This is a genomic window from Nocardia inohanensis NBRC 100128 (assembly GCF_001612945.1).
GTDB lineage: Bacteria > Actinomycetota > Actinomycetes > Mycobacteriales > Mycobacteriaceae > Nocardia > Nocardia inohanensis.
In genome coordinates this window covers 1-56,646 of sequence record NZ_BDBK01000003.1, presented here as the reverse complement: position 1 = coordinate 56,646, position 56,646 = coordinate 1, and the positions used below count along the sequence as shown (strand labels likewise).

Annotated in this window: 54 protein-coding genes and 2 tRNA genes (1 of these 56 only partly in view); 43 read left to right on the top strand and 13 right to left on the bottom strand. The window is 67.5% G+C overall.

The genetic code is table 11. The annotated features are described in order from the left end of the window. On the bottom strand, positions 1–826 hold the 5' portion of the coding sequence (locus tag NI1_RS11605) for an SDR family NAD(P)-dependent oxidoreductase (protein WP_067818392.1). It extends 11 nt beyond the left edge of the window; 826 of the gene's 837 nt are visible here — the first part of the coding sequence; the start codon lies at positions 824–826; its stop codon lies off the left edge, out of view. Between the two features lie 104 nt (positions 827–930). Here NI1_RS11605 and NI1_RS11600 point away from each other — a divergent pair, with 104 nt between their 5' ends. Both NI1_RS11600 and NI1_RS11595 read left to right on the top strand, forming a co-directional pair. Then, on the top strand, positions 931–1,566 hold the full coding sequence (locus NI1_RS11600) for a TetR/AcrR family transcriptional regulator (protein WP_067818390.1): 636 nt from the start codon (positions 931–933) through the stop codon (positions 1,564–1,566). A gap of 52 nt (positions 1,567–1,618) precedes the next feature. Next, positions 1,619–2,569 (top strand): DUF2157 domain-containing protein, encoded by a 951-nt coding sequence (locus NI1_RS11595; protein WP_084523026.1) that lies wholly within the window; start codon positions 1,619–1,621, stop codon positions 2,567–2,569. A 45-nt stretch (positions 2,570–2,614) separates the two neighbouring features. Here the strand turns inward: NI1_RS11595 and NI1_RS11590 are convergent, their stop codons facing one another. Then, positions 2,615–3,676 (bottom strand): amidohydrolase family protein, encoded by a 1,062-nt coding sequence (locus tag NI1_RS11590; RefSeq protein WP_245663178.1) that lies wholly within the window; start codon positions 3,674–3,676, stop codon positions 2,615–2,617. A 51-nt stretch (positions 3,677–3,727) separates the two neighbouring features. Beyond that, entirely contained in the window at positions 3,728–6,937 is a 3,210-nt protein-coding gene (gene icmF / locus NI1_RS11585) for a fused isobutyryl-CoA mutase/GTPase IcmF (RefSeq protein WP_067818381.1), read from the bottom strand. A gap of 134 nt (positions 6,938–7,071) precedes the next feature. Between icmF and NI1_RS11580 the strand changes: the two genes are divergently transcribed. The 5 genes from NI1_RS11580 (at position 7,072) to NI1_RS11560 (ending at position 12,549) form a co-directional block, all read left to right on the top strand. Continuing rightward, positions 7,072–8,571, top strand: a complete 1,500-nt coding sequence (locus NI1_RS11580; RefSeq protein ID WP_067818379.1) for a CoA-acylating methylmalonate-semialdehyde dehydrogenase — start codon at positions 7,072–7,074, stop codon at positions 8,569–8,571. A 3-nt stretch (positions 8,572–8,574) separates the two neighbouring features. Beyond that, on the top strand, positions 8,575–9,714 hold the full coding sequence (locus NI1_RS11575; protein WP_067818377.1) for an acyl-CoA dehydrogenase family protein: 1,140 nt from the start codon (positions 8,575–8,577) through the stop codon (positions 9,712–9,714). Between the two features lie 71 nt (positions 9,715–9,785). Beyond that, complete coding sequence (locus NI1_RS11570) at positions 9,786–10,871, top strand: enoyl-CoA hydratase/isomerase family protein (protein WP_067818375.1); 1,086 nt, start codon at positions 9,786–9,788, stop codon at positions 10,869–10,871. 8 nt (positions 10,872–10,879) lie between these two features. Then, complete coding sequence (gene mmsB / locus NI1_RS11565; protein WP_439957250.1) at positions 10,880–11,776, top strand: 3-hydroxyisobutyrate dehydrogenase; 897 nt, start codon at positions 10,880–10,882, stop codon at positions 11,774–11,776. Continuing rightward, positions 11,773–12,549: an enoyl-CoA hydratase gene (locus tag NI1_RS11560; RefSeq protein ID WP_067818373.1), complete on the top strand. Its 777-nt coding sequence runs from the start codon at positions 11,773–11,775 to the stop codon at positions 12,547–12,549. Before mmsB ends, NI1_RS11560 begins: the two co-directional genes overlap by 4 nt. Before the next feature lie 75 nt (positions 12,550–12,624). Here the strand turns inward: NI1_RS11560 and NI1_RS11555 are convergent, their stop codons facing one another. Beyond that, the gene (locus NI1_RS11555) at positions 12,625–13,683 is read right to left on the bottom strand and encodes an acetate and sugar kinases/Hsc70/actin family protein (RefSeq protein ID WP_245663177.1); all 1,059 of its coding nucleotides are present in this window, start codon (positions 13,681–13,683) and stop codon (positions 12,625–12,627) included. A gap of 67 nt (positions 13,684–13,750) precedes the next feature. Continuing rightward, on the bottom strand, positions 13,751–14,293 hold the full coding sequence (locus NI1_RS11550) for a MarR family winged helix-turn-helix transcriptional regulator (protein ID WP_067818618.1): 543 nt from the start codon (positions 14,291–14,293) through the stop codon (positions 13,751–13,753). Between the two features lie 107 nt (positions 14,294–14,400). Here NI1_RS11550 and NI1_RS11545 point away from each other — a divergent pair. Beyond that, positions 14,401–14,472, top strand: a tRNA-Cys gene (locus NI1_RS11545). Positions 14,473–14,535: 63 nt separating this feature from the next. On the opposite strand, the gene NI1_RS11540 is transcribed toward NI1_RS11545, so the two are convergent. Then, positions 14,536–15,018 (bottom strand): Rv0361 family membrane protein, encoded by a 483-nt coding sequence (locus NI1_RS11540; RefSeq protein ID WP_067818372.1) that lies wholly within the window; start codon positions 15,016–15,018, stop codon positions 14,536–14,538. Between the two features lie 152 nt (positions 15,019–15,170). On the opposite strand from NI1_RS11540, the gene NI1_RS11535 reads away from it, so the two are divergent. The 3 genes from NI1_RS11535 to NI1_RS11525 are packed head-to-tail and all read left to right on the top strand — an operon-like array spanning position 15,171 to position 18,840. Then, positions 15,171–16,190, top strand: coding sequence for an iron ABC transporter substrate-binding protein (locus NI1_RS11535; protein WP_067818369.1), 1,020 nt, complete (start codon positions 15,171–15,173; stop codon positions 16,188–16,190). A gap of 2 nt (positions 16,191–16,192) precedes the next feature. Continuing rightward, positions 16,193–17,743 carry an ABC transporter permease gene (locus NI1_RS11530; RefSeq protein WP_067818366.1) on the top strand — a complete coding sequence of 517 codons (1,551 nt, stop codon included), beginning with the start codon at positions 16,193–16,195 and terminating at the stop codon, positions 17,741–17,743. Beyond that, a complete protein-coding gene (locus NI1_RS11525; protein ID WP_067818364.1) occupies positions 17,740–18,840 on the top strand; it encodes an ABC transporter ATP-binding protein in 1,101 nt (366 codons plus the stop codon). Before NI1_RS11530 ends, NI1_RS11525 begins: the two co-directional genes overlap by 4 nt. Here the strand turns inward: NI1_RS11525 and NI1_RS39210 are convergent. Then, on the bottom strand, positions 18,776–19,621 hold the full coding sequence (locus NI1_RS39210; protein ID WP_067818361.1) for a DoxX family protein: 846 nt from the start codon (positions 19,619–19,621) through the stop codon (positions 18,776–18,778). The two genes, NI1_RS11525 and NI1_RS39210, sit on opposite strands and share 65 nt — an antisense overlap. Positions 19,622–19,722: 101 nt before the next feature. On the opposite strand from NI1_RS39210, the gene NI1_RS11515 reads away from it, so the two are divergent. The 3 genes from NI1_RS11515 to NI1_RS11505 all read left to right on the top strand — a co-directional run bounded on the left by NI1_RS11515 (position 19,723) and on the right by NI1_RS11505 (position 22,258). Beyond that, positions 19,723–20,070, top strand: coding sequence for a hypothetical protein (locus NI1_RS11515; RefSeq protein WP_067818358.1), 348 nt, complete (start codon positions 19,723–19,725; stop codon positions 20,068–20,070). A gap of 39 nt (positions 20,071–20,109) precedes the next feature. After that, positions 20,110–20,718, top strand: coding sequence for a TIGR03086 family metal-binding protein (locus NI1_RS11510; protein WP_067818354.1), 609 nt, complete (start codon positions 20,110–20,112; stop codon positions 20,716–20,718). Between the two features lie 151 nt (positions 20,719–20,869). Further along, positions 20,870–22,258 carry a hypothetical protein gene (locus NI1_RS11505; protein WP_067818351.1) on the top strand — a complete coding sequence of 463 codons (1,389 nt, stop codon included), beginning with the start codon at positions 20,870–20,872 and terminating at the stop codon, positions 22,256–22,258. Here NI1_RS11505 and NI1_RS11500 read toward each other — a convergent pair. Continuing rightward, positions 22,213–23,484, bottom strand: a complete 1,272-nt coding sequence (locus NI1_RS11500) for an alpha/beta hydrolase family protein (protein WP_084523022.1) — start codon at positions 23,482–23,484, stop codon at positions 22,213–22,215. The genes NI1_RS11505 and NI1_RS11500 overlap by 46 nt on opposite strands. 122 nt (positions 23,485–23,606) lie before the next feature. Between NI1_RS11500 and NI1_RS11495 the strand changes: the two genes are divergently transcribed. Next, positions 23,607–24,410 (top strand): SDR family oxidoreductase, encoded by an 804-nt coding sequence (locus NI1_RS11495; RefSeq protein ID WP_067818348.1) that lies wholly within the window; start codon positions 23,607–23,609, stop codon positions 24,408–24,410. Positions 24,411–24,485: 75 nt separating this feature from the next. Here the strand turns inward: NI1_RS11495 and NI1_RS11490 are convergent. The 3 genes from NI1_RS11490 to NI1_RS11480 form a co-directional block, all read right to left on the bottom strand. Then, positions 24,486–24,558: transfer RNA gene (locus NI1_RS11490), tRNA-Arg, on the bottom strand. Between the two features lie 113 nt (positions 24,559–24,671). Further along, the gene (locus NI1_RS11485) at positions 24,672–25,406 is read right to left on the bottom strand and encodes a DUF305 domain-containing protein (protein WP_067818345.1); all 735 of its coding nucleotides are present in this window, start codon (positions 25,404–25,406) and stop codon (positions 24,672–24,674) included. Further along, complete coding sequence (locus tag NI1_RS11480) at positions 25,406–26,356, bottom strand: thioredoxin-like domain-containing protein (protein ID WP_067818612.1); 951 nt, start codon at positions 26,354–26,356, stop codon at positions 25,406–25,408. The genes NI1_RS11485 and NI1_RS11480 overlap by 1 nt, the downstream gene beginning before the upstream one ends. A 123-nt stretch (positions 26,357–26,479) precedes the next feature. Here NI1_RS11480 and argS point away from each other — a divergent pair, with 123 nt between their 5' ends. The 6 genes from argS to rho all read left to right on the top strand — a co-directional run bounded on the left by argS (position 26,480) and on the right by rho (position 35,393). Next, positions 26,480–28,138: an arginine--tRNA ligase gene (gene argS / locus NI1_RS11475; protein ID WP_067818343.1), complete on the top strand. Its 1,659-nt coding sequence runs from the start codon at positions 26,480–26,482 to the stop codon at positions 28,136–28,138. Then, complete coding sequence (gene lysA, locus NI1_RS11470; protein WP_067818340.1) at positions 28,139–29,560, top strand: diaminopimelate decarboxylase; 1,422 nt, start codon at positions 28,139–28,141, stop codon at positions 29,558–29,560. Then, the gene (locus tag NI1_RS11465; RefSeq protein WP_067818338.1) at positions 29,557–30,888 is read left to right on the top strand and encodes a homoserine dehydrogenase; all 1,332 of its coding nucleotides are present in this window, start codon (positions 29,557–29,559) and stop codon (positions 30,886–30,888) included. Before lysA ends, NI1_RS11465 begins: the two co-directional genes overlap by 4 nt. Continuing rightward, entirely contained in the window at positions 30,885–31,973 is a 1,089-nt protein-coding gene (thrC, locus tag NI1_RS11460) for a threonine synthase (protein ID WP_067818335.1), read from the top strand. Before NI1_RS11465 ends, thrC begins: the two co-directional genes overlap by 4 nt. Before the next feature lie 26 nt (positions 31,974–31,999). Then, positions 32,000–32,953: a homoserine kinase gene (gene thrB, locus NI1_RS11455; RefSeq protein ID WP_067818609.1), complete on the top strand. Its 954-nt coding sequence runs from the start codon at positions 32,000–32,002 to the stop codon at positions 32,951–32,953. Positions 32,954–33,323: 370 nt separating this feature from the next. Further along, the gene (gene rho / locus NI1_RS11450; RefSeq protein WP_084523020.1) at positions 33,324–35,393 is read left to right on the top strand and encodes a transcription termination factor Rho; all 2,070 of its coding nucleotides are present in this window, start codon (positions 33,324–33,326) and stop codon (positions 35,391–35,393) included. Here the strand turns inward: rho and NI1_RS11445 are convergent. Then, positions 35,291–35,854, bottom strand: a complete 564-nt coding sequence (locus NI1_RS11445; protein ID WP_067818330.1) for a hypothetical protein — start codon at positions 35,852–35,854, stop codon at positions 35,291–35,293. The two genes, rho and NI1_RS11445, sit on opposite strands and share 103 nt — an antisense overlap. A gap of 223 nt (positions 35,855–36,077) precedes the next feature. Here NI1_RS11445 and NI1_RS11440 point away from each other — a divergent pair, with 223 nt between their 5' ends. From NI1_RS11440 to NI1_RS11360, 17 genes are all read left to right on the top strand, one after another. Beyond that, positions 36,078–36,377: a hypothetical protein gene (locus NI1_RS11440; RefSeq protein ID WP_067818328.1), complete on the top strand. Its 300-nt coding sequence runs from the start codon at positions 36,078–36,080 to the stop codon at positions 36,375–36,377. A 142-nt stretch (positions 36,378–36,519) separates the two neighbouring features. Next, positions 36,520–36,741 carry a 50S ribosomal protein L31 gene (gene rpmE, locus NI1_RS11435; protein WP_067722113.1) on the top strand — a complete coding sequence of 74 codons (222 nt, stop codon included), beginning with the start codon at positions 36,520–36,522 and terminating at the stop codon, positions 36,739–36,741. Positions 36,742–36,969: 228 nt separating this feature from the next. Continuing rightward, positions 36,970–38,052 (top strand): peptide chain release factor 1, encoded by a 1,083-nt coding sequence (gene prfA, locus NI1_RS11430; protein WP_067818326.1) that lies wholly within the window; start codon positions 36,970–36,972, stop codon positions 38,050–38,052. Between the two features lie 105 nt (positions 38,053–38,157). Then, on the top strand, positions 38,158–39,036 hold the full coding sequence (gene prmC, locus NI1_RS11425) for a peptide chain release factor N(5)-glutamine methyltransferase (RefSeq protein WP_067818323.1): 879 nt from the start codon (positions 38,158–38,160) through the stop codon (positions 39,034–39,036). A 103-nt stretch (positions 39,037–39,139) separates the two neighbouring features. Further along, the gene (locus tag NI1_RS11420) at positions 39,140–39,898 is read left to right on the top strand and encodes an SDR family oxidoreductase (RefSeq protein ID WP_067818320.1); all 759 of its coding nucleotides are present in this window, start codon (positions 39,140–39,142) and stop codon (positions 39,896–39,898) included. An 81-nt stretch (positions 39,899–39,979) separates the two neighbouring features. Next, positions 39,980–40,957: an RNA polymerase subunit sigma-70 gene (locus tag NI1_RS11415; RefSeq protein ID WP_067818317.1), complete on the top strand. Its 978-nt coding sequence runs from the start codon at positions 39,980–39,982 to the stop codon at positions 40,955–40,957. 302 nt (positions 40,958–41,259) lie between these two features. After that, complete coding sequence (locus NI1_RS11410) at positions 41,260–41,925, top strand: L-threonylcarbamoyladenylate synthase (protein ID WP_067818314.1); 666 nt, start codon at positions 41,260–41,262, stop codon at positions 41,923–41,925. 11 nt (positions 41,926–41,936) lie between these two features. Continuing rightward, positions 41,937–43,130 carry an MraY family glycosyltransferase gene (locus NI1_RS11405; protein WP_067818310.1) on the top strand — a complete coding sequence of 398 codons (1,194 nt, stop codon included), beginning with the start codon at positions 41,937–41,939 and terminating at the stop codon, positions 43,128–43,130. 11 nt (positions 43,131–43,141) lie between these two features. Next, positions 43,142–43,570, top strand: coding sequence for a Cg1360 family ATP-synthase-associated protein (locus NI1_RS11400; protein ID WP_067818306.1), 429 nt, complete (start codon positions 43,142–43,144; stop codon positions 43,568–43,570). Between the two features lie 367 nt (positions 43,571–43,937). Continuing rightward, the gene (gene atpB / locus NI1_RS11395; RefSeq protein WP_501193568.1) at positions 43,938–44,717 is read left to right on the top strand and encodes a F0F1 ATP synthase subunit A; all 780 of its coding nucleotides are present in this window, start codon (positions 43,938–43,940) and stop codon (positions 44,715–44,717) included. Positions 44,718–44,789: 72 nt separating this feature from the next. Further along, positions 44,790–45,032, top strand: a complete 243-nt coding sequence (locus tag NI1_RS11390; RefSeq protein WP_067818300.1) for an ATP synthase F0 subunit C — start codon at positions 44,790–44,792, stop codon at positions 45,030–45,032. A gap of 28 nt (positions 45,033–45,060) precedes the next feature. Beyond that, positions 45,061–45,618, top strand: coding sequence for a F0F1 ATP synthase subunit B (locus tag NI1_RS11385; protein WP_067818297.1), 558 nt, complete (start codon positions 45,061–45,063; stop codon positions 45,616–45,618). A 19-nt stretch (positions 45,619–45,637) separates the two neighbouring features. Continuing rightward, positions 45,638–46,450: a F0F1 ATP synthase subunit delta gene (locus tag NI1_RS11380; RefSeq protein WP_067818295.1), complete on the top strand. Its 813-nt coding sequence runs from the start codon at positions 45,638–45,640 to the stop codon at positions 46,448–46,450. 85 nt (positions 46,451–46,535) lie between these two features. After that, positions 46,536–48,176, top strand: a complete 1,641-nt coding sequence (atpA, locus tag NI1_RS11375) for a F0F1 ATP synthase subunit alpha (RefSeq protein ID WP_067818292.1) — start codon at positions 46,536–46,538, stop codon at positions 48,174–48,176. Between the two features lie 55 nt (positions 48,177–48,231). Next, positions 48,232–49,203 (top strand): F0F1 ATP synthase subunit gamma, encoded by a 972-nt coding sequence (locus NI1_RS11370; RefSeq protein ID WP_067818291.1) that lies wholly within the window; start codon positions 48,232–48,234, stop codon positions 49,201–49,203. A 17-nt stretch (positions 49,204–49,220) separates the two neighbouring features. Continuing rightward, on the top strand, positions 49,221–50,663 hold the full coding sequence (atpD, locus tag NI1_RS11365) for a F0F1 ATP synthase subunit beta (RefSeq protein ID WP_067818288.1): 1,443 nt from the start codon (positions 49,221–49,223) through the stop codon (positions 50,661–50,663). 6 nt (positions 50,664–50,669) lie between these two features. After that, positions 50,670–51,047 (top strand): F0F1 ATP synthase subunit epsilon, encoded by a 378-nt coding sequence (locus tag NI1_RS11360; RefSeq protein WP_067818285.1) that lies wholly within the window; start codon positions 50,670–50,672, stop codon positions 51,045–51,047. A gap of 112 nt (positions 51,048–51,159) precedes the next feature. Here the strand turns inward: NI1_RS11360 and NI1_RS11355 are convergent, their stop codons facing one another. Beyond that, a complete protein-coding gene (locus tag NI1_RS11355; protein WP_067818282.1) occupies positions 51,160–52,251 on the bottom strand; it encodes an NAD(P)-dependent alcohol dehydrogenase in 1,092 nt (363 codons plus the stop codon). 220 nt (positions 52,252–52,471) lie between these two features. Between NI1_RS11355 and NI1_RS11350 the strand changes: the two genes are divergently transcribed. From NI1_RS11350 to murA, 5 genes are all read left to right on the top strand, one after another. After that, positions 52,472–53,113, top strand: a complete 642-nt coding sequence (locus NI1_RS11350; RefSeq protein ID WP_067818278.1) for an MspA family porin — start codon at positions 52,472–52,474, stop codon at positions 53,111–53,113. A gap of 27 nt (positions 53,114–53,140) precedes the next feature. Continuing rightward, positions 53,141–53,833 (top strand): MspA family porin, encoded by a 693-nt coding sequence (locus NI1_RS11345; RefSeq protein ID WP_067818275.1) that lies wholly within the window; start codon positions 53,141–53,143, stop codon positions 53,831–53,833. Positions 53,834–53,978: 145 nt separating this feature from the next. Continuing rightward, the gene (locus NI1_RS11340) at positions 53,979–54,401 is read left to right on the top strand and encodes a DUF2550 domain-containing protein (RefSeq protein ID WP_067818274.1); all 423 of its coding nucleotides are present in this window, start codon (positions 53,979–53,981) and stop codon (positions 54,399–54,401) included. 157 nt (positions 54,402–54,558) lie between these two features. Then, on the top strand, positions 54,559–55,152 hold the full coding sequence (locus NI1_RS11335; RefSeq protein WP_067818271.1) for a cob(I)yrinic acid a,c-diamide adenosyltransferase: 594 nt from the start codon (positions 54,559–54,561) through the stop codon (positions 55,150–55,152). Between the two features lie 10 nt (positions 55,153–55,162). Then, positions 55,163–56,425 carry a UDP-N-acetylglucosamine 1-carboxyvinyltransferase gene (gene murA, locus NI1_RS11330; RefSeq protein WP_067818269.1) on the top strand — a complete coding sequence of 421 codons (1,263 nt, stop codon included), beginning with the start codon at positions 55,163–55,165 and terminating at the stop codon, positions 56,423–56,425. Positions 56,426–56,646 lie beyond the last annotated feature (221 nt).

Here is a 56,646-nt window from a genome sequence, read left to right as displayed (position 1 = left end):
GCCGCTCCAGCAGTCCGGCGGCGCGGGTGTACTGGTCGGGCAGCAGTCGCTTGGACTGCCAGATCAACTTGGCCTCCACCTGGGGGACCACGTAGAACTGGCCGCGGTCCACGGCGTCGAGGGTGGTGCGGGCGATGGCGGCGGGCGGTCGGCCGGTCCAGCGCAGCAGCCGGTCGCCCCAGCGTTCGACGGCTTCGTCGCCGATCGAAACGCCCTCCAGGATGTTGGTTTTCACGGCGGTGGGGCAGAGCACGGTGACCCGCACGCCGGAGCCGGACAACTCGGCCGCGAGGGTTTCCGAGAGCGCCAGCACGCCCGCCTTGCTCACGTTGTACGCCCCCATGCGCGGTGCGGAGCCGAAGGCGGCCGCGGAGGCCACGTTCACGATGGCCCCGTGCCCGGCGGCGCGCAGTCGCGGCGCGAAGACGTGGCAGCCGTGGATGACTCCCCACAGGTTGATGTCGAGCACCTGATGCCATTCGCTCAGCGGCGCATCGCCGATCACGGCTCCGCCGCGCCCGATCCCGGCATTGTTCACCACCACGTCGGCGGGCTTGCCGAACCATTCCTCGGCCGTATCCGCGAGCGCTCCAACCTGATTCAGGCTGCTGACATCGCACACGACTTCGAAGCCCTTACCGCCCGCGTCGGTGACCAGGTCCACGGTCGCCCGCGCCCGCGCCGGATCGATATCGGAGCAGACCACCCGCCCGCCGCGGCTGCCGAGCTCGACCGCGAAGGCCCGCCCGATCCCGCTGCCGGCGCCGGTGACCACCGCGTCCGCTTGCCGGGTGCGGCGAGCGCCGCCGAATGGATTGAGCCGCATGGGAACTCCCGGAGAATCAGCATCCGGGCGGTCAACTGGTGGCATCTGCCATCATTGGCCGCACCTGCCACCAATTAGGCGCGCGGTGCGCTACTTTGTCAAGCATGGACGTCCGCGCACCCGCCCGAACCTGGGGCGGCCGCACCCCCGAGGAACGCCGTGCCGAACGCCGCCGCCGGATACTCGACGCGGCCCTGCACATCTGGCTCGAGCACGGCTGGGCCGCGGTCACCATGCGCGGCGTCTGCACCCGCGCCACCCTCAACGACCGCTACTTCTACGAGCACTTCGCCGACCGCGACGAACTGCTCGGCGCGGTCTGGGACGAGGTCTGCTTCGAAGTCTTCGGTGAACTCTCCGGGGTTGTCGCCGAACACCTTTCGGAGCCGCCCCTGGAGATCCTGCACCGGGCCGTGGCCCGCGCCATCGACCTGCAAGCCAACGGCCACGCCCGCATCCTGTTCGACAATCACGCCGGCAGCCGCGTGCTCGAGGAGCGCCGCAAAGCCACCCTCACCGAGGCCACCGACCTGCTGATCGCCACCGGCCGCCCCTACCTGCGCCCCGGCATCGACGAATCCGCCTTCCGCATGAGCACTCTCATGGGCATCGGCGGCTTCACCGAACTGCTCACCGCCTGGCGCACCGGAACCATCGACGCCGACACCGCCGCCATCGTCGACCATGTCTGCCACACCGCCGACCTGCTCGGCACCCAATACCTGGCGCTGCCGGACTGATCCGGCCGGGCCGGCTCCGCGGCGAAACCCGTGGCCGGACCGATAATGAGGCATGACAGTTGATCGTGAGGTGGGGACCGCACTGGCGCGGTTGGTCGAGGAAGGGGTGCTCACCGGGGACCAGCGCGATGCCGTGGTGGCGGCGGTCGTCCGGGAGCGGGCGGCCCGGCACCCGCCGGCGCGGCTGATCGCGGAGATCGCGGCCTATGCGGGAACCGGGTTGGTGCTCGCCGGGCTGATCGTGCTGGTCGACTCGTCCTGGGACGACCTGGGCCGGGCCGGCAAACTGCTGACGGTGGCCCTGATTTCGATCGGGCTGATCGCCGGCGGCGCCGCGCTGGCGGGTGGGCGGCGCGGGCTCTTCCAGGCCGACGGCGGCGCGCGCACCGGCCCCACCCGGCTGGCGGCCACCTTGTTCGCGCTGGCTTCGATATCGGTCGCGCTGCTGGTGGGGCTGGCCATCGATGACCAGGGTGGGGACACCGCATGGGTGTGGGGCGCGGTGGTGGGCGCGGCGATCGCGATGCTCGGCTACGCGGCGCTGCCCTCGCTGCTGGGCCTGCTGGCCTGCGCCTGGTTCTCGGCCCCGGCGGTGGCGGGCGTGATCGGGGTGTGGGCCGATCTCGACGACTTCCGGGTCGGGCTGGCGCTGGCCGGGCTGGCCGGAATCTGGCTGGCGGCAAGCCGGCTCGGGCGCGCGGTCCCGGTCTGGGCCGGGTACCTCATCGCGCTCGTGATCGCCGCGGTGGGCGCGGAGTTCGCCGGTGACCACGCGCCGGGCTGGACCACGGCGATACTGCTGCTGACCGCGGCGGCCTGCTTCACGCTCTACTTCACCGACCGCAACGCCGTGCTGGTGCTCGGCGGCGGAGCGTTCGTGACCTTCGCGGTGGTGCAGGCGGTATGGGAGTGGACCGATCACTCGGTAGGCGCGGCCGTGATCATCCTGGTCGCCGGTGCGGTCGTGCTCGGTATCGGCGGGCTCCGGCTCGGTCGTGGCTGAGGCCGGGGCCGAGCCGGCGGCGATTCGCCAGTCGTGGACCGCTTTTCAGAAGTTGTCGACGCCGTACACGCGTTGCGCGGTGGTGCGGAAGACCTGTTCGAGGGCGGCGGCGTCCGCGCCGTGATCGGTGAGCGCCGTCGCCACCGCCTCGGCGGCATCGGGGATGCTGGTAATCGGTTTGTCCACCGGGAAATTCGATCCCCACAGCAGCCGGTCCGCCCCGAACACGTCCAGGGCGTGATGCAGCATCGGCGAAATCCGTTCCAGCAGTACGGGAACGGGCGTCGTCTCACCGCGCGGCGGGACGGGGTGCCCGAGGATCGGCATCATCAGGCCGCTGACCTTGGCCACCACATTCGGATGCGCGGCCAGCGCGGCGATATCGTCGCGCCAGCGCACGAACAGCTCACGCCGTTCGCCCGGATTGCGCCCGGTGTGCTTGCCCACCGGGCCGAAAACGCCTGCGGGCGTGCCGAGATGGTTGAGCACGATGGTGGCGTCCGGATAGCTCGCGGCCAGCGCCGTCACCTCCGGCAGCTGCTGCGAGAACACCCACGCTTCGAAGGAGAGCTTGCGTTCGGCGAGCGCGGCGAAGCCATCCAGGAAACGGGAATCGGTCAGTGCCCCGGGCCGTTCGGCGTGCGAACGGATGGCGGCATCGGAATGGTGTTCGACGCGGGTGCGAATGCCCCGGAACAGGGGTGAGGCGGCGCGGTGCGCGTCGAGCAGTTCGGCGAAGCCGGGTTGCGCGGGGTCGGCCGCGCCGACGATGGCGCCCAAGGCCGGGGTGTCCACCCCGAACGGCAGGCTTGCCACCCAGCGGGTTTCGTCCGCCGGACCGAGCCGGCCCTTACCGGACCACTCCACCTCGATATGCACAATGGCCTCGACGGGCACCTCACCCGCGTCGGTGCGATAGTCCGCGGGCAGATAAGGACCCGCGTAAGCCGTTGGGTCACCGACGAATTCACGATCCCGGCGCGGCGCGAGCCGCTTGGCCAGCTCCATCGGAACGGGCAGGTAGTGGAGCAACTTGGCTACGCCACTGAACTCGCGGGGCGTGGTGAACGGATCCCACTGGTGGATGTGCGCATCGACGACTGTCATTCCCGCAAGGTCCATGACGTCCCTTCCGTCCGAATCGGCCGATTCGGATTGTCACACATTCCGACGGTACTGACCTCCAACAGTGAAGAACGTATCGGTGATCTGCTGCAAGGTACAGACCCGCGCGGCATCCATCAGCACCTCGAAGACATTGGCATCCCCGGCCGCCGCCGTGGCCAGCGCCGCGAGCGCCGCGGGCGACTCGCCGCGATGGCGCTCGGTGAACTCGCGCACCCGTTCCAGCTGCGACTGCTTCTCGCTCTCGGTGCCGCGCGCCAGCTCCAGCACCCGCTGCTCCTCGCCGTGCGGATTGCGAAAAGTGTTGACGCCGATGATCGGCAGGCTGCCCTCGTGCTTGCGCCGCTCGTAGAGCATGGATTCGTCCTGGATGCGCCCGCGCTGGTATCCGGTCTCCATCGCCCCGAGTACCCCGCCGCGTTCACTGATCCGCTCGAATTCGGTCAGCACCGCCTCTTCCACCAGATCGGTCAGCTCGTCGATGACGAAACTGCCCTGGAGCGGGTTCTCGTTCATGGCGAGCCCCCATTCCCGGTTGATGATGAGCTGAATGGCCAGCGCCCGGCGCACCGATTCCTCGGTGGGCGTGGTGACCGCCTCGTCATAGGCGTTGGTGTGCAGGCTGTTGCAATTGTCGTAGACCGCGATGAGCGCCTGGAGCGTGGTGCGAATGTCGTTGAAGCTCATCTCCTGTGCGTGCAGCGACCGGCCCGAGGTCTGAATGTGGTACTTGAGTTTCCGGGAGCGGTCGTTGGCCCCGTACTTGTCGCGCATGGCGATCGCCCAGATGCGCCGCGCCACCCGGCCGATCACCGAGTATTCGGCGTCCATGCCATTGGAGAAGAAGAAGGAAAGGTTCGGCGCGAAGTCGTCGATGTGCATGCCGCGCGCGAGATACGCCTCGACGTAGGTGAATCCGTTCGCCAGCGTGAAGGCCAGCTGGCTGATGGGGTTCGCGCCCGCTTCGGCGATGTGATATCCGGAGATCGACACCGAGTAGAAATTGCGAATGCTGTTGCGGACGAACCATTCCTGAATATCGGCCATCATGCGCAGGCTGAATTCAGTGGAGAAGATACAGGTGTTCTGGCCCTGATCCTCCTTCAGGATATCGGCCTGCACGGTGCCGCGAACGGTGGCGAGGGTGCGGGCGCGCAAATCGGCGGCTTCCGCCGCGGTGGGCGCGCGGCCTTCGGTGGCCGAGAACTGTTCCAGCGCTTGATCCATGGCGGCATTGAGATAGAACGCCAGGATGGTCGGCGCGGGGCCGTTGATGGTCATGGAGACCGAGGTGCCGGGCGCGTCCAGGTCGAAGCCGTCGTAGAGCGCCTTCATATCGTCGAGGGTGGCGATGGAGACCCCGGAGGTGCCGACCTTGCCGTAGATGTCCGGGCGTTCGGCCGGATCGTGGCCGTAGAGGGTGACCGAGTCGAACGCGGTCGAAAGCCGTTTGGCATCAGCGTGTTCCGAGAGCACCTTGAATCGGCGATTGGTGCGGAAGGCATCGCCCTCGCCCGCGAACATGCGCGCCGGATCCTCGTTGTCGCGCTTGAACGGGAAGACGCCCGCGGTGTACGGGAAGTATCCGGGCAGATGCTCGGCGCGCAGGAAACGCAGCAGCTCACCGTGATCGGTGTAGCGGGGGAGCGCCACCCGGGGAATCGAGCTGCCGGACAGCGTTTCCCGGCGCAGGGCGGTGCGCAGCTCCCGATCCCGCACCCGCACCACCTGCTCGTCGCCCGCGTACGACTCGGCCAGCGCCGGCCACCCGGCCAGCAGGGCGGCATTCTCCGGGGACAGTTCGCGGCGGGCGCGATCCAGTAGTTCCGCGACCGGAGTCTCCTCGGGCAGCTCGGCCAGCACCTGCTCGAACCGCTGCACCCGTTGCGCGGCCGGGACCTGCCGGGCCGTCTCCGCGTGATATCCGCGCACCGTCTCGGCTATCTCGGCCAGATACCGCACCCGCGCGGGCGGAATGATCTGCGCGAAGCGGGTCGAGGCCCGGGTGTTCACGCGCGGCAGTACGCCCGGTTCCAGCGGCAGCCCGTGCTCGGCGAGGCGCGCGCTCAAATCCTGATACAGCGCCGTCACCCCGTCATCGTTGAAAGTCGCCGCGCTGGTGCCGAATACCGGCATCTCCTCGGGCGACGCGTGGAAGTCCTCGCGGTTGCGGACCAGCTGCCGCGACACGTCCCGCAGCGCGTCCTCGGCCCCGCGCCGCTCGAACTTGTTGATGGCCACCACATCCGCGTAATCCAGCATGTCGATCTTCTCCAGCTGGGAGGCCGCGCCGAACTCCGGTGTCATCACATACAGCGAGACGTCCACGTGCCCGGTGATCTCGGCGTCGCCCTGGCCGATGCCGGGGGTCTCGAGGATGATCAGGTCGTAACCCGCTGCCTTGCAGGCGATCACCATATCGTCGATATTGCGCGGCACCTCCCGCTCGCCCCGGGTGGCGAGGGAGCGGAAGAAGACGCGATCGCCGTCCAGGGCGTTCATCCGGATGCGGTCGCCGAGCAGCGCGCCGCCGCCGCGCCGCCGCGTCGGGTCCACCGCGAGCACCGCGACCTTCAGCTTGTCCTGCTGATCGGTGCGCAGGCGGCGCACGAGTTCGTCTGTGAGGGAAGACTTTCCGGAGCCACCGGTGCCGGTGATGCCGAGCACGGGCACTCGTCGCGCGGCCGCCGCGGCGGTCAGGGTGGCGAGAGCCGCGGCGGGCAGGTTGTCCTGTTGCAGACAGGTCAGCGTGCGCGCCAGCGCCGCGCGGTCGCCGGTCAGCACCGCATCGACGGCGGCCGGTGAAATCGAAAGATCCACATCGCATTCCGCGATCAGCCGGTTGATCATGCCCGGCAGCCCGAGCCGCTGCCCGTCCTCCGGTGAGAAGATGGTGACCCCCGATGCGGCCAGCCGCGCGATCTCCTCGGGAATGATCACTCCGCCGCCCCCGCCGAAGATCTTCACGTGCCCGGCCCCGGCCGCTTTCAACGCCTCGGCCAGGTACTCGAAGTACTCGATGTGCCCGCCCTGATACGAGCTGACCGCCACGCCCTGCACATCCTCGGTGACGGCGGCATCCACCACCTCGCTGACGGCCCGGTTGTGGCCCAGGTGAATCACCTCGGCCCCCTGTGATTGCAGGATTCTCCGCATGATGTTGATGGCCGCGTCATGGCCGTCGAACAGCGCGGCGGCGGTCACGAACCGCACGGGATGGGCCGGGACATGCAGGTCGGCCATGAGGTCTCCAATTTCGGGAGTTATTGCGCACCGGTAGCTGATGTGAATTATCCCACAGGCAATACTTGGATGTCCAACTATAGGATCGCCACATACCGCGCAATCTCCGCGCAACGTTTCGAGACAGGACTGGCATGGTTCGCGAACTCACCCACTTCATCGGCGGGCAGCACGTCGCCGGCACCTCCGGCAAATTCGGGGACGTCTACAACCCGAGCACCGGCCAGGTCCAGGCCCGGGTGCCCCTGGCGACGAAGTCCGAGGTCGAGGCCGTCATCGCCAATGCCGCCGAGGCGCAGCAGGTGTGGGCCGCCTACAACCCGCAGAAGCGCGCCCGCGTGCTCATGAAGTTCCTGACCCTGGTCCAGGACGAGATGGATTCCCTGGCCGCCCTGCTCTCCGCCGAGCACGGCAAGACCATCCCCGACGCCAAGGGCGATATCCAGCGCGGCCTCGAGGTCATCGAATTCGCCTGCGGCATCCCGCATCTGCTCAAGGGTGAGTACACCGAGAGCGCCGGCACCGGCATCGACGTGTACTCCATGCGCCAGCCGCTCGGCGTGGTCGCGGGCATCACCCCGTTCAACTTCCCGGCCATGATCCCGCTGTGGAAGGCCGGACCGGCGCTGGCTTGCGGAAACGCCTTCGTGCTCAAGCCTTCCGAGCGTGACCCCTCGGTGCCGCTGCGCCTGGCCGAGCTGTTCCTCGAGGCCGGACTGCCCGCGGGCGTGTTCAACGTGGTCAACGGTGACAAGGAAGCCGTCGACACGCTGCTGGGCGACGACCGCATCAAGGCCGTCGGCTTCGTGGGTTCGACCCCGATCGCGCAGTACATCTACGAGACCGCCACCGCCAACGGCAAGCGCGCGCAGTGCTTCGGCGGGGCCAAGAACCACGCCATCGTCATGCCCGACGCCGACCTCGACGATGTGGCCGACCAGCTGATCGGCGCGGGCTACGGCTCGGCCGGCGAACGCTGCATGGCCATCTCGGTGGCGGTTCCGGTCGGCGAGGAGACCGCGGATCGCCTGCGCGACAAGCTGATCGAGCGCGTCGGCAAGCTCAACGTCGGGCTCTCCGACGACCCGGGCGCGGACTTCGGACCGTTGGTCGGTCGTGACGGCGTGGACCGCGTGAACAACTACGTGCAGATCGGCGTGGACGAGGGCGCGGAGCTGGTCATCGACGGGCGCGGCCTGGTGGTCGAGGGCGGCGAAGAGGGCTTCTTCTCCGGCGCGACGCTTTTCGACCGCGTCACCCCCGAAATGCGCATCTACAAGGAAGAGATCTTCGGACCGGTGCTGGCGCTGGTGCGCGCCAAGGACTACGAAGAGGCCCTCGCCCTGCCGAACGAGCACGAATACGGCAACGGCGTCGCCATCTTCACCCGCGACGGCGACACCGCTCGCGACTTCGCGGCCCGCGTGCAGGTCGGCATGGTCGGCATCAATGTGCCGATCCCGGTGCCGATCGCCTACCACACCTTCGGCGGCTGGAAGCGCTCCGGCTTCGGCGATCTCAACCAGCACGGCCCCGACTCCATCCGCTTCTACACCAAGACCAAGACGGTGACCCAGCGCTGGCCCTCCGGTCTCAAGGAGTCCAACGCCTTCGTCATCCCCACGATGGACTGATCGATGTTCGTACTGGACGAGGAAGAGCAGGCGATCGTCGAGACCGCCCGCTCCTTCGCGGACGAGCTGCTCGCGCCGAACGCGCTGGAATGGGATGAGCGCAAGCACTTCCCGGTCGATGTACTGCGCAAAGCCGGGTCGCTCGGGCTGGGCGGCATCTACGTGCAGGAGGATGTGGGCGGATCGGAGCTGCGGCGGCTGGATGCCGTGCGCATCTTCGAACAGCTCGCCACCGGCTGCCCGGCCATCGCCGCCTATATCTCCATCCACAATATGGCGACGTGGATGATCGACACGTACGGCGATGCGGCGCAACGCAATCGGTGGCTGCCGGGGCTGACCTCGATGGATCTGCTGGCCAGCTACGCGCTCACCGAACCGTCCGTCGGCTCCGATGCGGCGGCCTTGAGCACCAAGGCCGTTCGCGACGGCGACGATTACCTGCTCACCGGCGTCAAACAATTCATCTCCGGCGCGGGCAGCACCGACGTGTACGTGATCATGGCGCGCACGGGAACCGAAGGGGCGCGCGGGATTTCCGCCTTCATCGTCCCGGCCGATACGCCGGGGCTGTCCTTCGGCGCCAACGAGAAGAAGATGGGCTGGAACGCGCAGCCCACCCGCCAGGTCATTCTCGACAATGCCCGGGTGCCCGCCGCCAACCTGCTCGGCGCGGAAGGCAACGGTTTCCGCATCGCCATGAACGGGCTCAACGGCGGCCGGCTGAATATCGCCGCCTGCTCCATGGGCGGCGCGCAGGCCGCGCTCGACAAGACGGTGGCGTATCTGGCCGAGCGCAAAGCCTTCGGGTCGCGTCTGCTGGACAACACCGCCTTGCAGTTCGAGTTGGCCGATATGCGCACCTCTTTGGAGGCCGCGCGCACCCTGCTGTGGCGGGCCGCCGCCGCCCTGGACGCCGACGCACCCGACAAGGTGGAGCTGTGCGCCATGGCCAAACGGTTCGCCACCGACGCCGGGTTCGAGGTGGCCAACAAGGCCCTGCAATTGCACGGTGGCTACGGTTACCTGGCCGAATACGGCATCGAGAAGATCGTTCGCGACCTGCGGGTGCATCAGATTCTCGAGGGGACCAACGAGATCATGCGGGTGGTTGTCGCCCGCTCGGTAGTAGGAGCGGCGTGAACGGTCAGGGCCCGGAGGCGGCAGCCTGCGTAACCACGGAGGGTCCCCGGGCACGCCTGAAAGGAAACAGCATGAGCGAGCCCGAGGTTTTGATCGAGAAGCGCGACGGACTCGGGCTGATCACGCTGAACCGGCCCAAGGCGATCAATGCGCTGACCCATTCGATGGCGCTGGTCATCCTGGACGCGCTGCGCGCCTGGGCCGAGGACGACGAGGTGCGCACCGTGGTGCTCACCGGTGCGGGCGAGCGCGGGCTGTGCGCGGGCGGCGATATCGTGGCCATCCACCACGATGCCGCGGCGACCGTGGCGGCGGGCGGCGACGCACCCGCGGCGGAGTCGGCGACCGGCAAGTTCTGGCGCGACGAGTACATCCTGAACGCCTACATCAGCCGGTACCCGAAACCGTATGTGGCGGTGATGGACGGCATCGTGATGGGCGGCGGGGTCGGGCTCTCCGGGCACGCCTCGCATCGCGTGGTGACCGAACGGTCCATGGTCGGCATGCCCGAGGTCGGCATCGGCTTCATCCCGGATGTGGGCGGCACCTACCTGCTGTCGCATGCGACCGGCGAGCTCGGCACCCATATCGGGCTCACCACCGCACGCATGAACGCGGGCGATGCCATCGCGGCCGGATTCGCCGACTATTTCGTTCCGTCCGAACAGCTTTCGGCGCTGCTGGACGCGCTGCGGGAGAACCCCGCCGACGTGGCCATCGCGAAATTCGCGCAGCCCGCACCGGTTTCGGAGTTCGTCGCCCAGCGCGACTGGATCGACACCTGTTACAGCGCGGGCACCGTCGAGGAGATCGTGGACCGGCTGCGCAACGACGGCCGCGCCGAAGCCGCCAAGGCCGCCACTGATCTGCTGGCGAAATCGCCTGTGGCGGTGAAGGTCACGCTGCGTTCGCTGCGGGCCGCGCGCACCGCCGCGAACCTGGAGGAGGCGCTGAACTCCGAATACCGGGTGTCGATCGCCTCCCTCAACACCCACGACCTGGTGGAGGGCATTCGCGCCCAGGTCATCGACAAGGACCGCAATCCGCAATGGTCGCCCGCGACCCTGGCGGACGTCACCGACGCCGACGTGGACGCCTACTTCGCGCCGCTCGGCGCACACGAATTGGGTTTGGCCGCACCGAAGGACGAGCAGTGAGCACTTCCGTGAACAAGAAGGTCGGATTCCTCGGCCTCGGGCACATGGGCGGCCCGATGGCCGCCAACCTGGTCAAGGCCGGATACGAAGTCCTGGCCTTCGACCCCGTCCCCGCCGCGCAGGAACAGGCGAAAGCCGACGGCGCGACCGTGGTCGCGACCGCCGCCGAGGCCACCGCCGCCGCGGACATCGTCATCACCATGCTGCCCAACGGCCGCATCGTGCTCGACCTCTACGGCGAGATCCTCGCGGCCGCCAAACCCGGCACGCTCTTCGTCGACTGCTCCACCATCGACGTGGCCGATGCCAAGCAGGCCGCCGAAATGGCCGCGGCAGCCGGACATCGGGCCGTGGACGCTCCGGTCTCCGGTGGCGTCGCGGGCGCGGCGGCGGGCACCCTCACCTTCATGGTGGGCGGGGCGGACGCCGACTTCGCCGATGCCCTGCCGCTGCTGGAGGTCATGGGCGGCAAGGTCGTGCACTGCGGCGGCGCGGGCGTCGGCCAGGCCGCCAAGATCTGCAACAACATGCTGCTGGGCATTTCCATGATCGGGTTGTCCGAGGCCATCGTGCTGGGCGAGAAGCTGGGCCTGACGCACGACAAGTTCTTCGATGTGGTCTCCACCGCGTCGGGCCAGTCGTGGGCGCTGACCTCGTACTGTCCCGTGCCCGGTCCGGTCCCGACCAGTCCGGCCAACAACGACTACCAGCCCGGTTTCGCGACCGCGCTCATGAACAAGGACCTCGGCCTGGCCGCGAGCGCATTGCAGGCCAACGGGGTCGACGGACAGATCGGTTTGCTGGCGGCAGAGATCTACAACCGCTTCAACCAGGACGAAAGCGGCAAGGACTTCTCCGCTATCGTCACCGACATCCGTAAGCGATCTGGAGAGGAACCGGCGTGACCGACTTCGAGACCATTCTGCTGGAGCGTAAGGGGCGCGTAGCCCTCATCACGCTGAACCGGCCGAAGGCCCTCAACGCGCTCAATTCTCAAGTCCTCGAAGACATCTCGGCCGCTCTCGACGAACTCGAGAACGACAACGAGATCGGCGCGGTCGTCCTCACCGGCTCCGAGCGGGCCTTCGCCGCCGGCGCGGACATCAAGGAAATGCAGAGCAAGTCCTACATGGACATGTTCCTCACCGACCACTTCGCCGGCTGGGATCGCCTCGTCGCCTTCCGCAAGCCCATCATCGCCGCCGTCGCCGGCTACGCCCTGGGCGGCGGTTGCGAACTCGCCATGATGTGCGACCTGCTCATCGCCGCCGACACCGCCAAGTTCGGCCAGCCCGAAATCAAGCTCGGCGTCATCCCCGGCATGGGCGGCTCCCAGCGCCTCACCCGCGCCGTCGGCAAGGCCAAGGCCATGGACCTCATCCTCACCGGCCGCAATATGGACGCCGAAGAGGCCGAGCGCGCCGGCCTGGTCTCCCGCATCGTCCCCGCCGCCGACCTGGTCTCCACCGCCCTGGAAGTGGCAACGACCATCGCCTCCATGTCGCTCCCGTCGGTCATGATCGCCAAGGAAGCCGTCGACCGCTCCTTCGAAACCACCCTCACCGAGGGCCTGCGCTTCGAACGCCGCGTCTTCCACTCCCTCTTCGCCACCGAAGACCAGAAGGAAGGCATGACCGCCTTCGTCGAGAAGCGCCCCGCCGACTTCACCAACAAGTAGGCGAAAAGCTTTCCGCGGCTTCGCGGTCGGGGTGTGTGGGCTCGGAGCCCGCACACCCCGTTCTTCGTCTGCGGATCAGCCGTGTTTGGGCGGGCCGACCACTTCGACGGTGGGGGGCTTGCCGTCGGTGTGGTCGCCGGTCTGGCGGTCCAGGGCGAGGGCGCCGACGATGGTGCCGCTGAGGGTGGCGGTGACGGCGACGGCGGCGACCAGTTTCTTGCGGGAGACCGGGAGGTCCGGGTTGGTGTGGGGGTGGGTCACGGGGGAGGAGCGGACGCTGCGGACGCGGCGGGCGGAGGGGCGTTCGGCGGCCAGCAGGACCGCGCCGCGGGTGGAGACGAACTCGGGTTCCGGGTCGTAAATCAGCGGCATGCCGAGTTGGTGTTTGAGTTCGTCGCGGATGCTCTTGTTGCGGGAGCAGCCGCCGAGCAGGGCCACGGCCGAGGGGTGGACGCCGGTTTCCTCGACCATGTGGCGGATGAACGAGGCCGAATGGTGAATGCCGGCTTCGACCAGTTCGGCGAAATCGCTGCGGGTGATCACGGTGCGGTGGCCGGAGATGGGATCGCAGACCGTGAGCACGCGGTCGGAGGCCAGGGCCTCCTTGTGCCGGCGGGTGACGCCCATGTCGACGGTGACGCCGCCGCGCACCAGCAGCCAGCGTAGGAGGGCGTCGTGGCCGTCACCGCTGAGCACCGTGCTGCGCTTCATGGCGATGATGGCGTCGGTCCGGCAATCGATCTGGGTCAGGGTGAGGCCGGACGCGCCCAGGTCGTAGAGGACGATCGAGCCTTCGGTGGGTAGGCGGCCGGTGAAGCGCAGGTAGCGGAGCTGGGCCACGGGCTCGTCGATGACGGTGAGGCGATTGCGCCCGGCGGTGGTGCGCAGCGCGTCGGCGTGCGAGGTGCAGCGGCAGGTGGCGGCGATACCGGTGATGAATTCGTCCCGCTTGGCGGCGGATTTGCGCATCAGGCGGATGGCCTCGAAAACGCCCTCCTCGATGCTGCCACCGGTACGCCTGGGCACCAGGCAGCGGTCGATGGGCGGCAGATGCGGCTGGTCGGAATGGGTGAGCATGGCGCGTGCGCCAGCAGCGCCCGCCGACACCCCGAGGACCAGCACCATGGCCTCCATGGTGAACCTATTCCGGTCCGAATCCAAGACTATGACGCAGGAAATTGGCTACTCGGATGCTGGACGGTTACTGTCCGGCCCATCTGCTGGGTTCGCTACCGGTGTCGAAGTCGCCGGCGGCTTGCCGGAATTCCGCCAGCAATTCCAGCAACAGCTGCAAACGCTCCGGCGGCAGACCCGCTTCGGCGAAGACCTGCCGATTCAATTGAATGGTGGCCTTGCCCACCAATTCCCGCCCCGCATCGGTGATTTCGATCAAGGTGGCCCGGCGATCACTCGGATGCGGCACCCGCTTCACAAGCTTCGCAGCCTCGAGCCGGTCGACGGTGTTGGTGACGCTGGTCGGATGCACTTGCAGCCGCGCGCTGGCCACCGCCATCGGCAACGCGCCCGTTTTGCTGAAGTTCAGCAGCATCAGTAGCTCGTATCGGGAAAACGTCAGCCCGGAGGGCTTCAACGCCACATCCACCCGGGCCATCACGATCTGCTGCGCCCGCACCAGCGAGGTGACCGCCGCCATTCCGTCGGCGACATCCCCCCAGCCGTGTTCGGCCCACTGGCGATGCGCCTCCTCGATCGGGTCGAGCGGCAGGGGACGTGGCCGAGACATGCCCCCGATCATCGCATGTCGGGCATCCCACGGTGGACAGCGATGAAATCAGGGTGATTCCAACCCTTATCGATCCGGGCGATCCCGGACAATATGGGTGTCATCAAGCGGGTGTGTCCGAGTGGTTTAGGAGAGGGTCTGCAAAGCCCTTCACGCGGGTTCAATTCCCGCCGCTCGCTCTGTCGGATCGGCCCCGGTGAGATGTGCTCACCGGGGCCGTTTTTGCATCGAGACCGGTCGGATTACTTCCCGTCCGAGGAGCAGACCTTCCAGCCGCCGTCTTCCTTGCGCAGATGTTCGGTGCCGGTGGTCTGCTTGCCGTCCGCGCCCGGGAGCGCCACCGTGCCTTTCATTTCCGCCGTGCCGCGATCGCCGGTGACCGCGATCTTGCTCACCGCATCGATGTGGATCTCGAACCGGCCCTGTTCGGCGGCCTTCTGCTGCGCCGCCGAAAGTGCTTGGTACTCGGTGCGATCCGGCGCGCACGCCTTGGCCGCGGCCGCGGCCGGCCCCTCTTTGCTCAATGTCTGGTAGAAGTCCCGGACCGCCGATTCGATCCGCTGTTCATCGGTCTTCCCGGTGCCGGTCGAACCGGAGGCCGAGCTGCAACCGGCGACGAGTCCCGCGCCCAGCACGATCGCGCCGATCAGCAGGAGAGGTTTGCTTGAGGATTGCTGAACGTTCCGAACTGCGCTGTACCGTTGTCCGCCGGGCGGGAAGGTCATTCGGTTCCTTGTGCTCGCGCCACCACTGAATGTCCGCAGACTACGGCAAAACCGTTGCGATTCGGTGGGGTGCCGCCTCCGTCCGGTTTCATTGGTTGTAGGTTGGTTAGCCAAACCTCAGCGATGAGGATTGGCGTGTCGAAAGGACGGTCATGACGGCGGCTCGATGGAAGCTCGTCTCCGGAGCGATCGCGGCGATCACGCTGCTCGGAGTCACGGCCTGCTCCAATTCATCCGGCGACGACAACGAGATCCTCGTCTACAACGCCCAGCACGAATCGCTGACCAAGGAATGGGCCGCCGCCTTCACCAAGGAAACCGGCATCAAGGTCACCCTGCGCCAGGGCGGCGACACCGATCTGGGTAACCAGCTCGTGGCCGAGGGCAAGAACTCGCCCGCCGACGTCTTCCTCACCGAGAACTCGCCCGCCATGGCGCTGGTCGAGAACGCCGGCCTCTTCGCCGACCTGGATCAGGGCACCGTCGCCAACGTGCCCGCCGAGTACCGCCCGTCCACCGGCAAGTGGACCGGAATCGCCGCGCGCTCCACGGTTTTCGTCTACAACACCGGCAAGCTGAACGCCGACCAGCTGCCCAAGTCGCTGCTGGATCTGCAACAGCCGCAGTGGAAGGGCAAGTGGAGCGCGGGCGCGTCCGGCGCCGACTTCCAGGCCATCGTGGCCGCCCTGCTGGAGCTGAAGGGCGAGGACGCGACCAAGGCGTGGCTGAGGGGCATGAAGGACAACGCCATCGTCTCGCAGAACAATGTGACGACCATGAAGGGCGTCAATGCCGGACAGTTCGACGGCGGCGTGATCTACCACTACTACTGGTACCGCGATCAGGCCAAGACCAAGGAGAACAGCGGCAATACCGCGCTGTACTACTTCAAGCACCAGGATCCGGGCGCCTTCGTCTCGATCTCCGGTGGCGGCGTGCTGAAGTCGAGCAAGAAGCAGGCGAACGCGCAGAAGTTCATCAGCTTCATCACCTCGCAAAAGGGGCAAGAGGTGCTGCGCGACGGTGATTCGATGGAGTACCCGGTCGCGAGCAATGTGGCCGCCAATCCCGCACTGCCGCCGCTGAACACCCTCGACGCCCCCAAGATCGACCCCTCCAAGCTGGACGCCAAGAAGGTCACCCAGCTGATGACCGAGGCGGGTCTGCTCTAACCGTGGCAGTCCGGACCGCTGTAGCCACCCGGGCCACCAGGCCCGGGCTTCTCGTCACGATCGCCGCATTGCTGTTGGTGGCGGCGACTTTCGTGCCGTTGGGCTACATCGTGTCCACCCTGATCGCCAATGGCGTGAGCGAGACCGCGCACCTGGTCTTCCGCGCCCGGGTCGGCGAATTGCTGAAGAACACCGCGAGCCTGGTGGTTCTCACGGTGCCGATCTGCGTGGTGGTGGGCGTCGGCCTGGCCTGGATCGTGGAGCGCACCGATGTGCCCGGCACCGCCCTGTGGGGCCCGATCTTCGCCGCTCCCTTGGCTGTTCCCGCCTTCGTCAACTCCTACGGCTGGGTGAGCGCGTTCCCGTCGCTGCACGGGCTGTGGGCGGGCGTGCTCATCGCCACCATGTCGTACTTCCCGCTGGTCTATCTGCCCGCGGCGGCCACCCTGCGGCGTTTGGATCCGGCGGTCGAGGAGTCGGCGCGGGCGCTCGGATCCGGGCCGCTGGAGGTCTTCCTGCGGGTCGTACTCCCGCAACTGCGATTGGCGATTCTCGGTGGCGGACTGCTGATCTCGCTGCACCTGCTCGCCGAGTACGGCGCCTTCGTCATGGTGCGGTTCTCCACCTTCACCACCGCCATCTTCGAGCAGTACCAGTCGAGCTTCGCCGGATCGGCGGGCAGCACCCTGGCCGGGGTCCTGGTGGTGTGCTGCCTGGTGCTGCTGGCGGGTGAGTCGGCCGCGCGCGGGCAGGCGCGATACGCCCGGATCGGCAGCGGCGTCCCCAGGGCGGCGGTGCGGGTGCGGCTCGGCCTCGGCAAGGCCCCGATGTTCCTGCTGCTGGCCGCCGCGCTGATCGCCGCCCTGGGCGTGCCGCTCTGGACCATCCTGCGCTGGCTGCGCCTCGGCGGTGCGGCCGTCTGGGATTGGGCCGATATCGGCGAAGCGCTCGGGCAGACCGTCGGATTGGCCGCGATGGCCGCGCTGATCACCACGCTCTGCGCCTTCCCGGTGGCCTGGATCGCGGTGCGCTCCACCTCGCGGTTCGCCCGGATCATCGAGGGCTGCAACTACATCACCAGCTCGCTGCCGGGCATCGTGATCGCGCTGGCGATGGTGACGGTGACGCTGAAATGGTTCCCGGCCGTCTACCAGACCGCCGGCATGGTGCTGGCCGCCTACACGCTCATGTTCCTGCCGCGCGCCCTGGTGAGCGTGCGCGCGGGCCTGGCCCAGGTGCCCGTCGGCCTGGAGGAGGTGTCGCAGGCGCTCGGTAAATCCGGGCCCGCCACCTTCTTCCGTGTCACCCTGCGCCTCACCGCACCCGCCGCCGCCGCGGCCGCCGCCATGGTTTTCGTGGCGGTGGCCACCGAGCTCACCGCTACCCTGCTGCTGGCTCCCAATGGAACTCGCACGCTGGCCATGCGCTTCTGGTCGCTCTCGGGCGAACTGGACTATGCGGCGGCCGCACCCTATGCGCTGATCATGATCATCGCGGCCGTCCCGGTCACGTATCTGCTGTTCACTCAATCCAGAAAGGCGGCGGGGGTATGAGTCGTCTTGTCGTCGAGAACGTTTCTAAGCACTTCGGGGGCAACCTGGTGCTCGACGGGATCTGCCTCGATGTGCCCGATGGGAGTGCCACCGCGGTGGTCGGCTCCTCCGGCTGCGGGAAGACCACGCTGCTGCGGGTGATCGCCGGGTTCGAGCACCCGGACTCCGGATCGGTTGCCGTGGGCTCGGAAACCGTTACCCGCCAAGGGTTCACGCTGCCCGCGCATCGGCGCAATATCGGGTATGTGGCCCAGGACGGAGCCCTGTTCCCGCATCTGACGGTCGGCCAGAACATCGCCTACGGCTTGAACGGCGGCCTGGCCGGACGGCGAAAGCACAAGCAGCGCATCGCCGAACTACTCGAAATGGTCTCCCTCGACGCCTCTTACGCCGACCGCCGGCCGCATCAGCTCTCCGGCGGTCAGCAGCAGCGCGTCGCTCTGGCCCGCGCCATGGCTCGCAAACCGGAGGTCATGCTGCTGGACGAACCCTTCAGCGCCCTCGATACCGGCCTGCGCGCCGCCACCCGCCAGGCCGTCGCCGAAACCCTGCGCGCGGCGGGCATGACCAGCATCCTGGTCACTCACGACCAGGAAGAGGCCCTCTCCTTCGCCGATCAGGTCGCGGTCATGTGCACCGGCCGCTTCACCCAGGTGGGCGCGCCCGCCCAGGTCTACGCCGCCCCCGCCGACCTGTTCACCGCCGGATTCCTCGGCGACACCGTGCTGCTCGACGCCACCGTCGGCGCGGGCATGGCCGAGACCGCACTGGGCCGCATTCCGGTGCAGGCCGATGCCCCGAGTTCGGCCGCCACCGTCATGATGCGACCGGAACAGCTTGTCGCCCACGTGGTTTCGAACGGCAGCCCCGGCGCCGCTACGGTCCGCGCCGTCGAATTCCGGGGCGCGGACGTCATGCTGAGCCTGGACCTGGACGGCCGGGCCGAACCCATCCAGGTGCGCCGGGTCAGCGTCGGCGCACCCACCGTCGGTGATCGAGTGGATCTCGAAGTCCTCGGCGCGGCAGTCGCTTTCACCTCCGAGCAGTGTGCGGCAGCGGCGAGCCGGAACGGTGCGCTGATCGCGCCAGCGGCGTAACCGGCGGGGTGAGGGTGCGGCCGGAGGCGCGCAGCCCCCATGAGATCAGCACGCACACCGCGAAGGACGCCGTCCACAGCTTGTGATTCACGGCCGAGCCGAAGGCGAGGTGCGAGGCGAACGCGCCGCCGAAATCATAGAAGGCGCCGGCGTACGCCCATTCCTTCAGGCGCGGGTAGCCGGGCACCGCGATCGTCAACGCGCCCAGGATCTTCCAGCCGCCGAGCAGGTACATGAAATAGGTGGGGTAACCGAGTTCCACCATGCCCCCGGCGGTCTCGCCACGCTGGATGACATCGGCGACGCCGCCGGTCAGCAGTACGAAGACCACGATCGAGGTGGCGGTCCAGAAACCGTAGGCGGCCGGGCGATTACCGTCCAGGCGCGGGGCGAAGGTCACCCTGCGCCGCGATTCCGGCCGCGACGCCCACGAGACGCCGGTGATCGCCGCGAAGCCCAGCGGCCCGATCGCGGCGGCATAATCACCTTGCGCCGCAAGCGAAATCGATGCGCCAGTGTAAATGAAGAACACGCCCGCGTACACCCACTCCTTGAGCCGCGGGAACTTGGGAACCAGCAGCACGGCGGCCCCCGGCAGTTTGGCGATGCCCAGGATCACCGCCACGTAGGTGGGGTATTCGAGCTGATCCACGATCACGTCGCGGACGTAATCGATGCGGAGGATGTCCCAGACCCCGCCCACCGCCGATTCGGTGGCGATGATGACGGTGGTCAGCCAATAGACGATGGTGCGGGTCTCGGCCCGGAGTTCGGTGGTCACACTCGCATGACCGCCCGCACCGGCCGAATGTGACCGGCCGCACCCGCGACCCCCTATATTGACCGGAGGACCAACCGTCCGGCTTCATCCAAGGAGATCCGTTGCGCCGCTCGCTCTTCGCCCTGTCAGTCCTCGCCGCCGCCTGCGCCGCGACCCCGCTCGCCGCCGCCGAGCCGGCCGACGCCGCGGTCCAGGTGCGGGCCGTGTGGGGCCCCGAGCAGTTCCCGATCGCCGAGGTGAACGCCGAACTCGCGCCCTGCACCGGCGGCGTCCCCGCCACCGTGACGACCGCCGCCGACGGCACCGCGACCTTCCGCGGCGGTGCGGGCTGCTATCAGGTCAAGGTCTCCACCCCGTCCGGCTGCTCGCTCGACGGCGACGCCACCCAGCAGGTCACCGCGGTGCCGGGCCTCACCCCGACCGCCACCTTCCGCTTCCGCTGCGCGTAACTTCCGCGAACACCCTTGCGCCGGGGCTACTCTGGCGATATGGGCGACACACCGCATCCGGACCCGACCGTCGATCTGGTGGAGCGGGCGGTCGCCCAGATCGGCGCGGTGATCGCCGCCGTCCACCCCGACCAGGCCAAACTGGCCACCCCGTGTGAAAACTGGCCTGTTGGCCGGCTGCTGGACCACATCGTCGGGCAGATCCTGCCCGCCTTCACCACCGCCGCGCGCGGCGAGGACGTGGATTGGGCCGCGGTGCCGCACGAGGAGATCGACGCGGATTGGGCCGCGGAATTCCAGGTGCGCTCGGCTCCGCTGCTGGAGGCGTGGCGCTCGGGAGACCTGGACCGCCCGGTCAAGACCATGGGCGGGGAAGCGCCCCTGCGCGGGCGCGCCGATCAGCAGATCGCCGAATTCGCGATGCACTCCTGGGATCTCGCCCGCGCCACCGGACAGCACCGGGAGCTGGATCCGGAGCTGGCCGAGCACGCGCTGGCCTGGTCCAAGAAACTGCTGAAGCCCGAGTACCGCGGTCCCGGCAAAGCCTTCGAACTCGAAGTGCCGATCGCCGCGGACGCGCCCGTCTACGAGCGGCTGGCGGCCTGGTTCGGCCGCGACCCGCAGTGGCGTGCGGAGGGCTCCGCCTGATCTCGCACGGCGTCGAACGCCGCACCTCGCGCAGGTGAGGAAGGTCACCGTGTCGGCCCTTGCGGCCACTCGTTGTTAGCCTGGGAAACAGATAGCTGATTCTTTTGCTTGCAGCGCGATAGGCGTCGCATCACCGATGGGTAGGTGAGAGATGGGCGCGAAATTCGCGACAGCCCAGCCGGGCGGCGAGCTCGCCATGCCTGATTTGCGCAGGTACGCGGGGAAACTCGAGGGTGTCGCCGCCTTCCTCGGGGCCGTGGTCGCCGGATTGTTGCTGATGGCTCCGCTGGATCTGGCGTGGACCGCCAGGGGCCCGATCCTGCAACTCGACATGCTGGTGCTGAACATGCCGCGCGCCGCGGCCGCGGGTGCGGTCTTCGCCGCCGTCGCCGCCGGGCTCGCCGTCGCGCTGGGCCGCCGCAGCGCCTGGGTCGCCGCCTTCGGCAGCATGCTGGTGCTGCTGGCCGGGCATCTGACCGATCGGGACGCGGCCACCACCGGCACCCTCACCACCGTCAACTACATCGACTCCATCTTCGGCGGCATTCTGCTGGGCACCCTCGCCGTGGCCGCCTTCGGTAAACCGCTCGCCCGCACCGCCTTTCTGATCGGCGCCCTCTCGGCCATCCTGATCGGCGATCTCACCGCCCTGCCCGCCGGGCACGTCTCCGACCGCTCGCTCATCGAATGGGCGTCCAGCGGTACGCCGCCGCTGTGGCTGATCGTGCTCACCGTCCCGGCGCTGGCCGTCGCCCTGCTGACGCAATGGCAGGCGCCCGCCGCCGAGGAGGAGACCGCGGATCTGCCGATCGGCCCGATCCTGGCCGCGCTGCTGCTGACCGTCACCGTCGCCTCCGCCACCGAGTGGTTCGTCCGGCACGCCGACAACCTGCCGAATATCTCGGTGGTGACCGCCGCCACCGTGCTGGCGGGCCTGCTGGCCGCGCTGCTGCTGCCGGGCCGGGACGGGGCCTTGATCCTGCTCATGCTCGGGGCGTCGAACGCGGCCAGCGCGATAGTGGCGGTGCCGCGCCCGGATTGGAGCGCGCCGATTCCGGTGGTGGCCGTCGCGGTGGGTTACTTCGCCGGCCGGCGGCTGCCCAATCCGTGGATCGGCGTGGCCGCGACCGCGGCGCTGTCCATCTTTGCGGCCCTCACCGCCGGTCAGGCGCACACCGACGCGCTGGTCCCGGTCATCGGCATCACCGCGGTCGGGCTGGTGCTGGGCTACTGCTTCGCCGCCGCGCTGCCGGGCAATGCGCCCAGCGTGGCCGTCGGCCTCGCGGTGCTGCTGGTGCCCTGCCTGGTGATCGCCGTGCGCGGCAACGATTTCGGGCGGGTGGCGTATTCACCGCGCTGGTATCGCGACCCGCAGGGGCTGACCTCCGCGGCGCCCGGCTGGGTGGCATTGGGCCTCACCGTCGGGTGCGCGCTGGCCTTGGCGCTGCTGTACCGCATCCGGCGGCCCGCCGGCGCCCCGGCGCTATCGCCGGATCAACGGCCGAATCGGGTGTTCACCCAGGCGAACGCGTCCGGGTAGGAGGCTTCCAGCACGCCGCGATGGTCGACGCCCGGGTAGCCGCGATACTCCACCGGACGGCCCGAGACGCGCTGCTGGAGCACCATGGCATCGGTGGCCACCGCCGGCACCGTGGTGTCGGCGCGGCCCTGGAGCACCAGCAGCGGCTGGGTGAAAGGCAGTGCGCTGGGGTCGTTTTCGTCGAGTACCCCGATCAGCGCCGCCATATCGCCGTTCGGCGTGAACACCTCGCCCGCGTTCAGCCCGCCCCACTCGTCGGCCTGCCGCAGCTGGCCGATGCACCCGCTGTCGGCCAGCGCCAGCATGGTCTCGGTGCGCGGGGTGAGGAACCGGGCCGGATCGACCGGCCGGACCGTCTGCGCGCCCCGGATCACCAGGGGCAGAAAGGAAGTCGCGCCGCCGGTGAGCGGGCTCAGGGCCGAGGCCACGCCCGCGGTGGTGGCGAGCTGCGATGCCTGTAGCCCCAGTCCTTGATGCGAGGCCGGGGCCAGCGCGACCGAACCCAGCAATTGCAGCTCCGGAGCCCATTGCTGCGCTTGCGAATTGGTGAAGATGGCGGCCTGGCCGCCCTGTGAATGCCCCATCGCCACCCAGCGGGTGCCGATCTCGGCATCGATTTCCCTTGCGGCCCTGGCCATATCGGTGACCGCGCGCTGTTCGGTCGTCCCGATCAGATAGCCGTGCGGTCCGGGCGTGCCCAGCCCCTGGTAATCGGTCTGCGCCACCGCGTAACCGGCGGCCAGCCACCGCTCCTGCACCCGGCGGACCAGCGCGGTGTAGTCGTGCGCCGGATACTCCGAGGAGGTGTCCAGCGACGGCGCGCACATATCCGCCACCCCGGTGGTGCCGTGCGCCCACGAGATGAGCGGCCAGCCGCCCGGCGGGGGAGTGCCTTCGGGCACCGCGACGGTGCCCGAGACCGCGACGGTGCGCCCCTGCATATCCACCGACCGGTACAGCAGCAGGTAGTTGCGGGCGCCGGCCAAGCCGGGATCGCCGGTGATAGATCGCAATTGGATGACCGAACCGTGCGGTCCGGCCACCTGTTCGGCAGCGGGAGTGTAGAAGGCGAGGGCATCGGCTTCGCCGGCGGCGCCGGCGGTGCCCGCTCCGGCCACCAGGCCGACGCTGGTCAGTGTCGCCACCATCGAGGTCGCGAGCCGTCCGGAACGCCGGGCGCGCCGAGGTGTCGGTAGGGCCGCGGAGGCGTTTCCGATGTCCGACATGTCCAAAACATACCGGTCATTTGATCTCCCGGGTGGCAATGAACCCGCCCGTGTCACACCCCGGCGGGCTGTCCCGTCATCTTTTCGAACCCGGAAGCAGAGTGCAGAGAAAAGAGCGGACGATGACCGGCGAGACCCAGAACATCAAGGCGCACAACCGGATTGCCGTCGCGGGCGCCACCGGACGGCTCGGCCGCCACGTGGTCGACGTGCTACGCGAACAGGGTCACGAGGTGGTGGAGATGTCCCGCGCCCAGGGCGTCGACGTGGTCACCGGCGCGGGCTTGGCGCAGGCGCTGACCGGAGTCGACATCATCATCGACGCCTCCAGCACACCCTCCCCGGACCTGGCGGTCGCCACCGAATTCTTCACCGCCGCCGCCCGCAACCTGCACGCCGCCGGTCAGGCCGCCGGGGTGCGCCGCCTAGTGGTGGTCTCCATCATCGGAATCAATGCCGCCGCAGCCGGATACAACCTGGCCAAGCAGATCCACGAGCGGGAGGTGCTCGCGGGGCCGGTGCCCACGGTGATCCTGCGCGCCGCCCAATTCCACGAATTCGTCGAACTGCTGCTGCGCTGGGGCACCCGGGGCGAGACCGCGAGCCTGCCGAGGATGCGGACCCAGCTGGTGGCCGCCCGCACCGTCGCCGAGGAGCTGGTCCGGCTGGCCTTCGATCCGGAAGCCACTGCCGCCGTGCCCTTCCCGGAGATCGCGGGCCCGCGCGAGGAGCGCCTGGCCGAGGCCGCCGCCCAGCTCGCCGAGCGGCTCGCGTTGCACGTCACCGTCGACGAGGTCAGCGATCCGGCCAACCCCGACACCCCGCTGAACGAGAACGGCGGCCTGCTGCCCAGCGCACACGCCCGCCTGGCCGGTCCGACCTTCGCCGAATGGCTGGCCGCACAGCGCGAATCCGTCGACGCCTGAAAGAACCGGGCCCCTAACGAGTCGGCCCGCGAACGACGAAGGCCCCGACCGTAATTCACGGTCGGGGCCTTGCGGTGCCCTCGGCAGGAATCGAACCTGCGGCCTTCTGCTCCGGAGGCAGACGCTCTATCCCCTGAGCTACGAGGGCGGGGATGGTCCCTCTCAGGTCTCCCTGAGCGGGCTGGCAAAGCCTATCGCATTGGGTGCGCTGCGCCAAAAAGCCGGGAGGACCGGGCGTTTTGCGGCCCGGTCCGACCGGCTTCAGTTCATCGGCAGGGGTGCGGAACCACGCGCGGCGAGCATCTGGGTCATCAGCTCGGCCTCGCTGGTCTGCGTTTTCGCCATGCTCGCGGCCAGCGCGCGCACCACATCGGTGTCGGCGCGCTGCTCGGCGTACTGGATCATGCCCATGCCGCCCTGGTGATGGCGCAGCATGAGTTGCAGGAACTGCACGTCCAGCGCGGTGCCGGTGGCCTTCTTGAGCGCCGCCAGTTCGTCCTGGGAGGCCATGCCGGGCATGGTGTTCATCGCACCGGTGTGGGCGGCGGCGGTGGCCCCGCCGTGGTGCGAAGCGCCGGAAGTGCCTGTCATCCAGGACATATAGCCGTCGGCGGCGATGAACGGTTCGTTCCAGCCCTGCAACCACGCCTGCATGCGGCCGATCTGGTTCTGCTGGGTGGTGAGGATGTCGTAGGCGAGCCGCTTCACATCCGGATCGGTGGAACCGCTCAGCGCCACCGCGGACATCTCGACCGCCTGGGCGTGATGCACCGACATGTCTTGGCTGAAGCCGATATCCACCGGATTCGGATCCGCCTTGCCGGCCCGCTCCAAGGGAATGTGCGCGAACAGGCCGAGCGCCACCCCGATCAGCAGGACGCCGATGACGCCCAGCACCAGCAGCGCGGTGCGCTGACCGCGGTGCGGGGCGGCCGGATCGGCATCCGGGGCCGGGTCGTAGTCGTGAATATCGTCGCCGGACACGAGGGGCGGCATCACTGACCCGGCTGCTGACCGGCCTGCGGCTCGGTCTGCGGGGCCTCGGTCGGGACGGGAATGCTCGGAACGCCTTCGGGCGCAAGGCCGCTGCCGCCCAAGCCGCCGGTCTGGTCGCCGCCGGTGAGGCCACCGGGCAGACCGGTGAGGCCGCCGGGCATGCCGGGAATGCCGCCCAGCCCGCCATTGCCCTCGTTCTGCACCTTGGTCGCGCCCTTACCGTCCATCGGCACCGCGTCCGGGCCCGGGGCCGACGCGTCGAAGGCGGGCGGGTTCTTGGTGTCGAAGGTCGGGTTGGAGCAGCTCGCGCCCACCTCGGGGTAGAACTTCTCGTTCAGGCGCAGGTCCTTGATGAAGCGGTCCACGCGCGAATCGCCGGCGCTCTGCACCTTCAGCTGGTGGCCCCACGACATCAGCGCGACCGGGGCGTCCAGGCCCGGGTACGGCGACATCAGCGAGTACGGCTTGCCCTGCACCTTCTGCTTCAAGGTGTCGATACCGGCCGCATCGACCTTGTCGGGGTTGTAGGCGATCCAGATCGCGCCGTGCTCCAGCGAATGCACCGCGTTCTCGGTGCGGATCGCCTTCTCGTAGACCGTGCCCATGCAGTCGGCCCAGGAACCGTCGTGCGGGCCGCCGAAGGGCGGGGCCTGGTCGTAGGCGACGCGCTGGGTGGAGGCCACGTGCAGACCGGCCGCGTAGTCCTTCTTGACGATGCCGTCGATGTACGCGGACGGGTTCTTGAGCTCTTCCTTGGCGTTGTACTTGGGCACCAGGTAGGCCGCGATTCCGCCGATCAGGGCGAGAATCGACACCACGGCGGCGATGGTCAGCCAGGGGATCTGACGTTTGCCACCGACTTTGCCACCGCCACCGCGTTTCTTGGACGGGGCGGACTTGCCCGCCGCCTTGATGGCCTTGGCCGACTTGGCGCTGGTCCTGCTCGGCATGGTTTTGGTGCTCTTTTCGACGTGTCGGAGAATCAAACGGTGCGGCCGCATCGTTTGCTGGGCGCCTGCCCGGTAGGTGCCCGCGCGCGGCGGTTACCTGCTCAGACCATAGGATAGTGACTCGTGACTCCAGCTGACCTTGCAGATCTCCTTCGTGCTACCGCGGCGAAGGTACTTGTCGAACGTGGATCCGACCCTGCGGTCCTGCCCGACGAGGTCAAGGTGGAGCGTCCCCGCAACCCCGAGCACGGTGACTATGCCACGAATGTGGCCATGCAGGTAGGCAAGAAGGCCGGAATCAACCCGCGCGAGTTTGCGAATCTGCTGGCCGAGGCGCTGTCGGCGGCCGAGGGCATCGAGGTCGCGGAGGTCGCGGGGCCGGGCTTCCTGAACATCCGGCTGGCCAAGGCCGCGCAGGGCGCCATCGTCGAGAAGATCCTGGCCGCGGGGGAGAGCTACGGCACCGCCGGCGCGCTCGGCGGCACCAAGATCAACCTGGAGTTCGTCTCCGCCAACCCCACCGGACCCATCCACCTGGGCGGCACCCGCTGGGCCTCGGTCGGCGACGCCCTCGGCCGGATCCTGGCCGCGCAGGGCGCGGACGTGACCCGCGAGTACTACTTCAACGACCACGGCGCGCAGATCGACCGCTATGCGGGCTCGCTGGTCGCCGCCGCGCTCGGGCAGCCGACGCCGGAGGACGGGTACGCGGGCGCGTACATCAACGAGATCGCCGACACCGTCGTCAAGGCCAACCCGGGCGTGCTGGAGCTGCCCGAAGCGCAGCGGCACGAGGTGTTCCGCCGCGACGGCGTCGAGCTGATGTTCGCCCACATCAAGCAGACCCTGCACGATTTCGGCACCGACTTCGACGTGTACTTCAACGAAAGCTCGCTGTTCGCCAGCGGTGCGGTCGAGAAGGCCCTGGCGGAGCTGAAGGCGTCGGGCAACCTGTACGAGAAGGACGGCGCCTGGTGGATCGCCTCCACCGAATACGGTGACGACAAGGACCGCGTCGTCATCAAGAGCGACGGCAAGTCCGCCTACATCGGCGGCGATATCGCCTACTTCCAGAACAAGCGCTCGCGCGGCTTCGACCTGTGCATCTACATGCTGGGCGCGGACCACCACGGCTACATCGGCCGGCTCAAGGCCGCCGCCGCCGCGTTCGGCGACAACCCCGACAGCGTCGAGGTGCTCATCGGCCAGATGGTGAACCTGGTCAAGGATGGCAAGGCCATGAAGATGAGCAAGCGCGCGGGAACCGTTGTCACCCTCGACGATCTGGTCGAGCTGATCGGTGTCGACGCCTCGCGCTACGCGCTGGTGCGCTCCTCGGTGAACTCCAGCATCGATATCGATCTGGACCTGTGGACCCGGACCGACAACGAGAACCCGGTCTACTACGTGCAATACGCGTACGCCCGCACCAACTCCATCATCGGCAATGCCGCCGCCTTCGGATTCGATTCCGTCCCCGCCGATTTCGCGCTCGCCAGCTCGAGCCGCGAGGGCGATCTGATCCGCACCCTGGGTGAATTCCCGCGCGTGGTGGCCACCGCCGCCGAATTGCGGGAGCCGCACCGCGTCGCCCGCTACCTGGAGGACCTGGCCGGCGTCTACCACGCCTTCCAGTCCGACAACGACATGCGGGTCATCCCGCAGGGCGACGATCCCGTCACCCCCTTGAACTCGGCCCGCCTCGAGCTGGTCAAAGCCACCCGTCAGGTTCTCGCCAACGGCCTCGGCCTGCTAGGCGTCAGTGCACCGGAGCGTATGTAGATGAGTGCTCACCCCGCCGGTCCCCGTCACGCGGACATCCCGCACGCCCCCGGTCTGCCGGAGCGGCCTGCCGACCCGAAGCAGATGATCGAGCTGCCCGCGAATGTGTGGCCGCGCAACGCTTCTCGCGACGAGGACGGCGTCGTCCGGATCGCGGGCGTGCCGGTGCACGAGCTGGCCGCCGACTACGGCACCCCGCTGTTCGTCATCGACGAGGACGACTTCCGTTCCCGCTGCCGCGATATGGTCCGCGCCTTCGGCGAGGGCTCGCGAGTGCACTACGCCTCCAAGGCGTTCCTGTGCGGAGAGGTCGCCCGCTGGATTCGTGATGAGGGCCTGCACCTGGACGTCTGCTCCGCCGGTGAGCTGTCGGTGGCGCTGCACGCCGGTTTCCCGGCCGAGCGAATCGCGCTGCACGGTAACAACAAATCGGTGCCGGAGCTGGAGCTCGCGGTCGAGCGGGGCGTCGGGCACGTGGTGCTGGACTCCATGATCGAGATCGAGCGCCTGGACACCGTCGCCAAGCGCGCCGGCCGGGTGCAGGACGTACTCGTCCGGGTCACCGTCGGCGTGGAAGCCCATACCCACGAATACATTTCGACCGCGCACGAGGATCAGAAGTTCGGCTTCTCGATCGCCAGCGGTGATGCCATGCAGGCCATCGCCCGGGTCTTCGAATCCGACAACCTGCGCCTGGTCGGCCTGCACTCGCACATCGGCTCGCAGATCTTCGAGATCGACGGTTTCGAGATCTCCACCCGCCGCATGCTGGGCGTGCTGCGCGAGGTGGCCGACAAGTTCGGCGCCGAACGCGCCGCGCAGGTGAACGTACTGGATCTCGGTGGCGGCCTGGGTATTTCGTACCTGCCGCACGATGATCCGCCGGCCCTGGACGATTTCGCCGCCAAGCTGCGCCGCATCGTCGCCGAGGAGGCCGAGCGCGCGGGGCTGCCGGTCCCGACCATCGCCGTCGAGCCGGGCCGCGCCATCGCCGGACCGGGCACCGTCACGCTTTACGAGGTCGGCACCATCAAAGATGTTGTGCTCGACGGGGGTAATCGCCGACGCTATGTCAGCGTCGACGGCGGCATGAGCGACAACATTCGCCCGGCCCTGTATCAAGCGGAGTACGACTGCCGATTGGTTTCTCGGAGTAGCGATTCCGGTCCGGTGGTCGCACGAGTCGTCGGAAAGCATTGCGAGAGCGGGGATATCGTCATTCGCGATACCTGGCTCCCGGGCGATGTCGGCCCCGGCGACCTGGTGGCGGTGGCCGCGACCGGCGCGTACTGCTACTCGATGTCGAGCCGCTACAACCTGCTCACCCGGCCCGCCGTGGTCGCTGTGCGGGATGGCAAGGCGCGCTTGATTCTCCGCCGTGAAACGGTGGAGGACCTACTGAGCTTGGAGGTGAATGCATGACCGAGGTAGCTAAGACCGGTGTGTGGGGATCGGATCATCCGATCGGCGTGGCGGTCCTCGGCATGGGCACGGTCGGCACCGAAGTGGTCCGCATCATTCGTGACCACGCCGATGATCTGTGCAACCGCGTGGGCGCGCCCGTCGTGCTGCGCGGCGTCGCCGTCCGCGACCTGAACAAGGATCGCGGCATCGCGCCCGAGCTGCTCACCGTCGACGCCGAAACCCTCGTCACCCGTGACGATGTGGATATCGTGGTCGAGCTCATGGGCGGTATCGATCCGGCGCGCGCGCTCATCACCGCCGCGCTGAACGCGGGCAAGTCCGTGGTCACCGCCAACAAGGCGCTGCTGGCCGACTACACCGGCGAGCTCGCGAACGCGGCCGAAAACCACCGTGCCGACCTGTATTTCGAGGCCGCCGTGGCCGGGGCCATCCCGGTCGTGCGCCCGCTCATCCAGTCGCTGTCCGGCGACCGGGTGAACCGCGTGGTCGGCATCGTCAACGGCACCACCAACTTCATCCTCTCCGCGATGGCCGAGACCGGCGCGGACTACCACGACGTGCTCGCCGAGGCCACCCGCCTGGGCTACGCCGAGGCCGACCCGACCGCCGATGTCGAGGGCTACGACGCCGCCGCCAAGGCCGCCATCCTGGCCTCGGTCGCCTTCCACACCCGCGTCACCTCCGGCGATGTCTACCGCGAGGGCATCTCCAAGATCACTTCCGAGGATCTGGAGACCGCCGCGGCCGTCGGCTGCACCGTGAAGCTGCTGGCCATGGCCGAGCGCGTGGTCGACGACGGCGGCAAGGAGCAGATCTCGGTCCGCGTCTACCCGGCGCTCATCCCGCGCAAGCACCCCCTCGCGGCGGTCAGCGGCGCGTTCAACGCCGTGGTGGTCGAGGCCGAGAATGCCGGCCGCCTGATGTTCTACGGCCAGGGCGCGGGCGGCGCTCCCACCGCCTCGGCCGTGATGGGCGACCTGGTGATGGCGGCGCGCAACAAGTTCTACGGTGGCCGCGCGCCGGGCGAATCGGTTTATGCTGAGCTGCCGATCGCCTCGATCGGCGACACCCCGACCCGCTACCACGTGAATCTCCAGGTAGCCGACCGCACCGGCGTGCTGGAAGCGGTCGCCGGCGAGTTCGCCAAGCACGGTGTGAGCATCTCGACGGTCCGCCAGGAAGGCCACGACGTGGGCGCTCGCCTGGTCGTGGTGACCCACCACGCGCAGGAATCGGCGCTGGCCGATACCGTTGCGGCGTTGGCCGAACTGGACTCCGTCACGTCCGTGACCAGTGTTCTGAGATTGGAAGGCACCGAGGAATGAGTGCAACAGCACGAGCCGCAGCCGTGCACACCCCGTGGCCGGGCCTGATCAACGCGTATCGGGATCGCCTCCCGATTCCGGCCGACTGGGAAGCCGTCACCCTCTTCGAGGGCGGCACTCCGCTGGTGCCCGCACATCACCTGTCCGAGCTGACCGGTTGTGAGGTGTACCTCAAGGTCGAGGGCGCGAACCCGACCGGTTCGTTCAAGGACCGTGGCATGACCATGGCCATGACCGACGCCAAGTACAACGGCAAGACCGCGGTGCTGTGCGCTTCGACGGGCAACACCTCGGCCTCGGCCGCCGCCTACGCCACCCGCGCGGGCCTGCACTGCGCGGTGCTGATTCCGCAGGGCAAGATCGCCATGGGCAAGCTGGCGCAGGCGGTCATGCTGGGCGCGAAGATCATTCAGGTGGACGGCAATTTCGACGACTGCCTGGAGCTGGCCCGCAAGGTGACCGCGGAGTTCCCGTCGGTCGGCCTGGTCAACTCGGTCAACCCGGCCCGCATCGAGGGCCAGAAGACCGCGGCCTTCGAAATCGCGGACGCGCTGGGCAAGGCCCCCGACGTGCACGTGCTCCCGGTCGGCAACGCGGGCAATATCACCGCGTACTGGAAGGGCTATAGCGAGTACTACGCCGACGGCGTCACCACCTCGCGCCCGCGCATGCTGGGCGTGCAGGCCGCCGGTGCCGCGCCGCTGGTCAACGGGGCCCCGGTGAAGGATCCCGAGACCATCGCCACCGCCATCCGGATCGGTGCGCCCGCGTCCTGGAATCAGGCCATGGCCGCCAAGGAAGAGTCCGGCGGTGCCTTCCGCGCGGCCACCGATGACGAGATCCTGGCCGCGTATCGCCTGGTCGCGTCGAAGGAAGGCGTGTTCGTCGAACCCGCTTCCGCCGCTTCGGTCGCCGGTCTGCTGGCCGCCCGCCAGGAGGGCTGGCTCGATTCGGGCCTGACCGTGGTCTGCACCGTCACCGGCAACGGCCTCAAGGATCCGGACAACGCCCTCAAGGGCATGCCCGAGGTCCAGCCCATCGCGGTCGATCCGATCGCCGTCGCACACGCACTCGAGCTGGCCTGACATTGAATTCGCGCGAAGGTCAGCTGATGACCAGGACCCTGCCCGCCGGAATCACCGTCACCGTGCGGGTTCCGGCGTCCAGTGCCAATCTGGGGCCGGGCTTCGATTCCCTCGGAATCGCTTTGGGGCTGTACGACGAGATCACGGTCTCCACCACGGACTCCGGTCTCGCCATCCGCGTGGAGGGTGAAGGGGCCGCCGATGTGCCCTGGGGCCCTTCGCATCTCGTGGTGCGCGCCATCGAACGCGGCCTGCAAGCCGCCGGGGTCTGGGCCGATGGCCTGGACGTGGTGTGCCACAACGTGATTCCGCATTCGCGGGGGATGGGCTCCTCGGCCTCGGCGGTGGTCGGCGGGCTGGCCGCCGGTCGCGGGCTGGCCGCCAAGTTCGACGCCGCGCTGGCGTACGGCGATGACGTGATGGTGCAGCTGGCCTCGGAATTCGAGGGTCATCCCGACAATGCCGCGGCCAGCATCCTGGGCGGAATCGTGGTGTCCTGGACCGAAACCGACCGTCCCGCAGACGGAAACGGTGCGGGCGACCACAATCCGCGTGTGTACCGCGCGGTTCGCCTGGAACCCCAGCCCGGACTGCGCCCGGTGGTGCTGATCCCGGAGGAGCACTCCTCCACCGCGCACACCCGCGGCCTGCTCCCGGAGACGGTTCCGCACGTGGACGCCGCCTTCAATGTGAGCCGCGCCGCGCTGGCGGTAGTCGCCTTGACGCAACGACCCGATCTCCTGATGCCCGCCACCGCGGATCGGCTACACCAGGGTTATCGCGCCTCGGCGCTGCCGCTCACCACGAAATGGATCGAACGGCTGCGCGCGGCCGGTATTCCGGCCACCGTTTCCGGTGCCGGGCCGACCGTGCTCGCCTTCGTGACCAGCGAATTCCCCGCCGAACTGCGTGAACTCGCACTTGCCGAGGGACTTCGTGTGCTCGAACCGGGTATTGCCGACGGCGTCCTGGTGAATTGAGCCGAAGCCGTAATGGTGGATTGACAGCGCGCCTGCCTTGCAGGCGTTACGGGCGACGGCTATCCTGAGCGAGTCCGTACATCGTGCGCGTCAGACGCCGGTGCTTCATCAGGGCAAATCGCTCCAGAGGCTCCTTGCTCGGGCTCGAGGCTTGAGGCTCGAAACTTGGGGGTAGCCAGTTCACTGGAATGATCTCTCCCACCTTGTCGTTCGATGAGCACAGCAATCGGCGGCGAAGCCCACGCGGTGGTAAATCCATTCCACCAACCCGGCGAGACAGGCGATACGGCATCCGAGTCCGGCACGAGTCCGGACTGCTGGAGGAACCCTCGAACAGGCACACGGCAGTCGAGGGAAGGAAAGGATTTCCGTGACAGATACGGACCTGCTCGCGACACCCGGGGTGGAAAGTCAAAATTCCTCGGGAAGCCGCGAAAGTGAATCCGGACAGATTGCGAAGATGAGCGAACAAACTGACGTCGCACGATCGGGGCTGACTGGAATGTTGTTGCCGCAGTTGCGTGCGCTTGCGGGAGAGCTCGGTATTCGGGGCACTTCCGGGATGCGTAAGGGCGATCTCATCGCCGCTATCAAGGAAAATCAGTCCGGCGGTGGAAAAGCCGCCGCGGGCAAGGCCACGCGCAGCGTGAAGTCCGAGGGCGAGACCGCGCCGGCCAAGGCCGACGCGCCGGTGAAGACCGAAGCCGCTCCGGTGAAGAGCGAGGCCCCCAAGGCGAAGGCCGAGGTGAAGGCTCCGGCCGAAGTTCGCGAAAACGCCAGTGAGGCGCGCGAATCCAAGCGTGAGGACGCCGGCGACAACGCCCGCTCCGAGGGTGGCGACGACAACCGCGAGAGCGGTCAGCGTGGCCGCGGCCGGCAGCGCCGGGGCCGCGAGCAGCGTGCCGCCGCGGCCGGCAATGCCGAGGGCAATGCCGACGCCGCCGAGAAGACCGAGTCCGAGGGCGGTGAGCGTCGTCGCGATCGCAACGAGCGCGGTGACCGTCAGCAGGGCGAGCGTGGCGACCGCCAGCAGGGCGACCGCAATCAGGGTGACCGCCAGCAGGGCGACCGGAATCAGGGTGACCGGAACCAGGGCGAGCGGAATCAGAACGGCGGCCAGCAGAACGGCACCGCGCGTAATGACCGCGACCGGGACCGGGACCGCGGCGGAGACGACGACGAGCGCGGCGGACGCCGGGGTCGCCGGTTCCGTGAGCGTCGCCGCGGGCGTGACCGCGACGGCGGCATCGCCACCGGTGAGACCCGCGAGCGCGAGCCCGAGCTGCGCGAGGACGATGTCCTCCAGCCCGTGGCCGGCATCCTGGACGTGCTCGACAACTACGCCTTCGTTCGCACCTCCGGCTACCTGGCCGGCCCGAACGACGTCTACGTGTCGATGAACCTGGTGCGCAAGAACGGCCTGCGCCGCGGTGACGCCATCACCGGTGCGGTGCGCGCCCCGCGTGACGGCGACCAGAGCAACCAGCGCCAGAAGTTCGATCCGCTGGTGCGGCTGGACACGGTCAACGGCTCGGATATCGAAAGTGCCAAGCGCCGACCGGAATTCAGCAAGCTCACCCCGCTGTACCCGAACCAGCGCCTGCGCCTGGAGACTCAGCCCAACAAGCTGACCACCCGCATCATCGATCTGATCATGCCGATCGGTAAGGGCCAGCGTGCCCTGATCGTGTCGCCGCCCAAGGCCGGTAAGACCACGATCATGCAGGACATCGCCAACGCGATCTCGGTCAACAACCCCGAGTGCTACCTCATGGTCGTCCTGGTGGACGAGCGTCCCGAGGAAGTGACCGATATGCAGCGCTCGGTGCGCGGCGAGGTCATCGCCTCCACGTTCGACCGCCCGCCGGGCGATCACACCTCGGTCGCCGAGCTCGCCATCGAGCGGGCCAAGCGCCTGGTGGAGATGGGTCAGGACGTCGTCGTGCTGCTCGACTCGATCACCCGATTGGGCCGTGCGTACAACAACTCGTCCCCGGCCTCGGGCCGAATCCTTTCCGGTGGTGTGGATTCCACCGCGCTGTACCCGCCCAAGCGGTTCCTCGGCGCGGCCCGCAATATCGAGAACGGCGGCTCGCTCACCATCATCGCCACCGCGATGGTGGAGACCGGTTCCACCGGTGACACGGTCATCTTCGAGGAGTTCAAGGGCACGGGTAATGCCGAGCTCAAGCTCGATCGCAAGATCGCCGAGCGCCGCGTGTTCCCGGCCGTCGACGTCAACCCGTCCGGCACCCGCCGCGACGACCTGCTGATGTCCTCCGACGAGGCCGCGGTGCTGCACAAGCTGCGGCGCGTGCTCTCGGGTCTGGATTCACATCAGGCGATCGACCTGCTGGTCGACCGGTTGAAGAAGACCAAGAGCAATGTCGAGTTCCTGATGACGGTCTCCAAGACCGCCCCGGGCGCCATCGACGAATAGAGCTCGCGCGCAAGGGCTTCGGTCCCGCGCAGACAGCTGGTGGCAACGGCGGCTCCGCTTCGGCGGAGCCGCCGTTGCGTTTGTGCCAGGGCGATCCGGACGTACGCGGGCGCATCCGCGTCCGGCCGCGGGGCGTAGCAGAACAACCCGATGAGCATCGCCCCGGCGATCATGAACGCCAGGATGGGCGCGGTCACGGCACCGGACGAGCCCGCCGATGCCGTGACCGCCGTGTAGGTGAGGGTGCCGTCCCCGTGCGGTGGGGTAGGGGCCGGGGTACGGTTCCCCACCGCGTCGCCGGACTCCCCGGGAGCGAAACACCAACCCACGACCACCAGCAGACTCAATGTGCCCAGGACCGCCCCCGCGACGTACTCCGCGCGCCGCCGGTGTGACCTCCCGGTCTCGGCGTGCGCGGCCGCGGGCGATGGTTCCCCGCTCGTCGCGTCCTTCCCGGTCACGTATCGTCCTTCCGATCGTCGTGCGACTCTCACCTGGACAAACTCTATGAACACGAGTGTTCGCATTCTTGAGTAGCGAACTACTCGACTTCAGCCTGTCTCGAGGCCAGGAAATATGCGTGCCCGTACTTTCTTGGGGTTCAGCGCGATTTCGCGGCGCGAACGGTACGCGGACCCTATGGTGTGACCTGCTCGTATTTCAGATATATACCCGGGGGCAGCCATGCACCGAAACATCCGCACCGCACTCGTCGCGACCCTCGCCGTCGCGGCCCTCACCGCCGGAATGGGCACGGCCGCAGCCGATTACCCGTCCACCGGATCGTTCGCGATCGACGAGGTCAACAATGGAAGTTCGACCCTGCGCCAGTTCCCGCTACTCGCCGGGAGCGGGAATCTGCTCACCGGTTCGGCACTCGGTTCATCCGTGCCCGCCTTGACGATCGTCTGCGCGGTGCTCCAAGTGATCATCCCCAAAGCCTGCGTCTACCAGATGCCCAACGACCCGGACGGCCCGAAGTAGCCGGGTGCGGAGCGATCCGCTCGGGGGCCTGGAATAACCGGGACAGCCGACCGCTTATACTGGTCCGTCGGCAACCATGCCTCTAGTCGGTTCCGGTTCACGTCTCTGCGGAGGCGACCCGGAGCCTTTTGAAAGGACACCCATGAAGGCGGGAATTCACCCCACGTATGTGGACACCACGGTCGTTTGCGGCTGTGGCAACACCTTCCAGACCAAGAGCACCAAGGAGTCGGGCCAGATCACGGTCGAGGTCTGCTCCCAGTGCCACCCGTTCTACACGGGCAAGCAGAAGATTCTGGACACCGGCGGCCGCGTGGCCCGCTTCGAGGCCCGCTACGGCAAGCGCACCAAGGCTGCCAACTAGCGACCCTGCCGACGCCCGTCCTGCTGCATTGCAGGCCGGGCGTCGCTGTGTTTATTTGCCCTCCGCTGCGCTCCGGGCGGGTCCGCGGCCCTTATGTCTCGTTCTTCCCTCTCTCCGCTCCTCCGCTGCGCTCCCCCGCTCCGCTCAGTCCAGAACGAGACGGCCGCGAACCTTGGGGGTCGGCGGTGGAAACTAGAAGTCAAAGTCCCAAACGAAGGAGCATCCGCGATGGCCGACAAGGTAACGGCCCCGTCTGCGATCGATGACATCCTGGCCGAGTACGCGGGCCTCGAGGCGCAGCTGGCCGATCCGGCGCTGCACAACGATCCGGGTGCGGCGCGCCGAGTCGGCAAGCGGTTCGCCGAACTCGGGCCGATTATGGCCACCTACAACAAGCTCACGAGCGCGCGTGACGATCTGGCCGCCGCCGAGGAGCTGGCGGCCGACGACGCGTCCTTCGCGGCCGAGGTGCCGGCGTTGAAGGAGCAGGTGGAGGAGCTGGACAAGCAGCTCACCGATCTGCTCGCGCCGCGTGACCCGCACGATGCCGACGATGTGGTGCTGGAAGTGAAGTCGGGTGAAGGCGGCGAGGAGTCGGCGCTGTTCGCGGCGGATCTGGCGCGCATGTACATCCGGTACGCGGAGCGGCACGGGTGGAAGGTCGAGGTGCTCGGCGTCACCTACTCGGATCTGGACGGGTACAAGGAAGCCACCTTCTCGATCAAGAGCAAGGAACCCTCGCGGGACGGCGTGTGGTCGCGATTGAAGTTCGAGGGCGGCGTGCACCGCGTGCAGCGGGTACCGGTCACCGAATCCCAAGGGCGCATTCATACTTCGGCCGCGGGCGTGCTCGTGTACCCCGAGCCGGACGAGGTCGAGGAGGTGCAGATCGACGAGAAGGATCTGCGCGTCGACGTCTACCGGTCCTCCGGCAAGGGCGGTCAGGGCGTCAACACCACCGACTCGGCGGTGCGCCTCACCCACCTGCCGACCGGTCTCGTGGTGACCTGCCAGAACGAACGCTCGCAGTTGCAGAACAAGATTCGCGCCATGCAGGTGCTGGCGGCCCGGCTCCAGGCGCTGGCCGAAGAGCAGGCCGACGCCGATGCGGCCGCGGGACGCGCCTCGCAGATCCGCACCGTGGACCGGTCCGAGCGCATCCGCACCTACAACTTCCCCGAGAACCGCATCGCCGATCACCGCATCGGATTCAAGGCGCACAACCTCGATTCGGTACTCGACGGCAACCTCGACGATTTGCTGGACGCGCTCGGCACCGCCGACCGCGCCTCGCGGCTCGCCGCCGAATAAGCCACGCCCGCCCGCCGCTGCCCGGTCGCACCGAACCGCGACCGGGCGGCGGCGGGAAGCGGAGAATCGAAAACACCAGCCAAGCGCGCAGAAGCGGAGGCCGTCATGACCAGAGTGCCCTTGCGTCCGGCCATCCGCGAAGCCATCGAACTGCTGGGCGCGGCGGGGGTGCACAGCCCGGCGGCGGATGCCGAGTATCTGGCCGCACACGTGCTCGGGGTGGATCGGATGCGGCTGGCATTGATGCCGATGCTCACCGCCGACCAGCTCGAGGAGTTCCGCAAGCTCGTCGCACGCCGCGCGGAACGTGTTCCGCTGCAACACCTTACGGGCACCGCGGCGATGGGGGAGATCGATCTCGCGGTCGGGCCCGGGGTGTTCGTTCCGCGGCCGGAGACCGAACTGATCTTCGCCTGGGCGCTCGGCCAGCTCGAAGCCCTCGGCCATGAGCACCAGCCGATCGTGGTGGATCTGTGCACCGGATCGGGGGCGCTCGCGCTCGCCATCGCGCATGCCCGGCCGGATGTTCAGGTGCACGCCGTCGAACTGGATCCCGAAGCGCACGCCTGGGCCAAACGCAATGCCCTGCAACTCGCCGACGAAGGCGACACCCCGATCGATCTGCACGCCGGGGACGTCACCGACCCCAATATCCTCGAGCATCTCGACGGCCGGGTGGATGTGATCGTCTCGAACCCGCCCTACATTCCCGAAGCCGCCGTGCTGGATCCCGAAGTGGCGGACCACGATCCGCACCTCGCCCTGTTCGGCGGCGAGGACGGCCTCGATGTCATCCGCCCGATGATCGGCACCATCGCCCGGCTGCTGCGTCCGGGCGGTACGGTCGCCGTCGAACACGACGACAGCAACGGCGGCGGCGTCGCGGCGTTGTTCACCATGCACGGCGGATTCACCGAAGTGGTGGAGCACCCGGATCTCGCGGGCAAACCACGCTTCGTCGTCGCCCGGCGCAAGGCGGACTGAAACCCGCGGGCGCGCGGCTCGAGAATTTTTCGGATCGGGCGACGGATTTCGGGCCGCCGGCTGGTCTCGATAGGGACAGCATCCTTCAGCCCCGGGAGTTCCCATGTCAGAGTCCATCCAGACCGCAGTGGTCACCGGCGCCGGCCGTGGGTTCGGGCGCGCCATCTCGGCCGCGCTCGCCGCCACCGGCAGCCGGGTCGTCGGCATCGCGCGCGACGCGGAGCGTCTCGCCGCCGTACAGGCCGAACTCGGCGCGAACTTCACCCCCATCGCCGCCGACGCCACCGCGGAATCCCTCGCCCACAACACCATTCGGGAGCACGCACCGCGCCTGCTGGTGCTCAACGCCGGAGTCGGAGCGCTCATGCGCCCCATCCAGGAGCAAACCTGGGACACCTTCAGCCGCAACTGGAACACCGACGCCCACCACGTCTTCACCTGGACCCGGGCCGCGCTGCTGGCGCCGCTCGCACCCGGCAGCGTGGTCATCTCGCTCTCCAGCGCGGCGGCGCTGCTCGGATCCCCGTTGAGTGGCGGTTACGCCAGCGCCAAACAGGCCATCCGCTATATGCGTGGCTACGCGGCCGAAGAATCCGAGCGCGGAAACCTCGGTATCCGCTTCGTCACGCTGCTACCGCAATTGACCCCGGCCACCGATATGGGCGAGATGGCGGTCGCCGGCTACGCCGCCCGCACCGGTGTGGACGTGCCGACCTTCGTGAAGGGGCTCAGCCCGATCCTCACGCCGGAAATGGTGGCCAAGGCGGTCCTCGATATCGCGGCGGATCCCGACAGCTCCGCCGAATACCGGGTGAGTGGATCAGGGGCGGAGCCGCTCGGCCTCGCCGACCCAACGAATTAGTGGCCGATGTGAACTGGTTGCGGGCTTTGTCGGCGCGTCGCCGCAACCAGTTCACACTCGTGACGGTGAGGGGAGTGGGTGATGGGGGCGCAGTTCGAGTTCGGTGAGGTGGCGGCGGGGTTTCGGCCGGAGTTGGTGGCGTATTGCTATCGGATGCTCGGGTCGATTCATGATGCCGAGGATTTGGTGCAGGAGACCTATTTACGGGCTTGGCGGGGCTTCGACGGGTTCGAGGGGCGGTCTTCGGTGCGGCGATGGCTGTATGCGATCGCTACTCGGGTCTGTCTGACCGCGCTGGAAAGCCGTGCGCGGCGGCCGCTTCCGTCGGGGCTCGGTGCGCCTTCGGATGACCATCGGGCAGCGGTGATGGAGCGGGAGCCCACCGTGGCCTGGTTGCAGCCCGCGCTGGATGACCGGCTCGGAATACCGGATTCGGCTGCTACGGCCGGTGATCCGGCGGCGGTGGTCGCGGCGCGGGCCGGAGTTCGCCTGGCTTTCATAGCGGCGCTGCAACTCCTGCCCGCCCGCCAGCGCGCCGTCCTCACCCTCCGCGACGTACTCGCCTTCCGCACCGCGGAGGTCGCGCGAATGCTCGAGATGACCCCCGCCGCCGTGGACAGCGCCCTCCGCCGTGCCCGCACCCGCCTAGCCGAAGCCGGCCCGGTCCAAGACGACCTGTCCGAACCCTCCGAAGCCGCGATCCGCACCCTCCTCGACTCCTACGTCACCGCCTTCACCGCCGCCGACCCCGCCGCCCTCCTACACCTCCTGCGAGCCGACGTAGAACTCGAAATGCCCCCCATTCCAACCTGGTTCACCGGCCGCACCACTGTCCTCGCCTTCTTCGCCTCCCGAGTCCTCCACCCCAACGCCTGGCACCTGCACCCCACCCGAGCCAACACCCAACCTGCCCTGATCGTCCACCGCCGCACACCCGACAACCACCTCGAGCCCTACGGCATCCAAGTCCTCACCCTCATCGGCCCCCACATAGCCCGCATCACCTCCTTCAACGACCCCACCCTCGTCCCCGCTCCCACCCCAGCCCGCCCAGCCTGACAACCCTCGAGCCGCACGCCCCTGGTGTTGCGGCCCACGCGACCCACCGGGGTGCATAGCGAAGCCCGCGTTGCCCGACCGGGATTCGCGGCGGAGCCCCTGAGAGTGACGAGAGTCGTCCTCTCCGCCCGAGGGGGTTCGGGGGCGGAGCCCCTGAGAGTGACGAGAGTCGTCCTCTCCGCCCGAGGGGGTTCGGGGGCGGAGCCCCTGAGAGTGACGAGAGTCGTCCTCTCCACCCCGGGGGGTTCGGGGGCGAAGCCCCTGAGAGCTATGGAGAGTTCATTCATGCCAAGATGTCAGCCGTGAGTACCGTCTACGACTGTGCCGATCCCGATTCGCGTGCTGCCGGGCTGAATGCGGCGCGGAGTGCGTTGAAGTCCGGTCGGCTGACCGTGATTCCGACCGACACGCTGTACGGGCTGGCCGCCGACGCCTTCGACAGCCAGGCTGTCGGTGCGCTGCTGGCCGCCAAGCGGCGGGGGCGGGATATGCCGGTGCCGGTGCTGGTGGGATCGTGGAACACCATCGACGGACTGGTGTTCTCGGTGCGGCCGCAGGCACGGGAGTTGATCCGGGCGTTCTGGCCGGGTGGGCTGAGTCTCGTTGTGCAGCAGGCTCCTTCGCTGGCCTGGGATCTGGGCGATGCCCGGGGGACCGTGATGCTGCGGATGCCGTTGCACCCGGTGGCGCTGGAGCTGCTCAAGGAGGTCGGTCCGCTCGCGGTGTCGAGCGCCAACGTCTCGGGGCAGCCGCCGGCGACGACCGTCGATGAGGCCAGGGCGCAGTTGGGGGATCTGGTGGGCGTGTACCTGGACGGCGGGCCCGCCGATCACGCGGTGGCCTCGACCATCGTCGACCTGACCTCGGATACGCCGCGCATTCTGCGCGAGGGCGCGATTCCGGCGGAGAAGGTCGCGGAGGTCCTCGGCATGTCGCCGGAGGAACTCCGGGAGCAGGGCACGCGGTGACGGCCCGATAGATGCTGCTGAGTCAGGGCGTTTTCAGCCAAGGTGCGGTCGTCCCGCTGCGGGAGCTGCTGCTGGTGCTGCTCGTCGCCTCGGTGATCACCTATCTGGTGGGCGGGGGAGTGCGATCCCTCGCCATCGGGTTCGGGGCGGTCGCCGTCCCGCGTGAGCGCGACGTGCACGTCAAGCCGATCCCGCGGATGGGCGGCGTCGGCATCTACCTGGGTGTGCTGGCGGCCGTCGCCTTCGCGCACCAATTGCCCGCCCTGCGCCGCGGATTCGAGTATCCGAAGGATATTCCGGCCGTTCTGGCGGCGAGCACCCTGATCGTTCTGGTCGGCATCATCGACGACCGCTGGGGCCTGGACGCCCTCACCAAGTTCGTCGGTCAGGTCACCGCGGCGGGTGTGATGGCCGTGATGGGCCTGAGTTGGGTGGCGATCTACAACCCCTTTACCAACGAAACCGTGGTGCTCGATCCCCTCCAGGGCGGCCTGGTTACCGTCGGGATCACGGTCACCATGATCAACGCGATGAATTTCGTGGACGGTCTGGACGGCCTGGCCGCGGGCCTGGGCTTCATCGCGTCGGTGGCGGTGTTCGTCTTCACCGTCGGCCTGCTCTACGAAGTCGGCGGCGCCACCGACACTTATCCGCCGGCGTTGCTGGCCGCCGCGCTGGCCGGTGGCTGTCTCGGATTTCTGCCGCACAATTTTCAGCCCGCCAAAATATTCATGGGCGATTCCGGCTCGATGCTCATCGGTTTGATGCTCGCCGCGGTCTCCACCGGCGCCTCCGGCCGAATTCCGTTGCAGGGTTACGGCCCGCGCGACATCGTGGGTCTGTTGTCGCCTTTGTTGCTGGTCGGGGCGGTGATGTTCATTCCTGTTCTCGATCTTGTAATGGCCATCGTGCGCCGAGTCCGCGCGGGTGTGAGTTTCTCCACTCCGGACAAAATGCATCTGCATCACCGCTTGTTGCAGATCGGTCATTCGCATCGGCGCGTGGTGTTGTTGATCTACTTGTGGGTGAGCGTGCTCGCCTTCGGCGCGGTCGGCACCTCGCTCATGGATCGCACGCTGGTGGTGCTGTTGTTCGCGGCCGGGCTGGTATTCGCCTTGATCGTCACCGCCGTCCCGTCCTGGCGGGAACTGAGCGCGAAAGCCGGGCGGAAACCGCCGGGCGGGCCGGGAACCGCCGCCGGGTAAAGTGGCCGAACGTGAGCACGCCTTCCGAGACCCATCCCGATGCCCCGCTCCGTGCGGCGCTGCGCTATGGCATTGCCGGTTTGGCTGTGCTGGTGGTGATTTCGGCGATTCTGTCGTCGATCTTCGCCGGTCTGCCCGGTCTGTGGGGCGCCTTGATCGGCTCCGCGATCGGCGGCGGCTTCATTCTGACCACGGCGGCCTCGGTGCTCTTCAGCGCCAAGATCGAATCGGGTTTGCAGGGCGTCGTGCTGCTCGGTAGCTGGGTCGGCAAGCTGCTGCTGGTGGTGATCGTGGTCGCGGTGCTGCAGAACTACGACTTCTACAGCCGCGGCGCCCTGTTCCTCACCGTCGTCGGCGCCCTGCTGGTGGTGCTCGGCGCGGAGACGTATGGCCTTCTGCGCCACAAGGTTCCGTACGTTCAGGTCGACCGCGACCTGTAGCCATCGGACGGCAAACCGAGGCCCTGCGACACAGTTCACCGCGAGTTTCCACGACCCCCTACACGTTGTCGTAGATAACTTGATAAACTCTTTACCTGTAGCCAACCGAATCAACAGGGGGGTCGCCTGAGACCCACCTGAGAGCAGGTTATGCTTACAGCCGTACCGGGCCCATCGGGGTCACGGTTCTGCACCGTCGACGATGTCGCCGACGCGCGTACAGACGCCCGGGCCACAAAGGCCCATCAGCTGCTGACGAACTTCGAGCCGACCTGAGTCGACCCACCAGATCGTCAATGTCCGATCGAACCGCAGGAGAAAACTATCTTCTGCGGCCCGAACACGGGAGAGAACGCTGAGCGTCACCATTTTGGCGGGCGAGTTCCACGCGCCGTCGCTTAACGACTTCTTCCCTCCAGCTGTGCTGTTCGAGGGGACGCCGTTCGAGCTCGACCGTCTGATGCTCATTCGCATCCTGATGTCGGCCGTGCTGCTGGCTTTCATGTTCCTCGCATTCCGGAGTCCGAAACTGGTTCCCCGGGGTATCCAGAACGTCGCCGAAACCGGTCTGGTGTTCGTGCGGGAACAGATCTGCGATGAAGTCCTGGGCAAAGAATCCGGTAAGAAGTTCTTCCCGCTCATCGCGTCGATCTTCTTCACGGTCCTGTTCCTGAACATCTCGGGTGTCATTCCGGGACTGAATATCTCGTCCAACGCGCGAATCGGTATGCCGTTGGTCCTGGCCGTCGTCGCCTACGTCACCTTCAACTACGTGGGCATCAAGAAGTACGGCTTCCTCAAGTACATGCGCTCGAGCATCGTGGTGCCGAATGTGCCGCCCGCTCTGCACGTGCTGCTGATCCCGATCGAGTTCATCTCGACCTTCCTGCTGCGTCCGTTCACGCTCACCGTCCGTCTCATGGCGAACATGCTGGCCGGCCACATCATGTTGGTGCTGTTCTTCAGTGCCACCCAGTTCTTCCTGTTCGATGCCGCCAACTGGATGAAGGTGTTCTCGCCGTTCTCGCTGCTCGCGGGCTTCGGCTTCACGCTCTTCGAACTGCTGGTCGTCTTCCTGCAGGCGTACGTGTTCGCGCTGCTGACCGCTGTTTACATCGGTCTCGCGCAGCACGCTGACTCTCACTGACCGACCGGTACCAACACCAAATCTGCTACACGCGCCAACGGCGGGTGGGCGACAGAAAGGGAATAAACACAAATGAGCACTCTCGCGACCCTGGCTGCTGACGCTGCTCCTACGGTCAAGGGCTACGGCGCCATCGGTTACGGCCTCGCCGCGATCGGCCCGGGCATCGGCGTGGGCATCGTCGTGGGTAAGGCCATCGAGGGCATCGCCCGGCAGCCCGAGCTGCAGGGTCAGATCCGGACCACCATGTTCCTGGGTATCGCGTTCACCGAGGCCCTGGCGCTGATCGGTCTCGTCGCCGGCTTCATTTTCTGATTCCGGCCCCTAAGACTAGGAATCGACGATGAACAGCACTTACTTGCTCGCGGCTGAGGGGGCTGAAGAAGTCAACCCCCTCATCCCCGAGGTGTATGACATTTTCTGGTCTGCCGTCGTCTTCATCGTTATCGCTTTCGCTTTCTTCAAGTTCATCGTCCCGCGCCTGACCAAGGTGCTGGACGAGCGCACGGAGAAGATCGAAGGCGGCATCAAGAAGGCCGAGGCCGTGCAGGCCGAGGCGCAGGCGACGCTTCAGCAGTACCAGGAGCAGCTGGCCGAGGCTCGCCTCGAGGCTGCCCGCATCCGCGAGGAGGCCCGTACCCAGGGCCAGCAGATCCTCGCCGCGATGCGCTCCGATGCGCAGGCCGAGGCCGACCGCATCGTGGCCGCCGGTCACTCGCAGCTGGAGGCTCAGCGCCAGCAGATCGTGACCGAACTGCGGTCCGAGCTCGGCCGCACCGCGGTCGACCTGGCCGAGAAGATCATCGGTCAGTCGGTGGCCGACGAGGCCAAGCAGGCGGCGTCGATCGACCGGTTCCTCCAGGAACTGGACGCGAACGCCGGCATCGGGGTCGGAAGGTAACGAACCGAAAGTGGGAAGCATGTACGCAGCGAGCCGCGAGGCGAGCTCCCGTGCGCGGGAAGCTCTTCGGGCCGCTCTGACCGGAAGCGACACCGTCGCGGCCACGACGGGCTCCGAACTGTTCGCCGTTGTCGCCGTCCTCGACGACCAGCGTTCGCTGCGTGTGGCGCTCGCGGATAAGTCGGTGTCGAGCTCGGCCCGTGCCGAGCTCGCCGAACGCGTGTTCGGCGGCAAGATCAGCGGGACCACCCAGGCGGTGCTGACCACCGCGGTGGCCCAGGACTGGTCGCGGGCTCGCGACCTGGTGGACACGCTGGTGCTGCTCGGCCGCGAAGCCCTGCTGCGCGCCGCGGAGGACCGCGGCCGCCTGGGCGCCGTCGAGGACGAGCTGTTCCGGCTGGGCCGCATTGTCGAGGACAACCCCGCGCTGGAGCAGGCGCTGACCGATCACGGCAAGCCGGTCTCGGCCAAGCGTGAACTGGTGCAGCGTCTGCTCGCGGGCAAGGTCGAGGACATCACCCTGGAACTCGCGCAGCAGGCCGTGGCCCGCAGCAAGAAGGGTGACATCGGCGACGCCTTCGACGAGCTGTCCGACCTGGCCGCGTCGCTCCGGGAGCAGATCGTGGCGCACGTGCGCGCCGCGGTGGCCCTGACGCCGCAGCAGCGGGAGCAGCTGGCTGCCTCGTTGCAGCGCATCTACGACAAGCCGATCACGGTGCACGTGCAGGAAGACCCGAGCCTGCTGGCCGGTGTCGTCGTGCGCGTGGGCGACGACCTGATCGACGGCAGCGCCGTCGGCCGGCTCCAGCGCTTGCGTCAGTCTCTCGCTTAGAGACCCGCACGGCGCCGATTCATCGGCTCGCCGAAATGCGCACCAACACACCGACATTCGAGACCACAGCGAGAGCAGGAAGAACATGGCGGAGCTGACGATCTCCCCCGATGAGATCCGTAGCGCGATCGAGAGCTACACCCAGAGCTACACCCCCGAGACCTCCATCGAAGAGGTCGGTGTCGTCACCGACACCGGCGACGGTATCGCCCACATCAGCGGTCTGCCGTCCGCGATGGCCAACGAGCTCCTGGAGTTCCCGGGCGGCGTCCTCGGCGTGGCGCTGAACCTGGAGGACACCGAGATCGGTGCCGTCATCCTGGGTGAGTTCGACACCATCGAAGAGGGCCAGCAGGTCCGTCGTACCGGCGACGTGCTCTCGGTTCCGGTCGGCGACAAGTTCCTCGGTCGCGTGATCAACCCGCTGGGCGCCCCCATCGACGGCCTCGGCGAGATCGAGTCCGACGAGCGTCGCGTGCTGGAACTCCAGGCCGCCACCGTGCTGGAGCGCCAGCCGGTCGGCGAGCCGATGGCCACCGGCATCACCGCCATCGACGCCCTGACCGCGATCGGCCGTGGCCAGCGTCAGCTGGTCATCGGTGACCGCAAGACCGGCAAGACCGCGGTCTGCATCGACGCGATCATCAACCAGAAGGCCAACTGGGCCACCGGCGATCCGTCGAAGCAGGTGCGTTGCATCTACGTCGCGATCGGCCAGAAGGGCTCCACCATCGCGGGCGTCAAGGCCGCGCTGGAGGCCCACGGTGCGATGGAGTACACCACCATCGTCGCGGCCCCCGCGTCCGACTCCGCCGGCTTCAAGTGGCTGGCCCCGTACACCGGTTCGGCCCTGGGCCAGCACTGGATGTACGACGGCAAGCACGTGCTGATCGTGTTCGACGACCTGTCGAAGCAGGCCGAGGCCTACCGCGCCATCTCGCTGCTGCTGCGTCGCCCGCCGGGCCGCGAGGCGTACCCGGGTGACGTCTTCTACCTGCACTCGCGTCTGCTGGAGCGTTGCGCCAAGCTGTCCGACGCGCTGGGCGCGGGCTCGATGACCGGTCTGCCGATCATCGAGACCAAGGCCAATGACGTCTCGGCGTTCATCCCGACCAACGTCATCTCCATCACCGACGGCCAGGTGTTCCTGGAGTCGGACCTCTTCAACAAGGGTGTCCGGCCGGCCATCAACGTCGGTATCTCGGTTTCCCGAGTCGGTGGCGCCGCGCAGACCAAGGCCATGAAGAAGGTCTCGGGCTCGCTGCGTCTGGAGCTGGCCTCCTACCGTGAGCTGGAGGCGTTCTCCGCCTTCGCCTCCGACCTGGATGCCGCCTCGCTGGCTCAGCTGGAGCGTGGCGCGCGCTGGGTCGAGCTGCTCAAGCAGGACCAGTACGCCCCGGTTTCCGTTGAGGACCAGGTTGTTTCGCTGTACCTGGTCGACGGCGGCTACTACGACTCGGTGCCCGTCGCCGATGTGCGCCGGTTCAACTCCGAGCTGCTCGAGAACCTGCACGCCACCGTGCAGTCCTCCTTCGACGCCCTCCAGGGTGGCGCGAAGGTGCTCGAGGGCGAGGCCGCCGACGCCATCAAGGCCGCGACCGACAAGTTCAAGCAGGGCTTCCTGGCTTCCGACGGCAGCCGGGTCGTGAACGAGGCCGAAGCGGGCAAGCTGGACCACGAAGAGGTCGAGTCCCTTTCCGTCACTCGCAAGCACGTCGAGAAGTAATCGAGACAGCCATGCGAATGACCGAATCGACGAATGAAGGGAGGCTGGACCGCTAATGCCAAGCGTGCGTGAACTTCGCTCCCGAATTCGCTCCGTGAGCTCGATCAAGAAGATCACCAAGGCGCAGGAACTGATCGCGACTTCGCGAATCAGCAAGGCGCAGGCCCGCGTTGCCGCGGCCAAGCCCTACGCCGAGGAGATCACCAAGGTACTGGCCGAATTGGCCAGTGCCAGCGGCAATCTCTCGCACCCGCTGCTCACCGAGCGCCCGAACCCGCGTCGCGCCGCGATCCTGGTCATCACCAGTGACCGCGGTATGTGCGGTGGCTACAACTCCAACGTGCTCAAGCGCGCCGAGGAGCTCGTCACCACGCTGCGCTCCGAGGGCAAGGAGCCGGTGATGTACGTGATGGGCTCGAAGGGCCTGACCTACTTCAACTTCCGTAAGCGCTCCGTGAACGGATCTTGGACCGGGTTCTCCCAGACGCCCAACTACGCCGACGCGTCCGAGGCGTGCAACCACCTGGTGGAGGCCTTCATGGCCGGCGCCGACGGCGAGGTTCCCGCGCCGAACGGTGAGGGCACCATGGCGGGCGTCGACGAACTGCACATCGTCTACACGCGTTTCGTGTCGATGCTGTCGCAGCAGCCCGAGGTGCGCCGACTGGCTCCCATCCAGGTCAGCTACGTGGACGAGAACTACGAGCTGGGTCCGGACAGCTTCACCGATTCGAACGAGGCTGTGCTGACCGCGCAGTACGAGTTCGAGCCGGATGCGGATCGCCTGCTGGGCGCGCTGCTGCCGAAGTACGTCAACACCCGGATTTACTCGTCGCTGCTCGATGCCGCGGCGTCGGAGTCGGCTGCGCGCCGCACCGCCATGAAGGCTGCTACGGATAATGCGACGGAACTGGTCAATGGGCTGACCCGTACCGCGAACTCCTTGCGGCAGGCACAGATTACGCAGGAAATCACGGAAATCGTCGGTGGCGCGAACGCGCTGGCGTCGAGCTCGGACCGCGACTAGGCCCAGGAAGAGAACCAATGACCGCAGCTGTCAGCAACGAAACCCGGGTTGGCGCCGGCACCGGCCGCGTCTCCCGCGTCATCGGCCCCGTCGTGGACGTCGAGTTCCCGCGCGGGTCGATCCCCGATCTGTACAACGCCCTCAACGTGGACATCGCGCTCCCGTCGGTGGCCAAGACCCTGACCCTCGAGGTCGCGCAGCACTTGGGCGACAACATCGTTCGCACCATCTCCATGCAGCCGACCGATGGTCTGGTGCGTGGCGTCGAGGTGCGCGACACCGGCAAGCCGATCTCGGTGCCCGTCGGTGACATCGTCAAGGGCCACGTGTTCAACGCCCTCGGCGACTGCCTGGACACCCCGGGCCTCGGCCGCGACGGCGAGCAGTGGGGCATCCACCGCCAGCCGCCCGCCTTCGACCAGCTCGAAGGTAAGACCGAGATCCTCGAGACCGGCATCAAGGTCATCGACCTGCTGACCCCGTACGTCAAGGGCGGCAAGATCGGTCTGTTCGGTGGTGCCGGTGTCGGCAAGACCGTGCTGATCCAGGAGATGATCACCCGTATCGCGCGTGAGTTCTCCGGTACGTCCGTGTTCGCGGGCGTCGGTGAGCGCACCCGTGAGGGCACCGACCTCCACCTGGAAATGGAAGAGATGGGCGTCCTTCAGGACACCGCCCTCGTCTTCGGCCAGATGGACGAGCCGCCGGGCACGCGTATGCGTGTCGCCCTGTCGGCCCTGACCATGGCGGAGTACTTCCGCGATGTGCAGAACCAGGACGTGTTGCTCTTCATCGACAACATCTTCCGGTTCACCCAGGCCGGCTCCGAGGTCTCGACCCTGCTGGGTCGTATGCCCTCGGCCGTGGGTTACCAGCCCACCCTGGCGGACGAGATGGGTCAGCTCCAGGAGCGCATCACCTCGACCCGTGGCCGTTCGATCACCTCGATGCAGGCGATCTACGTCCCCGCCGACGACTACACCGACCCCGCGCCGGCCACCACCTTCGCGCACTTGGACGCCACCACCGAGCTTTCGCGTCCGATTTCGCAGAAGGGCATCTACCCGGCCGTGGACCCGCTGTCCTCGACCTCTCGTATCCTCGAGGCGTCGATCGTCGGCGAGCGTCACTTCCGGGTGGCCAACGAGGTGAAGCGAATCCTGCAGAAGTACAAGGAACTTCAGGACATCATCGCCATCCTCGGCATGGACGAGCTCTCCGAAGAGGACAAGGTCCTCGTCGGCCGCGCCCGTCGTCTGGAGAAGTTCCTCGGCCAGAACTTCATCGTGGCCGAGAAGTTCACCGGCCAGGAGGGTTCGGTCGTTCCGCTGGAGCAGACCATCGACGACTTCGATCGCGTCTGCAAGGGCGAGTTCGATCACCTGCCGGAGCAGGCGTTCAACTCCTGCGGTGGCCTGGACGACGTCGAGGCTGCTGCGAAGAAGATCCTCGGGAAGTAGTCACCCATGGCAGACATGTCCGTTGATCTGGTCGCCGTCGAGCGACTGCTGTGGTCGGGCCGGGCGAAGTTCGTCTCGGCCCAGACCACGGAAGGTGAGATCGGCATTCTCGCGGGTCACGAGCCGCTGCTCGGCCAGCTGGTCGAGGCCGGGACCGTGACCATCGTGTCCGACAACGACGAGCGCATCGTCGCGGCCGTGCACGGCGGGTTCTTCTCGGTCACCGGCACTTCGGTGCGGGTGCTCGCCGAGTCGGCCGACTTCGCCGATGACATCGACGAGGCCGCGGCCAAGGCCGTGCTCGCCGATGCCGACGCCTCGCCGGCCGCGCTGACCAAGGCGCAGGGGCAGATTCGTGCCCTCGAGAAGGCGGCTTCGGCCTAGTCTTCTCCGTGCAGCGAAAGCGGCGGCCCCGGGAATCTCCCGGGGCCGCCTTTTGCTCTGCGACAACGCAATTCACCCGCGCCCGGCCATCACCGGGCGCGGGTGCCTGTCTTTATTCGAAGACGAGGATCGGCTTGATCGTCGTCCCGTGATGGGCGTCGTCACATGCTTGGTTGACCTCTTCGAACTTGTAGGTCTTGCTGATCTTCTCGATCGGGAATTTGCCCTCGCGATGCCATTGCAACAGCTGCGGGATGAATTTCTGCGGGTCGGTGCTGCCTTCGATGCAGCCGCGAATTGCCTTGCCATTTCCCGTGAGATGGCCGATCTCGACGTTCATGGTGGCTTCGCCCAGGCCGACGAGGACCAGGGTTCCCATGGGCGCGAGAGCTTCCAGCCCCTTGGCGATGACGGGATTCAGCGCGGTGGAGTCGAGCGCGAAGTTCGCTCCGCCGTTCGTCGCGGCGATGACCTGAGCCACCACATCATCGGCCGCGCCGTCGATGGTGACGTCCGCGCCGAGTTCCTTCGCGACCTCGAGCCGGTCTTTCGAAAGATCCACCGCCACAATCGTTCCCACGCCGATCGCCCGGGCTGCCATGAGCGCCGCCATACCGACGCCACCGACACCGAAGATGGCGATGGAATCCTCCGGTCCCGGCTTCATGACATTGGCGACCGCACCCGCACCGGTCTGCACGCCGCAGCCGAACGGCGCGGTGGCCACCAGATCCACACTCTCGTCCACGACGACGATGCAGCGCGCCGGCACCAGCGCGTGGGTGGCGAAACTGGACTGCCCGAAGAACGAGCCCATCACCCGTTCCCCATTGACGCTCAACGCCGAAGTGAAATCCGATCGCCCGCCCGAAGTGTTCAGAATGACGAAATTCTCGCAATAGGGCGGAAGCCCGGCGGTGCAGCGTGAACACGTACCGCAACTGGCGTACGTCATCAGCACGTGATCACCCACCGCGATGCCGGTTACCTCCGAGCCAATCTGCTCGACGATGCCCGCGCCTTCGTGTCCGACCACGATCGGCAATTCGGCGGGGAAGACGCTCTTGGTCACCAGATCGGTATGGCACACCCCGGTCGCGACCAGGCGAACCAGCACTTCACCGGCTCGCGGTTCCTCCATCGTCACGTTCTCCAGCGAGAACGGCGCTGCCGCGCCACGGGCGACCGCTGCGGTAATTTCCACGGAATCTCCTCCAACACATCCGAATTGTCCGGAGCATAAGAACATGTTCCAGTTGTGGGACATGCCCTATCCCACTGAGTGGGCCGGGGACTAGACGTGTGGTTAAATGCATTCGCCGGTATCCGGGTGTGATCTGAAGCATCCGGCAAAGCCATGGCAATTCCAGCGTTTTCAGCTTTACCTCCACGATGCACATCTCTGCACGACGAGCGAGGGGTTGATGAGCGGGCTTCGAATTGGCAAGTGGGGGCTGGCCGCCGTGGTCGCGGTCGCCCTCGGATTTCTCTCACCCGGCGCGGCCTCCGCGGACACCTGGGTGCCGCTGCCGGACGGGCATATCGAGCGTGCGGGCGTCAAGCTCACGAGTATCGGTGAGCGCGCGATCATTTCGCCCTCGCTGGCAGCGAACGGCGCGGGGCGGACCTCCTGGGTGACCGGCAATGTGACCGCCGAGGTGGATACCCCGGACGGCACGGTCGGACCCAACAACGGCCCGAAGAACTACCCGGGCACCAACAACTCGGGCACGCACGGATCGTCGAACCTCACCACCGGCTACATCGTCGGCTGCCAGGTGAACCTGGGTGTGCTGAGCGCGAACTCGTCGTTCGCCCTCAGCCTGACGCCCACCATCTCGGGCGGGTTCAGTTTCCCGATCTCGCCGGGGCAGGTGGTCTGGGTTTCGATCAACAACATCGAGTTGGTCAAGAGCGGCACCTACACCATCAATTACCAGGACATTCCGATGGAGATTCAGGGCTGCGGCGGGTACGCGCAGGCCCGCCAGGTGTCCGTGGTCGAGATCATCGGCACCGAGTACACCAAGGTCAGCCTCTACGGTCAGCCGTTCAGCATCGGCTGACGGGTCCGCTGCAAGGGAAGGGATCGTATGTACGGCAAGGGAATTCGCGCCCACGGCGGCAAGGCGCTGGGTGTCGCGCTCGCCGCCGCGCTGGCTCTCGGACTCGGTCCGGCGGGCGTGGGACGGGCGGATACCTTCATTCCGCTACCGGGCGCCGTCATCACCCGGCAACTGGCCGACGGCACCGTCATGACGGTCCGGATCGCGGACGAATCGGCGACGATCAGCGGCTCCATGGGTGATACGCCGATGCATCGCAATGTGTGGACCTCGGCGCACGCCACCGTGGATCTGGACGGGCCGAGCGCGTCGACCGCCACCATCAAGATCAGTCCCGGCTATATCGTCGGCTGCCAGGTGGACATCGGCTCCTTCTCGCCGAGTGAGAGCGCCAGCGAAGAGGCGACGGTGAGCAGCAGCGGCATCACCCCCGGCCTGCCGTCCGAGACGCTGGGCGCCGGCATCACGCTCGGCCCCGGGCAAGCCAAGGCGTTGCTGATGCTCGACCTGGAGAAGCCGGACGACTACGGCATGGAGTCGCACAAGCGCTACAACAAGGTGCCCGGCCCGCACGCCGGTGTGACCTGGGCCGACGAGACCTTCGCGGTCGACGGCTGCGGTGGTTACGCGCAGGCGCGGTCGTTCATCGCGGCCGAGGTGGACAGTTCGAATTACATCGGAAACCTGGTGCTTTACGGCCAACCGTTCAGCATGGGCTGAACAGGGCATACGTCACATTCGGTGGATGGCCGGGACCTCAGCTCGCGCGATCGCTAGGATCGAGCGAACGGGACCCGGCCTATCGGCCGATACGGACCCGACAGCGCGGTAGAAGCGAAGGGACGGACCAGCATTGCGGACCGGGATGGTTGTGCTGATCATTCTGGTGGTGCTGCTTGTCGGATTGGCCTTGGCCTCGACATATCGCCTCGTCATGCTGCGGCGCGGCGGCACCGCCGCCCTCATGCGCGTCATGCCGGCCCGCGGTCACGGCGGCGGCTGGCGGCACGGCCTGATCCGCTACGACGAAGACCAGCTCGTCTTCTACAAACTCTCCAGTCTCAAACTCGGCCCCGATTCCACCCTGCGCCGCCTCTCCACCGAGGTCGGTAAGCGCCGCAACCCGGACGGCGACGAGTACGACATCATGACCGACGAGCTGATCATCGAACTCTCCGACGGCAACGGCAGTTACGAGGTCGCCCTGGATCGCGGCGCCCTGGTCTCCCTGCTCTCCTGGGTGGAATCCCGCCCCTCCGAACGCATTCGCCGCCGCCGCGCGAGCTGAACGATCGATCTTCCATTGCCGGCGCGACGACTGATTTGCCGCCGACCGGGGTAACTCGGTGGGGATGTCCAGAACTCGACCACGCGAATGACCGCCGATCCGCGACGCGACTAGCGTGGCACCCACTGGGCGGCAGCAGTCGCGGAGAGGCGGAACAGTGAGCGTGCATCTGACGAGGATCTATACCCGGACCGGCGATGACGGTACGACGGGTTTGAGTGATTTCTCCCGGGTCGCCAAGACCGATCCGCGGTTGATCGCGTACGCGGATTGCGATGAAGCCAACGCCGCGCTCGGTGTCGCCATCGCTCTGGGACAACCGGACGAGCGCATTCTTACTGTGCTGCGTTCCATACAGAACGACCTCTTCGATGCCGGCGCCGATCTCTCCACCCCCGTGGTCGAGGACCCCAAGTACCCGCCGCTGCGCATCACCCAGCCCTACATCGACCGCCTGGAAAAGTGGTGCGACGAGTTCAATGAGCCTCTGCCGCCGTTGAATTCGTTCATCCTGCCCGGCGGCACGCCCCTCGCCGCGCTGCTGCACACCGCGCGCACCGTGGCGCGACGCGCCGAACGATCCGCATGGGCCGCCGTCGACGCGCACCCCGACGACACGAGTGTGCTGCCCGCGAAATACCTCAATCGCCTTTCCGATCTGCTGTTCATCCTCAGCCGCGTGGCCAATCCGGATGGCGACATCCTCTGGCGGCCGGGCGGAGAAGCCACGGGGGAGGGTGAGGGCCATTAGGCTGACCGTCGTGAGTGAACGGTTTCTGGTGACCGGGGGCAGCAGGCTCGTCGGTGAGGTCGCGGTCGGCGGCGCGAAGAACAGCGTCCTCAAGCTGATGGCCGCCGCGCTGCTGGCCGAAGGTACGACCACGATCACGAACTGCCCGGACATCCTGGATGTGCCGTTGATGGCGGACGTGCTGCGCGGTCTCGGCTGCGATGTGACGGTGGAGGGCGCGACGGTCACCATCGTGACGCCGCCGGAACCCAAGTACCACGCGGACTTCCCGGCGGTCACCCAGTTCCGCGCCTCGGTGTGCGTGCTCGGACCGCTGATGGCGCGGTGCAAGCGCGCGGTCGTGGCGCTGCCCGGCGGTGACGCCATCGGTTCGCGGCCGCTGGACATGCATCAGCAGGGTTTGCGGTTGCTGGGTGCGACCAGCGAGATCGAACACGGTTGCCTGGTGGCGCGTGCCGAGGAATTGCAGGGGGCGCGGATTCGCCTCGACTTCCCGTCGGTGGGCGCGACCGAGAACATCCTGATGGCGGCGGTGCTCGCCGACGGGGAGACCATTATCGACAATGCCGCGCGCGAGCCGGAGATCGTCGACCTCTGCAACATGCTGGTGCAGATGGGCGCGCAGATCGCGGGCGCCGGTACTTCGGTGCTCACCATTCAGGGCGTCGACAAGCTGCTGCCCACCACCCATCGCGTGATCGGCGATCGCATCGTCGCCGCGACCTGGGGTATCGCCGCGGCGATGACGCAGGGCGATGTGCGGGTCACCGGCATCAACCCCAAGCACCTGTCCCTGGTGCTGGACAAGTTGCGCTCCGCGGGCGCCCGAATCTCGTTCGAGCCGGACGGTTTCCGGGTCGTCCAGTCGGATCGCCCTCGCGCCGTGAACTTCTCGACCCTGCCGTTCCCGGGTTTCCCCACCGATCTCCAGCCCATGGCCATCGGCCTGGCGGCGATCGCGGACGGCACCTCGATGATCACCGAGAACATCTTCGAAGCGCGCTTCCGCTTCGTCGAGGAGATGATCCGCCTGGGCGCCGACGCTCGCACCGACGGGCATCACGCTGTGGTGCGCGGGATTCCGCGCCTGTCCAGCGCTCCGGTCTGGTCCTCCGATATCCGCGCCGGCGCGGGCCTGGTCCTCGCGGGCCTGGTCGCCGACGGCGTCACCGAAGTCCACGATGTCTTCCACATCGACCGTGGTTACCCGGATTTCGTGGAGAACCTGCGCTCGCTCGGAGCCGAGATCGAACGCGTCGGAACCGCCGACTGAACAACAGATGTCGGGACGGGTTCGCGAAAACCCCTCCTGAACAGGCGATTTGACATGCGAACAACCAACACGTAACTTATTCCAGGTCAGAGCGACACGGACACCGACCCGGAGCCGAGAGGTACTGGGAAACGAGGTTGGACGGCGAGCGCCTGATGATCACAGATTCACTCGGAACAGCGGATTTGGTTCTGCTGCAAGAGTTGGTCTAAGATTCACAA

Coding starts and splice junctions, on each gene's coding strand:
- NI1_RS11600 (WP_067818390.1), top strand. CDS start 931: ATGGACGTCCGCGCACCCGCCCGAACCTGGGGCGGCCGCACCCCCGAG.
- NI1_RS11595 (WP_084523026.1), top strand. CDS start 1,619: ATGACAGTTGATCGTGAGGTGGGGACCGCACTGGCGCGGTTGGTCGAG.
- NI1_RS11590 (WP_245663178.1), bottom strand. CDS start 3,676: ATGACAGTCGTCGATGCGCACATCCACCAGTGGGATCCGTTCACCACG.
- icmF (WP_067818381.1), bottom strand. CDS start 6,937: ATGGCCGACCTGCATGTCCCGGCCCATCCCGTGCGGTTCGTGACCGCC.
- NI1_RS11580 (WP_067818379.1), top strand. CDS start 7,072: ATGGTTCGCGAACTCACCCACTTCATCGGCGGGCAGCACGTCGCCGGC.
- NI1_RS11575 (WP_067818377.1), top strand. CDS start 8,575: ATGTTCGTACTGGACGAGGAAGAGCAGGCGATCGTCGAGACCGCCCGC.
- NI1_RS11570 (WP_067818375.1), top strand. CDS start 9,786: ATGAGCGAGCCCGAGGTTTTGATCGAGAAGCGCGACGGACTCGGGCTG.
- NI1_RS11555 (WP_245663177.1), bottom strand. CDS start 13,683: ATGGAGGCCATGGTGCTGGTCCTCGGGGTGTCGGCGGGCGCTGCTGGC.
- NI1_RS11550 (WP_067818618.1), bottom strand. CDS start 14,293: ATGTCTCGGCCACGTCCCCTGCCGCTCGACCCGATCGAGGAGGCGCAT.
- NI1_RS11540 (WP_067818372.1), bottom strand. CDS start 15,018: ATGACCTTCCCGCCCGGCGGACAACGGTACAGCGCAGTTCGGAACGTT.
- NI1_RS11535 (WP_067818369.1), top strand. CDS start 15,171: ATGACGGCGGCTCGATGGAAGCTCGTCTCCGGAGCGATCGCGGCGATC.
- NI1_RS11525 (WP_067818364.1), top strand. CDS start 17,740: ATGAGTCGTCTTGTCGTCGAGAACGTTTCTAAGCACTTCGGGGGCAAC.
- NI1_RS11510 (WP_067818354.1), top strand. CDS start 20,110: ATGGGCGACACACCGCATCCGGACCCGACCGTCGATCTGGTGGAGCGG.
- NI1_RS11505 (WP_067818351.1), top strand. CDS start 20,870: ATGGGCGCGAAATTCGCGACAGCCCAGCCGGGCGGCGAGCTCGCCATG.
- NI1_RS11500 (WP_084523022.1), bottom strand. CDS start 23,484: ATGTCGGACATCGGAAACGCCTCCGCGGCCCTACCGACACCTCGGCGC.
- NI1_RS11495 (WP_067818348.1), top strand. CDS start 23,607: ATGACCGGCGAGACCCAGAACATCAAGGCGCACAACCGGATTGCCGTC.
- NI1_RS11485 (WP_067818345.1), bottom strand. CDS start 25,406: ATGCCGCCCCTCGTGTCCGGCGACGATATTCACGACTACGACCCGGCC.
- NI1_RS11480 (WP_067818612.1), bottom strand. CDS start 26,356: ATGCCGAGCAGGACCAGCGCCAAGTCGGCCAAGGCCATCAAGGCGGCG.
- lysA (WP_067818340.1), top strand. CDS start 28,139: ATGAGTGCTCACCCCGCCGGTCCCCGTCACGCGGACATCCCGCACGCC.
- NI1_RS11465 (WP_067818338.1), top strand. CDS start 29,557: ATGACCGAGGTAGCTAAGACCGGTGTGTGGGGATCGGATCATCCGATC.
- thrC (WP_067818335.1), top strand. CDS start 30,885: ATGAGTGCAACAGCACGAGCCGCAGCCGTGCACACCCCGTGGCCGGGC.
- thrB (WP_067818609.1), top strand. CDS start 32,000: ATGACCAGGACCCTGCCCGCCGGAATCACCGTCACCGTGCGGGTTCCG.
- NI1_RS11440 (WP_067818328.1), top strand. CDS start 36,078: ATGCACCGAAACATCCGCACCGCACTCGTCGCGACCCTCGCCGTCGCG.
- rpmE (WP_067722113.1), top strand. CDS start 36,520: ATGAAGGCGGGAATTCACCCCACGTATGTGGACACCACGGTCGTTTGC.
- prfA (WP_067818326.1), top strand. CDS start 36,970: ATGGCCGACAAGGTAACGGCCCCGTCTGCGATCGATGACATCCTGGCC.
- prmC (WP_067818323.1), top strand. CDS start 38,158: ATGACCAGAGTGCCCTTGCGTCCGGCCATCCGCGAAGCCATCGAACTG.
- NI1_RS11420 (WP_067818320.1), top strand. CDS start 39,140: ATGTCAGAGTCCATCCAGACCGCAGTGGTCACCGGCGCCGGCCGTGGG.
- NI1_RS11415 (WP_067818317.1), top strand. CDS start 39,980: ATGGGGGCGCAGTTCGAGTTCGGTGAGGTGGCGGCGGGGTTTCGGCCG.
- NI1_RS11405 (WP_067818310.1), top strand. CDS start 41,937: ATGCTGCTGAGTCAGGGCGTTTTCAGCCAAGGTGCGGTCGTCCCGCTG.
- NI1_RS11390 (WP_067818300.1), top strand. CDS start 44,790: ATGAGCACTCTCGCGACCCTGGCTGCTGACGCTGCTCCTACGGTCAAG.
- NI1_RS11385 (WP_067818297.1), top strand. CDS start 45,061: ATGAACAGCACTTACTTGCTCGCGGCTGAGGGGGCTGAAGAAGTCAAC.
- NI1_RS11380 (WP_067818295.1), top strand. CDS start 45,638: ATGTACGCAGCGAGCCGCGAGGCGAGCTCCCGTGCGCGGGAAGCTCTT.
- atpA (WP_067818292.1), top strand. CDS start 46,536: ATGGCGGAGCTGACGATCTCCCCCGATGAGATCCGTAGCGCGATCGAG.
- NI1_RS11370 (WP_067818291.1), top strand. CDS start 48,232: ATGCCAAGCGTGCGTGAACTTCGCTCCCGAATTCGCTCCGTGAGCTCG.
- atpD (WP_067818288.1), top strand. CDS start 49,221: ATGACCGCAGCTGTCAGCAACGAAACCCGGGTTGGCGCCGGCACCGGC.
- NI1_RS11360 (WP_067818285.1), top strand. CDS start 50,670: ATGGCAGACATGTCCGTTGATCTGGTCGCCGTCGAGCGACTGCTGTGG.
- NI1_RS11350 (WP_067818278.1), top strand. CDS start 52,472: ATGAGCGGGCTTCGAATTGGCAAGTGGGGGCTGGCCGCCGTGGTCGCG.
- NI1_RS11345 (WP_067818275.1), top strand. CDS start 53,141: ATGTACGGCAAGGGAATTCGCGCCCACGGCGGCAAGGCGCTGGGTGTC.
- NI1_RS11340 (WP_067818274.1), top strand. CDS start 53,979: ATGGTTGTGCTGATCATTCTGGTGGTGCTGCTTGTCGGATTGGCCTTG.